Raw genomic sequence first — 56,280 nt, 5'->3', positions numbered from 1 at the left:
ATCGTGGTGGTCATCCCTCCCCCGATGCCGACGACGAGGACCAGGACGGCGCCGGCGGAGGCCCCGGAGGAGATCCCGAGGAGGAAGGGGTCGGCGAGCCGGTTGCGCACGAGGGCCTGGAGGACGGCGCCGACGACGGCGAGCCCGGCGCCGACGACGATGCCGAGCAGGACCCGGGGCAGGCGCACGTCGAGGACGATCGTCCGGGACGGCGAGGGGCCCGCCCGCCCGGTGAGGGCGTCGAGCACCTGGCCGGGCGGGACGCGGACGGAGCCGAGGGCGAGCGCGGCGAGGCAGGCGGCGGCGAGGGCGAGGACGAGGCCGGTGACGACGAGGGCGTACCGGGCGGGGCGCGCGGGGGCCAGGGTCCCGCCCGTGAGGGCGGCGGTGGTCATCGGCCGGCCGGGTGGAGCTGGGCGGCGAGCTTGTCGACGGCGGCGGGGACGCGGACGCCGAGGACGGTGTCGGAGAGCGGGAGGACGGCGAAGCGGCGGTTCTTGACCGCGGGGACGTCCTTGAGGGCGGGGTCGTCGAGGAGCCGCTGCTTCTTCTGGGCGACGGTGGTGGTGCCGTAGTCGTAGATGACGATCACGTCGGGGCGGCGGTCGAGGACCTGTTCCCAGGTGGCGTCGCCGAAGGTCTTGTCGAGGTCGGCGAAGACGTTGCGGCCGCCGGCGCGGCGGATGAGTTCGTTGCCGATGCCCTTGCCGCCGGCGGTGAAGGCGGTCTTGTCGCCGCTGTCGTAGACGAAGACGGAGACCGGGCTGACGCCCTTGAGGCGCTTCTCGGTGGCGGCGACGGTGGTCCTCGCGCCGCGGATCCAGGTCTCGGCGCGGTCGGGGACGCCGAAGGTGCGGCCGGTCTCGCGGACTTCGCGGTAGAGGTCGTCGAGGGAGGTCGAACCGGAGGGGCAGTACTCGGTGTTGAGGCGGGTGGCGATGCCGGAGCGCTTCAGGTCGTCCCGGCCGCGGCCGGCCTTGGCGTCGAAGGCGGAGGAGTAACCGCCGTACACGAAGTCGGGGTTCGCGGCGAGGAGGGCCTCCTTGGAGGGGTACTCCTTCGCGAGGACGGGGACGCCGTCGTACGCCTTCTTGAAGGCGGGGAGGACCGCGTCGTCGAGGTAGGCGGTGCCGACGAGCGACTTCTCCAGGCCGAGGGCGAGCATGACCTCGGTGACGTGCTGGTTCATGGTGACGGCGCGCCGCGGCGGGGCCTGGTAGGTGGTCGTCACGCCGCAGTTGGTGACGGTGTACGGGAATCCCGGCGCGGGCTTCGCCTCGGGGGCCGGTTCGGCGGGGGCCGCGCAGCCGGCGAGCAGGGTGACGAGGGCGGCGGGCAGCAGGGCGCGGCGGAGCCGGGTCATGGCGGATTGCCTCCTCCGGGGATTTCCACGTCCCCGATCGGCGGTGAGAGGCGGCAGGTCAGTTCCTGGCTTCCGCCTCCACGGGGAGGCGGTCACAGTGGCGGGACCGTGCCGGATTCGCACCGGCTTCCTGGGTCCTGCCGCCCGTTGGTCCCGGCCAGTGTCTCACTCGGGCCAGGACGACGACTCGCGGATGGTGGTCCCGAAGCCCCGGGGACGAAGCCGGGCACTTCGGGGTGACGCCCTCCGCCCGTCCGGCGCGGTTCCGCACGACGGCGGCGGACGCGTCCTACTCGTAGGACTCCACGACCTTGACCTCCTCCTCCGTCACCACGCCCTCGACGATCGAGAAGGAGCGGAACTGGAAGGGGCCGGCGCCGTCCGTGTCGGCGGTGGAGACCAGGACGTAGTGGGCCTGGGGCTCGTTCGCGTACGAGATGTCGGTGCGGGAGGGGTAGGCCTCGGTCGCGGTGTGGGAGTGGTAGACGATGACGGGCTCCTCGTCCCGGTCGTCCATGTCGCGGTAGAGCTTGAGCAGGTCCGCGGAGTCGAACTCGTAGAACGTGGGCGAGCGGGCGGCGTTCAGCATCGGGATGAACCGCTCGGGGCGGCCGCTGCCGACCGGGCCCGCGACCACGCCGCAGGCCTCGTCGGGGTGGTCCGCTCGGGAGTGGTCCACGATCTGGTCGTACAGGGCCCGGGTGATGGTCAGCATGCCGACAGGATAAGCAGACGGGCCGTCTCGTACCGAGGTTTGGTACGAGACGGCCCGAATGGTGAGACCTAGCAGGTCAGGAGCGCTTGGCGAAGGCCGCGCCCTCGGGGTTGCGGGCCTTGAGGACCAGGTACGAGACGGCCAGGATCAGGCCCCACACCGGCGCGCCGTACAGCGCGACCCGGTTGTCCTTGTCCATGCCCATGGTCACGACGACCATGCCGATGAAGGCGAGCGAGAAGATGCTGAACCAGATGCCGCCCGGCGCCTTGAACGAGGACTGGGGCAGCTCGCCGCGGTCGGCCTTGAGGCGGTAGCGGATCTGGCAGATCAGGATGACGATCCAGGCCCACATGCCGGAGATGGTGGCGAAGGAGACGACGTAGTTGAACGCCTCGCCGGGCCACTGGTAGTTGATCCAGACGCCGACCATCATCAGCGCGGCCGAGACGGTGGTGCCGACCAGCGGGGTGCCGGACCGGGTCAGCTTCGTGAAGACCTTCGGGCCCTGGCCGTTGAGCGCGAGGTCGCGCAGCATGCGGCCGGTGGAGTACATGCCCGAGTTGCAGGAGGACAGGGCCGCCGTCAGGACGACGAAGTTGACGATCGCGGCGCCGACGCTGAGGCCCATCTTCTCGAAGGCCGCGACGAACGGCGAGACGCCCGGCTTGAACTCGGTCCAGGGGACGACCGACAGGATCATGATCAGCGCGCCGACGTAGAAGACGGCGATGCGCCACGGCACGGTGTTGATCGCCTTCGGCAGGACCGTCTTCGGGTCCTTCGACTCGCCCGCGGTGACGCCGACGAGCTCGACGGCGAGGAAGGCGAACATGACCATCTGGAGGGTCATCAGGGTGGAGAAGATGCCGTCCTTGCCGGCGAAGAAGCCGCCGTGGTCCCACAGGTGGGTGACGGAGGCGGTGTCGCCGGCGTCGGAGAAGCCGAGGGTGAGGATGCCGGCGCAGATCAGGATCATGCCGATGATCGCGGTGACCTTGACCATGGAGAACCAGAACTCCAGCTCACCGAAGAGCTTCACGGAGATCAGGTTGGCGCCGTAGAGGATCACGGTGAAGACGAGGGCGGACAACCACTGCGGGATGTCCCACCAGTACGTCATGTAGGTCGCCGCGGCGGTGACCTCGGTGATGCCGGTGACGACCCAGAAGAGCCAGTACGTCCAGCCGGTCACGAAGCCCGCGAACGGTCCGATGAACTCACGGGCGTACTCCGAGAAGGAGCCCGACACCGGGCGGTACATGAGGAGCTCGCCGAGCGCCCGCATGATGAAGAAGATGACGAGGCCCGCGAGGGCGTACGCCAGGATCAGACTGGGTCCCGCGATGGAGATGCCCTTGCCCGCGCCGAGGAAGAGCCCGGTGCCGATGGCACCGCCGATCGCGATCATCTGGATCTGCCGGGCGCCGAGTGCCCGGTGGTAACCCTCGCCCGAGGCGGAGTCCGCGGCCTCATTGCCGTCGTGCTGCTTGTCGACCTGCACTGAGGTCATGGTGGTGCGCCTTTCTCCATGCTGATCCGCGCGACTGCGAGTGCGTCTGCTGCGGATCAGATCCTGATCCCCCCGGATGTGGATGGAGTGCTACCGGCGGTCAGCCGGCCCAAGCGCCCTCGGGAACAGGGGTGGCGTGCCCGAGTGGTCGTGAAGATTTATCACGGCTTGACGGGTGATCGAGGGGGTTGGATGTGGCGCGCACCACAAAAAAATACGGACAAAGGGCACGCAAGATGGCCAGGCGGACGCTCTGATAACGCATTCGTTATCCGGATTTGAGCGTCCGCTGAGCGAACGGCGTGCGAACGGGTCAGGCCATCAGGGTCGCGACGAGCGATTCCTGGAGCGCGCCCAGCCAGAGGTACGCCATCACCATCGGCTTGCGCGGGTCGGAGTCCGGCAGCCGGTACAGCCGCTCGCTCTCCTCGTCGTCCGTGACCTCCAGGCGGGTCCCGATCGTCAGACGGAGGTCGTTGAGCGCGCCGAGCCAGGACCGGGACTCGTCCGGGGTGAGCTTGAGGACGGCTCCGCCCTCCCCGGCCGCCTCGGCGGAGAGGGAGTCCAGGGCGCGCACGACCGCGAGGGCGTCCTCGCGCTTGCGGGCCCGCAGGTCGTTCTCGGTGTAGCGGCGGAAGTCGGACGCGGCCGCCCGCAGCTCCTCGCTGTCGTCCCCGTACGCGTCGGGGAACAGGCGCTTCAGGGCGGGGTCGGACGGCGGCTCGCTGGGCCCCTCGGCGAAGAGCGCGGCCAGCGGGTCGGCGTCCGCGTCGGGCTCGTCGCCCGGGCCGATCAGCTCCATGAGCTGCACGGCGAGGGAGCGGAGGATGGAGATCTCGACGTCGTCGAGCGCGACGGCCGCGCCGCCGCCGGGGAGCGGCTCGAAGTGCCCGGCCATCAGAAGCGGTCCTGGGAGAGGGTCGCCCACAGGCCGTAGCCGTGCATCGCCTGCACGTCCCGTTCCATCTCCTCGCGGGTGCCGCTGGAGACCACCGCGCGGCCCTTGTTGTGCACGTCGAGCATCAGCTTGTGCGCCTTGTCCTTGGAGTATCCGAAGTACGACTGGAAGACGTACTCGACATAGCTCATCAGGTTGACCGGATCGTTGTGCACGAGGGTCACCCAGGGCACGTCGGGTTCGACGACCGCGGAGACCTCCTCGGCCGATTCCGTACGTTCGATCTCAATAGGCGCGACGCTCACTCACACCATGTTGTCACCCCTGGGGGCCGGTCGCGCAAACGGGGCACGTGCGGGGACCCGCTATTCGGCCGCACACCCCCGACCCGCCGTTCCGGACCCCCTATTCGTCAATCTGACGATTTCTGCGCTAGCATCGCTGACATGAACGCTGCGGACCTTGGGCTGCCGGTGGACGTGCCGTCGACCGCGCTCTTCACCGATCAGTACGAGCTGACCATGCTCCAGGCGGCCCTGCGGGCCGGCACCGCCGAGAGGCGCTCGGTCTTCGAGGTCTTCACCCGGCGGCTGCCCGAGGGGCGCCGCTACGGCGTCCTCGCGGGCGTCGGCCGGGTCCTGGACGCCGTCGAGAACTTCCGGTTCGACCCCGCCGTCCTGGGCTTCCTGCGGGAACGGGCCATCGTCGACGAGCCCACCCTGGAGTGGCTCGCCCGCTACCGCTTCTCCGGCGACATCTGGGGCTACCCCGAGGGCGAGGTGTACTTCCCCGGCTCCCCCGTGCTGCGCGTCGAGGGCTCCTTCGCCGAGTGCGTGCTCCTGGAGACCGTGATCCTCTCGATCCTCAACCACGACTCGGCCATCGCCGCCGCCGCCTCCCGCATGTCGGCCGCGGCCGGCGGACGGCGCCTCATCGAGATGGGCGCCCGGCGCACCCACGAGCTCGCGGCCGTCGCCGCCTCCCGCGCCGCGTACGTCGGCGGCTTCGACTCCACCTCGGACCTCGCGGCGGGCTTCCGCTACGGCATCCCGACCGTCGGCACCTCCGCCCACGCCTTCACCCTGCTCCACGACAGCGAGCGGGACGCCTTCCGGGCCCAGGTGGAGTCCCTCGGGCGCGGCACGACCCTGCTGGTCGACACGTACGACGTGGCCGAGGCCGTCCGGACCGCCGTCGAGGTCGCCGGACCCGAGCTGGGGGCCGTACGGATCGACTCGGGCGACCTGCTGCTCGTCGCGCACCGGGTGCGGGCGCAGCTCGACGAGCTGGGCGCCCGGGACACCAGGATCGTCGTCACCTCGGACCTCGACGAGTACGCCATCGCCTCGCTCGCCGCGGCCCCGGTCGACGCGTACGGGGTGGGCACGCAGCTGGTCACCGGCAGCGGCCACCCGACCTGCTCCATGGTCTACAAGCTGGTCGCCCGGGCCGCCTCGGCCGATCCGAAGGCGCCCCTGGTGCCGGTGGCCAAGAAGTCGGTGGGCGGCAAGGCCTCCGTCGGCGGGCGCAAGTGGGCGGCCCGGCGGCCCGACGCGGCCGGGGTCGCCGAGGCGGAGGTCCTGGGCACCGGCCCGGTCCCGCCGGAGCTCGCCGAGCACCAGCTGCTCGTGGAGCTGGTCAAGAGCGGCGACGTGGTGGCCCGCGAGCCGCTGGAGGCCGCCAGGGCGCGGCACATCGCGGCCCGCTCGGGGCTGCCGATGTCGGCGATCCAGCTGTCGCGGGGCGAGCCGGTCCTGCCGACCGAGTACGTGTAGGAGTCCTCGGGGACGCCCCCTCCCGAACGGAGGGGGAAGTCTCTAGGCTCGAACATCTCCCTTCCGACGCGCTAAGGACACCCGCCATGCACCGCGCATTGATCGTTGTGGACGTTCAGAACGACTTCTGCGAGGGCGGCAGCCTCGCGGTGACCGGGGGCGCGGACGTCGCCGCCGCGATCACCGACCTGGTCGGCCAGACGGCGGGCACCTCCTACCGGCACGTCGTCGCCACCCGCGACCACCACGTCGACCCGGGCGGGCACTTCGCCCCGGCGGGCGAGCAGCCGGACTACGTGTCCTCCTGGCCGGTGCACTGCGTGGCCGGCACGGAGGGCGTCGGCTTCCACCCGAACTTCGCGCCCGCCGTCGCCAGCGGGGCGATCGACGCCGTCTTCGACAAGGGCGCGTACTCCGCGGCGTACAGCGGCTTCGAGGGCTTCGACGAGAACGGGCGGACGCTCGCGGACTGGCTGCGCGCGCGGGACGTCACCGAGGTCGACGTGGTCGGCATCGCGACCGACCACTGCGTCCGGGCCACGGCCCTGGACGCGGCCCGGGAGGGCTTCGTGACCCAGGTCCTGCTCGACCTGACGGCCGGCGTGGCCGAGGAGACCACGGACCGGGCCCTGGAGGAGCTCCGCACGGCGGGCGTGCGGCTCACGGGCAAGCCGGTCGTGGCCTGAGGTCCTCCCAGGGGCCCCTGAGGTCCTCCTAGGCGGCCGGCTCCTTCGGGAGGGACCTCACGGGGTGCCAGAGCTCCTGGGCGGCGCCCGGGGTGGATCTCCACAGCAGGCCGTCCGGGTGGTGCAGCACGGCGGTGACCTCGTCGGGGGTGGGCGGCTCGCTGTTGCCCCGGAGGTAGACCGCGCGCAGCCCCAGGTTCCGCAGCCGGGTCAGGGCGCGGGCACGGTTGGCGGCGTGGACCAGGAACCGGACGGTGGCGCCGTCGCCGGCCGGGCTGGGCAGCCCTATCGCGACGACGACACTGCCGCCCGGCAGCTTGCAGAACCCTCCGTTGGGCATGCGGAACCACTCCCCCGTGGATCAGATGTCAATAAGACTTGCGTCAGACGCACCTAAACACGATCGGCCGCCGCCCGCTAGAGGGCGACGGCCGATCATGGTCTGACCTGCGGTTCTATGAATTACTTGGTCGAGGGACCGACCTGAACCGTGATCGTCTGGCCATCCTTCGGCTCCTTGACGACCTGGATCTTGGTGTTGGTGTCAGTTACCTGGACACCGGCGCGCGGGTTCTCGGCGAACCAGTAGACGCCCTTGCGGTCGTCGAAGGTCGGGTTGCCGGCCTGCGACGGGACCCACGTGGCGACGTCCTTGTTGTGCAGCTGGAAGCCGTCCGTGCGGGCGATCGTGAACGGCGAGTCGTACGCCTGGACACGGTTGCGCATGAGCTCGCCGTTGCCCCACTTCAGCGGGCTCGGGTGCGAGTCGATCGGGAGGACCAGACCGGCGCCCGGGTGCTGGGAGGTGTTGTTGTCCTTCTGGGACAGGTCCCACTTCCAGATGAGCAGACCGTTCTGGTACGCGTAGTGCTCGACCCAGCCGGCCTTGTCACCCGTGAAACCGAAGTTGTACGGGCCGGTCTTGAGGGTCGCGTCGTACGAGACGTACTGGCGGTTCTCCGCGATGTAGTACTGCTCGTACTCCTTCGTGAAGCCCTTGCCGACACGCGAGAAGCCCTTGGCGACCCAGCCGTTGTCACCGTTCTCGGCGTTGTCCGAGAAGACGGGGGCACCGTCGGCCTTGAGGGTGATGGCGTCGGCCGTGAAGCCCTTGCCGCCCGCGCCGCCGTCCGTCTGGTAGCGGAAGCGGAGGTCGAACTTCTTGCCCGCGTACGCGTTGAGGTCGTAGACGAGCTTCTTGTGGGCGCCGGAGACGTCGGTCAGCGCCGGAGCGCCGGAGGCGTCCTTCGGGATCGGCACGCCGTCGGCGGTGCCGTTCACGGCCGTCCAGTTGGCGCCGCCGTCCGTCGACACCTCGGTGTAGAGGTAGTCGTAGTCCAGCTCGATGTCGTACCAGCCCTGGAGCTCCAGGGAGGCGGACGTCTTGCCCGTGAGGTCGACGGAGCGGGTCAGGGTGTTCTTGAGGTCGTCACCCATGTTGCTCCACCACTGCGACGCACCCTCGGCGGGGGCGACGATGTCCGTGGTGACCTGCTTCTTCGGCAGCTCGACGACGAGCGCCTGCGGGTTCTTGGTGTTGTACTCCGAGACGCCCAGCTTGTGGGTGGTCTTGGTGCCGCGCTGCCAGTCGTTGACCTTGGCGTAGTTCAGCCAGCCGAGCTGGAGCTTGTCCCAGGCGCTCATGTCGCCGGGCAGGTCGCCGATGGCGTCCTTGCCCTGGCCCAGCCAGGAGCCGGAGGACATGAGGGTCCAGAACCCGGTGGAGTTCTCGCCGCCCGCGGTGTCGTAGTGGTCCGGCAGACCGAGGTCGTGGCCGTACTCGTGGGCGAAGACGCCGAGGCCGCCGTTCTCCGGCTGCATCGTGTAGTCGCCGACCCAGATGCCGGTGTTGCCGATCGGGGTGCCGCCGGCCTTGTTGTTCGACGGGCCGGTCTTGCCCGCGTCGGTGCCGTAGGCGTACCAGCGGTGGGCCCACAGGGCGTTCTTGCCCTCGGCGCCGCCGCCGGCCGACTCGTCCTCGCCCGCGTGCACGAGCTGGAAGTGGTCGATGTAGCCGTCGGGCTCGTTGAAGTTGCCGTCGCCGTCGAAGTCGTACCGGTCCCACTGGTCGTACGTGGCCAGCTGGGCCTTGATCTGGGCGTCGGTCTGGCCCTTGGCCTTCTGGTCGGCGACCCAGGCGTTGAGGCCGTCGCGGACGGTGTCCCAGACGTTGGCGCAGTTGGTCTGGCCGCAGTAGTTCGAGCCGTAACGGGCCTCGTTGTACGGGACCTTGACCCAGTCGGAGACCGTGCCGTCGACCGAGTAGCGACCGGACGAGGTCCGCTCGTAGTAGGTCTTCAGGGACTGCTTCGGCTGCCCCTTCTTGTCCTTGCCGGTACCGAAGTACAGGTCCTGGAAGTGCTGCTGGTTGTAGTCCGCCTGCCAGGCCGTGGAGTTGTCGTTCTTCCGGTCGGGCTGGGCGATGCGGTTGTGCAGCGGGCCGGGCGTGCCGCCGTACTTCGGCTTCAGGTCCGGCGTGTCGTCGTCCTTGCGGTCGACCAGGGTGGTGTTGTCCACCTGGTCGCCGAACTCGACGAGGATGGTGAAGATCTTGTCGGTCTTCTCGCGGCCGAGCTCGACGTACTTCTTGGCGCCGAGCTTGACGACCTGCGAGCCGCCCCGGTTCTCGAGCTTCGCGTCACCGTTCATGACCCGCTCCAGGGCAGCCTTGCGCTGCTGCTCCTGCTGGTCGCTGAAGGGACCTTCGAGGTCGTGGTCGACCGTCGTCTTGTCGACGGTCTGCATGCCTGCCGGCACGCCGGGACCCTTGTCATCGGCCCAGGCGGTGGTGAACGTCGAAGCGGTGGCGGCGGTGGCCGCGAGCGCCACGACGACTGCGGACGCTATGGCCCGTCGTCTGTTGGTCACTTGAAGTTGTCCTCCCCGGCGCCCACGCCCTCGGACCGAAGGTGGGGTGTCCGTCCGGCGGGGTCGCGCGTCACAAGTGACGACATTCGACCGGAGTGCAACCAGAAAAGACAGATCTTGACTTGCACGGGTCAACTGCACTATGCAGGACCAGGTTTCCGATAATCGAACGCTTCGCGGGCGCACCGTGAAGGAAGCTTGACGATTTCGTGACCCCGTGCGCCCCCCGTGCACCGGCGGCGTGGGTGAGGTCACGCTTACCTGTCACACCGCCCGGGCATCCACCGTCGTAGAGTCGAGGAAGTCTCGAGGGGTGGTACCCGTCATGCAGCGTCCGAACGCCGCACAGCTCACCTACGGTTCGGCCACCGTCGTCCTCGCGACCGTCGCCCTGCTGTTGCTCTCCGGTACGACGACGACCCTGGGCATCGCGGTGATCTGTGCCGCCGGCCTGCTGCTCGGCACCCTGGTGGCCGTGACGATGCCGGGGCGCGAGCGGCCCGTCAATACCCCGGTGGACGAAGCGATCCGGGTGCCGGCCGAGCGCGTGGGCGCGGGGGCCGATACCCGGATCGGTTCGTGATGCTTCGTCCGTATCGCCGGATCGTGCCGGACCTCCGCTACTGAGGGACGCTCACCACCACGGTCTTGGCCGCCTTGTCGTGGAGGCCCTGCTTGTAGGGCTTGTCGACCACGATCAGGATGAGGATGAGCAGCGGCCACAGGCAGGCGCAGCAGATCAGCGCCGGCAGCCAGAGCACGACGGCGCGCAGCAGCGACTGGCTCATCGGGGGCGTCGACCCGTCGTTGAGCATCGCGACCCGCAGCTTCATCAGCTTCTTGCCGATGGTCCGGCCGTTCTTCGCCGTCAGCACGGTGTCATAGGCGACGTACGCGACGATCGTGATGAGCTGGAAGACCAGCTGGCTGCCGCCGTTGAGGCTGTTGACCGTGTCCCCGAAGTCGTTGCCGTCCTCGGTCGCCCGCCGGTAGATGTCGAACGGGATGCCGATGATCGCGAGCGGCACCGCGACGATCACCCAGTCGATGAGCCGCGCGAGGACCCGGCGCCCGGTGTCCGCGAGCGGCGGCATGCCGGAGAGCGGATCGTTCCCGCCGTAACCGCCGCCGTAGCCGCCGCCGTACGGGGGTGGGGGCGGGGGCACGTTGTCGTACGGGTTCCCCGGCGGGGGTCCGCCAGGGGGCGGTGAGCCGTACGGGCCGCCGGGCGGGGGTCCGCCGGGAGGCGGGGAGCCGTACGGGCCGCCTGGCGGGGGGCCGCCGGGGGGCGGGCCTCCCGGGGGCGGGCCTCCCGGGGGCGGGCCGCCGGGCGGGGGCTGTCCTCCCGGCGGCGGCTGTCCTTCCGGCGGCGGCTCCGGGGGCCTCTTGCTGAACGGGTCGTCGTCGGGCGGCTGGCCGGGCGGCGGCTGGTCGGTGCTCATGGGGGCAGTGCATCCCGGGCCGGACCGCCCCGCAAGGAATCACCGCCCGTTCGGGGGACGCGGCGCCCCCGGACGGTCCGTCAGCGCGCCACGAACGTACCCGCCGCCTTGTCGTGCCAGCACTGCCGCCACGGACGGTCGAACAGGCACCACAGGACGTTGAGGACTCCGATCGCCAGGAGCCCGAGGACGCTGTAGACGAACCAGCGGCGCAGCGCCTTCCCGAACGTCGGCGGCTGGTGCCCCTCGATGTCCCGCACCTCCAGCCCGCACAGCTTCTTGCCCAGCGTGCGCCCCCACTTGGCGGTGGGCAGCGCCTCGTACAGGACGCCGATGACGAACAGCGAGGCGAGCGCGATGCCGAACTGGACGGAGGTCGTGCCGTCGAGCAGCCAGACCTGGACGGTGGTCCCGGACTGCCGGGCCGCCTCGATCTTCTCCTCGATGTGGTCGACGGCCGCGGTCACGAAGGGCAGGGCCGCCGCGCCGGCCAGTGCGCCCAGGACGACGCTGTCGATCAGCCGGGCCACCAGGCGCCGGCCGAGACCGGCGGGGCGCGCGGAGGCCTGCGCGCGGGCCGCCTGCTGGAAGACGTCCTCGACGGGCGGCTTCCACGGGACGACGGGAGGCTGCTGCTCCTGGGGCCGGGGCTGCGGCTGCTGGGCCCACGAGGGGGTGGACGGCGCCGACGGTACGGGGGCGGGGGCCGGAGTCTGGACCGGGGCGGGGGCCGGTGCCGGGGCGGCCGCGGCGGGGGCGGGTCGGGGCTGCGGCTGGGGCTCCGGCTGCGGCTGGGGTTCCGGGGAGGGCGTCGGGATCGGGGTGACGGGCATGCCGCCGAGGCGGGCCGCTCCCCCGGGCATCCGCGGGTCGGCGACGGGCGCCGGGGCGGCGGCCGCCCGCGCCTCCTCCGGCTCGCTCGCGCCGGCGACCGGCCACTCGGCCGGGGTGCGCGGATCGGCCGCACGGGGCGCGCCCCAGGAGACCTTCTGATCGCGTTCGCCGCCGAACCCCGTCTGGCGGGCGGAGTCCGCCTGCCAGGCCGACGCGGGCTCCGGCGCGAGCGGCTCCTCCTCGTCGAAGAAGACGGGCCCGGTCTCCTCCACGGCGGGTACGGGGGCGGGGGCCTGCGCCTGCGCGGGCACGTGCGCGGGCGTGTCGGCGTGCGCCGGGGCCGTGATCGGGGCGGCCACCGCCTGGTGGGCAGGGGCCGCGGGATGGGCGGGCGCCGCCGACTGACCGGGCTGAGCGGGCCGGCCGGGTGCCGGCTCGACGGGCTGAACGGACCGGGCGGGCTGCACGGACGGGGCCGACTGCACGGGCCGCGTCGGGTCCAGCGGGTGCGTCGGTTCCAGCGGGTGCGTCGGGCCCACCGGATGCGCGGGCTCTTCCACCCATGCGGGTGCCGCCATCGGGGCCGGGGCCGGGCTGGAGGCCAGGAGCGGGCCCGCGGGGATCGCCCCCGCGGGCGGGTGGGGCGGAGCCTCGCCGTCCGCGGGGGCGGGCCGGCTCGTGCCGGGCACCCACGCGCCCCCGTTCCAGTACCGGATGTATCCGGGAATGGACGGGTCCGGGTAGTACCCCGCCTGCGGTACCTCTCCGCCGCCTCCAGGAGGAGTAGCCACTGCCCCGACTCCGTTCAGTCACAACGCCTTTGATCCGCACGGCCGCTCGCCGGGCGTGCCGCGCCCAAGGAGGACAGTAACGAAGAACGTCCCCGAGGGGAGAAGGAGCCCGCGAGAAAGGCCGCCTTCGGGGGGACGCGTACCGGAATCCATCACTCCCGGTGATGTTCGGGCCGATACATCCCGCGCGGAAGGCGCTCCCGGAGACCTCCCCGGAAACTTCCCGAAAAAAACTTCCCGAACCCGCGTAATGAACCGCGTCCACCCCGCTCTCTCCGGATGAAGGCCCACCCGGGGCCCGTCCGCGAGAAGGAGCAGGACATGCAGAACACCGACAACACCACCGTCGAGCGCGAGCTGGAACTGAAGCTGGTGCTCTCCCCCGAGCGTTCCGTCCCCGTCCCCGCCCGGCTCGCCTACCGGACCGACGACCCGTACGCCGTCCACATCACCTTCCACGTCGGCACCGACCACCCGGTCCACTGGACCTTCGCGCGCGAACTGCTCGTCGAGGGCGTCTTCCGGGCCTGCGGGCACGGGGACGTGCGCATCTGGCCGACGAAGGTCGAGGGCCGCAGCGTCGTCCTGATGGCGCTCTCCTCGCCCGACGGCGACGCGCTGCTCGAAGCCCCCTCCGCGCAGGTGTCCGCCTGGCTGGAGCGGACCCTGCGCGCGGTGCCGCCGGGCACCGAGTCGGAGCGGCTCGGCATCGACGACGGGCTCGCGGAGATCCTGGCGACCACCGTGGTCGCCGACGAGCTGTGGCTGCGCGACCCGTGGCCGTCGGACGAGTCCCAGGACGGCGACCTGTGACCCGGCGCCCCCGGACGGGACGTCAGAAGAGCTTTCCGGGGTTCAGCAGCCCCAGCGGGTCGAAGGCGGCCTTGATCCCGCGCTGGACCTCCAGACCGACCGGCCCCAGCTCCCGTGCCAGCCACTCCTTCTTGAGGACGCCCACGCCGTGCTCGCCGGTGATCGTGCCGCCGAGGGCGAGCCCGAGCGCCATGATCTCGTCGAAGGACTCGCGCGCCCGCCGCGACTCGTCCTCGTCGGTGTGGTCGAAGCAGACGACGGGATGGGTGTTGCCGTCCCCCGCGTGCGCGCAGATGCCGATGGTCAGGTGGTACTTCTCCGCGATCGCCGCCGTGCCGTCGAGCATCTCGGCGAGCCGCGTCCGCGGCACGCACACGTCGTCGATCATCGTCGCGGACTTGATCGTCTCCAGGGCGGTGAGGGAGAGCCGGCGGGCCTGGAGGAGCAGTTCGGACTCGGCGACGTCCGCGGCCGGGACGACCTCGGTGGCACCCGCCGCCGCGCACAGCTCCCCGACGGCGGCCAGGTCGGCGGCCGGGTCCGGGGTGTCGAAGGCACACAGGAGCAGCGCCTCGGTGGTGTCCGGCAGCCCCATGTGCGCCAGCTTGTTGACCGCCTGGACGGTGGTGCGGTCCATCAGCTCCAGCAGCGAAGGGGTGTGGCCGCGCTCCATGATCGTGCAGACGGCCTCGCAGGCGGCGGCAGCGGAGGGGAACTCGGCGACCAGCGCGAGCTGCGCCGGCGGCTGCGGCTTGAGCGCGAGGACGGCTCCGACGACGATGCCGAGGCTGCCCTCGGAGCCGACGAAGAGCCGGGTCAGGTCGTATCCGGCGACGCCCTTCGCCGTGCGCCGGCCGGTGCGGAGGAGACGCCCGTCGGCGAGGACGACGTCCAGACCGAGCACGTACTCGGCGGTGACCCCGTACTTGACGCAGCACAGGCCGCCGGACGCGGTGCCGATGTTCCCGCCGATGGTGCAGGTCTCCCAGCTGGAGGGGTCCGGCGGGTAGTACAGGCCGTGTTCGGCGACGGCGCGGGACAGCACGGCGTTGACGACGCCCGGTTCGACGACGGCGATCCGGTCGACGGGGTTGATCTCCAGGATGCGGTCCATCTTCACGAGGGAGAGCACGACACAGCCGTCGGAGGCGTTGGCGCCGCCCGACAGGCCCGTGCGGGCACCCTGCGGGACCACGGGGACGCGGAGCTCGGTCGCGGTGCGCATGACGTGCCGGACCTGGTCGACCGTGCGCGGGAGCACGACGGCCGCGGGGGCTCCGGCCGCGCAGAAGCTCGCCATGTCGCGCGCGTAGGAGGCGGTCACGTCGGGGTCGGTGAGGACCGCGTCGGCGGGGAGTCCGGCGCGCAGCCGCGCCGTGAGGTCGTCCTTCTGAAGATCGTCCATGCGTCCAGCGTGGCACCCGCCGCCATCGGTGTGAACCCGCCGGAGCGGGCGCTTCGTGTGCTCTTCGTACAGCCGGGGGCGGGCGCACAGTGAGCGCCATGAAGACCGAGAACGTGTCGAGGACCGTCCTGGCGGCCGGGGTGGGCGCGGTGCTCGCGGCGACGGCCCTGCTGTACGCGCCGGAGTTCCTGGGCCAGGGCCCGCCGGCCCCGCCCGGCCCCGCGGAACGGGCGGTGATCGCGGCCCACGCGGGCGCGCAGGCCTCGCTCCCGGACCTGGCCGCGCTGATCGCCGACCGGGAGACGTGGCTGCGGGCCCATCCGGACGACGAGGCGTCCTGGGCGGAGCTGGGCGCGGCGTACACGGAGCGGGGCGGCCGGCTCGGAGACGTACGGGACTATCCGCGGGCCGAGCGGGCGCTGCGCCGCTCGCTCGCCGAACGGCCCGCCGCGCGCGGGAACCCGGAGGCGGAGCTGGGGCTCGGGGCGCTCGCGGCGGCGCGGGGCGACTGGAGGACGGCCAAGGAGTGGGGCGAGCGGGTGCGGAAGGCCGATCCGCGCCGGTGGACGGTGTACCCGGTGCTGATCGACGCGTACGACGGCCTCGGGGAGTACGCCTCGGCGCGCAAGGCGATGGAGAACCTGGAGAAGCTCCACGCGGGCGCGGTGGTACGGGGCAGGGCCGCGCAGAGCTATCGCGACCGGGGCTGGCGTGAGGACGCCGACGCGGCGGCCCTCGACGCGCTCGCGCTCGCCGGGACGGACCCGGAGAAGACGGCGGCCCTCACCCGCCTCGGCGACCTGGCCTGGGAGCGGGGCGAGCCGGAGGAGGCGCTCGGGCAGTACGGGGCGGCGCTGCGGCTCGTACCGGACCACGGGCCCGCGCTGGCGGGCCGGGCGCGGTCCCTCGCGGCCCTCGGCCGCTCGGAGGAGGCGGTGCGCGGCTGGCGGACGGCCCTCGCCCGGCTGCCGCTGCCGGAGTACCTCCTGGAGGCGGGCGAGCTGTACGAGTCGCTGGGCCTCGACGGGGACGCGCGGGCGCTGTACGAGCGGCTGCGGACGGGCTCGTGGACGGGCGCGGAGGTGCCGCTGGCGCTCCTGGACGCGGACCACGGCGACCCGGCGGCCGCGGCGGCCCGGATGCGCGCGGAATGGGCGCGGGGGCACCGGTCGGTGCGGGCGGCGGACGCCCTCGGGTGGGCGCTGCACCGCTCGGGGGCGTCGAAGGAGGCGCTGGGGTACGCGCGACGGGCCACGGAGGAGGGGGTGCGGAGCGCGCTGTTCACGTACCACCGGGGCGAGATCGAACGGGCCCTGGACCAGTCGGCCCCGGCCCGGCGGCACCTGGCGGAGGCGCTGCGGATCAACCCGGTGTTCTCCCCCGTCCACGCCCGGAAGGCGGAGGAGTCGCTGGCGGCGCTGGGCGACCTCCCGGACGAACTCCCGGCGGAGCTGCGTCAGGAGCCGGAACGGGCGCCGGGCGGGCGCCCGGCGCCCACCCCGACGCGAGCCTGACCCCCGTACGGGCTCGCGCCCGGGGGGGCGATGGGCGGTGCGCACTGCCGTGCGGGCGATCGTCCCCCCGGACTTCGTCGGGGGGGCGATCGCCCGCACCGGGAGCGGCTACAGGTTGCCGCGCTTCTCCTGCTCGCGCTCGATCGCCTCGAACAGCGCCTTGAAGTTGCCCTTGCCGAAGCCCATCGAGCCGTGGCGCTCGATCATCTCGAAGAAGACGGTCGGACGGTCCTGGACCGGCTTCGTGAAGATCTGCAGCAGGTAGCCGTCCTCGTCGCGGTCGACGAGGATCTTCAGCTCGCGCAGGGTCTCGACGGGCACGCGGGTCTCGCCGGCCCACTCGCCGAGGGTGTCGTAGTACGAGTCGGGGGTGTCGAGGAAGGAGACGCCCGCGGCGCGCATCGCGCGGACCGTGGCGACGATGTCGTTGGTGGCGAGGGCGATGTGCTGGACGCCGGCGCCGCCGTAGAACTCCAGGTACTCGTCGATCTGCGACTTCTTCTTCGCGATCGCCGGCTCGTTGATCGGGAACTTCACCTTGAGGGTGCCGTCCGCGACGACCTTCGACATGAGCGCCGAGTACTCGGTCGCGATGTCGTCGCCCACGAACTCCTTCATGTTCGTGAAGCCCATGACCTTGTTGTAGAAGCCGACCCAGTCGTTCATCTTGCCGAGCTCGACGTTGCCGACGCAGTGGTCGATGGCCTGGAAGGTGCGCTTGGCCGGCGGCTCGACGATCGGGTTCGCGGGGACGAAGCCCGGCAGGTACGGGCCGTCGTAGCCGGAGCGCTCGACGAGGGTGTGGCGGGTCTTGCCGTACGTGGCGATGGCGGCGAGGACGACGGTGCCGTGCTCGTCCTTGAGCTCGTACGGCTCGGTGATGCCGGTGGCGCCGTGCTCGACGGCGTAGGCGTACGCGGCGCGCGCGTCCGGCACCTCGATCGCCAGGTCGACGACGCCGTCGCCGTGCTCGGCGACGTGCTCGGCGAGGAAGCGGCCCCAGTCGGTCGTGGCCTTGATGACGGAGGTGAACACGAAACGGGCCGCGCCGTTGGTGAGGACGTAACTGGCGGTCTCGCGGCTGCCGTTCTCCGGTCCGGAGTAGGCGACCAGCTTCATGCCGAAGGCCGTGGAGTAGTAGTGCGCGGCCTGCTTGGCGTTGCCGACGGCGAAGACGACCGCGTCCATTCCCTTCACGGGGAAGGGATCGGCCTGCCGCGCGGTGGAGGGGGTGTGATCGATGGTCTCAGTCATGGCAGCAATGTCCCGCCGTTCGGCAAGGTGCGCAAGAGTTCGCTGATCTACTGGTCAAGCTGTACAGCGACGGGCGAGTATGGCCGTGCGACTTGTACATCCTGACCATGGGGAGGCCTCTGTGGCGATCGATCATTTGGACGGCCGGCTGATCGCGCTGCTCGCGCGTGAGCCGCGCATCGGGGTCCTGGAGGCCTCGCGGCGCCTGGGGGTGGCCCGCGGCACGGTGCAGGCGCGGCTCGACCGGCTCCAGGCGAGCGGGGTGATCCGGGGGTTCGGCCCGCAGGTGGACCCGGCGGCGCTCGGCTATCCGGTGACGGCCTTCGCGACCCTGGAGATCAAGCAGGGGCAGGGCGCGGACGTGCGGGGCCACCTGGCGACGGTGCCGGAGGTCCTGGAGCTGCACACGACGACGGGCCACGGCGACATGCTCTGCCGGCTCGTGGCCCGCTCGAACGCGGACCTCCAGCGGGTGATCGACAAGGTGGTGGCCTTCGAGGGGATCGTGCGGGCGTCCACGGCGATCGTGATGGAGAACCCGGTGCCGCTGCGGATCATTCCGCTGGTGGAGCAGGCCGCCCAGGAGTAGCCGGGACGCGGCCGAGGGAGCAAAGAGGTCTCTGCAAAGAAGTAGTTGCAAAGAAACCCTTGCAACTACTTCTTTGCAACTCTAGGCTGAGGCCATGCCCGAGCCTGAAGACCCGTCACAGCGACCCGAGGACACCTCGCCGCAGCCCGGCGAGCCCCTGAGCCGCGCGCTCGACCCGCGCTCGCTCCGCGCGATCGCCCACCCCCTGCGCATCCAGCTGCTGCGCACCCTGCGGCGCCACGGCCCCGCCACCGCCTCCCAACTGGCCGAGCGGCTCGGCGAGTCCAGCGGCGCCACCAGCTACCACCTGCGCCAGCTGGCCGCCCACAACTTCATCGTGGACGACCCGACCCGCGGCAAGGGCCGGGAGCGCTGGTGGAAGGCGGTCCACCGGGGGACGGTCTTCGACGAGACGCTCCACAAGAACCCCGACCCCGAGGTCCAGGGCGCCCTCGACGTGGTCATGCACGAGATCGCGACCATCCACACCCAGGAGCTGTCGACCTGGGTCGCCACCCGCCACACCTGGGACGAGGCCTGGTACGGCGCCTCGGACTTCAGCGACTTCCGGCTGAACCTCCCGCCCGAGCGGCTGCGCGAGCTGAACCAGAAGATCCACGCCCTCATCGACGAGTACAGCGAGACCTCCGACCCCGACGCGCCGGGCGCCGCCCGCGTACGGATGCACCTGCACGCGTTCCCGCAGCACGACGACTGACGGAAGGACCCGCACCATGCATGCCGACATCCACCTCCAGCTGCACGCCCTGACCTCCGACGAGCTCCGGCGCGAGGCCGGCGCCGCCCGGCCGCGGCCGGGCGCCCGCGTCCCCGCCCTCCGCGCCCGCATGGGCTGGAAGCTCGTCGAAGTGGGCCTGCGCATGGCCACCCCCGCCCACGGCCCGGCCCCCCTGGCCGCATGACCGTGCCGGGGGGACACGAAAAGAGGACGACGCGCCGGGACCGCCTCCCCCTGGGGACCGTCCTGACCGCCAACGCCGTATCCGTCACCGGCAATTCGCTCACGCTCATCGGCGTCCCGTGGTTCGCTCTGGACACCACGGGAAGCCCCGGCAAGGCCGGACTCGTCGCCTTCTGCGCGGCCGTCCCCGTCGTCCTCGCCGCGATCGCCGGCGGCCCCGTCATCGACCGCCTCGGGCGCCGGCGGGTCAGCATCGCCTCCGACCTGGTCTGCGGCCTCGCGCTCGCCGCGATCCCGCTCCTGCACCAGACGGGCGCCCTGCGGTTCTGGATGCTGTGCGCGCTGATGGCCGTCACCGGCCTGTTCCACGCGCCCGGCGAGATGGCCCGCCACGTCCTCGTCCCCGATCTGGCCGGACGCGCAGGGACCTCGCTCACCCGGGCCGCCAGCCTGTACGACGCGGTGGCGCGCGGGGCCCGGATGACGGGCGCCGCGATCGCCGGACTGCTCGTCGCGTTCATGGGCCCCGGCACCGTCCTGTACCTCGACGCGGCCACGTTCGCCGTCTCCGCGCTGCTCGTCACGGCGGGACTGCGCGGGGTGCCGTCGGCGGAGCCGCAGCGCGACGGACCCCGCCTCTCCCCCGCCCGCTACCGCGCCGACCTGCGCGAGGGGTACGCCTTCCTGTTCCGCGCCCGGCTGCTGCTCGCCATCACCGTCATGGTGATGGTGACCAACGGCCTGAACCAGAGCTGGAGCGCGGTCCTGCTCCCGGTCCACGCCAAGGAGGACCTCGGCGGCCCCGCCGCCCAGGGCCTGCTCGTCTCGGTGTTCGCCGGCTGCGCCCTCGCCGGCGCCCTGCTCTACGGAGCGGTCGGCGAACGCTTCCCGCGCCGGGCCGTGTTCACGGTGGGCTTCCTGCTCTGCGGCGCCCCGCCGTACGCCGTCGCCGCGCTCACCCACACCACCGCGCCCCTGCTCGTGACGATGGTCGCGGCGGGCTTCGGCGTCGGGGTGCTCAACCCGATCCTGACCACCGTCATCTACGAGCAGGTGCCCGACGCGCTCCGCAGCCGGGTCGCGGGCGCGAGCACGGCCGGGGTCCTGCTCACCACCCCGCTGGGCGGCCTCGCGGCCGGGTTCCTGGTCGAGCGGATCGGACTGACGGCGACGCTGCTCGGGATCGGCGCGGCCTACTTCCTCGCGACCCTGTCGCCGATGGTCTTCCCGGCCTGGCGCGGCATGGACAGGCCGCCGGCCGCGCCCGCCGCCGAAGGGGTCAGCAGGACGGAACCTTCGACTCCTGCCCCTGCTCCAGGGCCCGCAGGGACGCCACCGCGTCGCTGAGCGCGGTCACGGGGACCAGCCGCAGCCCCTTCGGCTGCTCGGCCAGGGCGTCCGAGCACTCGTTCTTCGGTACGAGGAAGACGGTGGCCCCGTCCCGGGCGGCGGCCTGCGTCTTCAGCGACACCCCGCCGACCGCGCCGACGGTGCCGTCGGGCTCGATCGTGCCCGTGCCGGCGACGGTCCGGCCGCCGGTGAGGTCGCCGCCGTCCCCGTCGCCGTCGAGCTTGTCCACGATGCCGAGGGAGAAGAGCAGCCCGGCGCTGGGCCCCCCGACGTCGGCGAGGTGCAGGTCCACCTTCACCTTCTCCGGGTCCTTCTTCAGATACCCGAGCGCGGCGAGGGTGGCCGCGTCCTGCGACTCCTTCATCTGCCCGAGGTTCCGCTTCTCGATCTCGGCGTCGGACTTCCCCGAGGGGTAGACGGAGTCGTGCGGCAGGACGGCCCGGTCGGTGCGGAACCAGGCGTCGACCACGTCCCCGAGATCCACGTCCGTGGACGGCCCGGTCGCCAGGATCGTCGTCATCCGCAGCTCGCCCTTGGTGGGCCGGACGGGCGCGCCGGTGATCGTGATGACCTCCTGCCCCTTGTCCTCGCCGAGCACGTCGGCGGTCGTGCCGGGCTGCGCGATCGCGTAGGGCAGCGGTGCGAGCCCGACGACGGCGAAGAGCGCGGCGACCGGGAGCGCGCAGAGCGCGAGGGCGCGGGGACGGGAGAGGCTGGAGAACACGCACCCAGGCTACTGGGACGCGCGCCGGTCCCGGGTCCCGGTGCGCAGGTGACGGCCGAAGAAGGACCGCACCCCGTGCCGTACGACCGCCACCGCGGCCGCCGTGTCCCCGGCCCCGACCAGCGCGTCCCTGGCCCCGTCGGTGACGAGCCCGGCGGCCTGGAGCTGCGGGACGAGGAAGGCGTAGTCGCTGAAGATCCAGTGATCGGCACCGGACAGCAGGACCCGGGGCGCACGGAGCCCCGCCCAGGACCTCTCGATCCGGGCTGCCTCGTCGAAGCCGTCGGTACGGAACAGGAGCAGCGGCCGGCCGAGGCCCGCCACGAGCTCCGGATCCAGGTCGAGGAAGCCCTCCAGGTCGACGCCGGCGGCGATCCGGTCGTCGGAGGCCAGCGCGTGGACGGCGGCGGTGCCGCCCGCCGAGTGCCCGTACACGCCGATCCGGCCGAGGTCCATGACGGAAGCGAGGGGCAGGTCGCCGAGCCGGTCGAGGACGAAGCGGAGATCCGCGACCCGGGTGTCGACCATGGTGCGGAAGGTCGCCGGGTCCGGCGGCCCGATGAGGACGGTCTGGCGCAGCCCGCCGGGCAGCTCGACCTGGCTGGCGTCGCCGGGGTGGTCGACCAGGACCACGACCCGGCCGTGGCTCGCGAGGTCCTCGGCGAGAGTCGTGCCCAGGGTGCGGGAGTCGCCCCCGCCCGGCGTGTACAGGAGCACCGGGCGGCGGCCGGGCAGCGGGGGCGCGGCCACGTGCCCGTGCGTGAGGACCGCGCCCCAGTCGACGCCGGCGGCGGGCAGGCCCTGGTGCATCCAGGGCGCCAGCTCGGCGAAGAGCCCGGCCTCGGCGGGCGTCAGCTGCGGGGAGCGGGGGAAGCCCCGGACGGTACGGGCCGGGTACAGGACGCTGATCATCACCTCCCGCGGGCCCGGCACCCAGGGGTCGACGCGGGAGTGGTCCGTCAGGGCGAAGGTGCGGAGGCCGACGGGGTGGGGGCCGGTGGGCGCGGGCAGCCGGAGCGCGGGCGGCCCCTGCGCGGCCCGGGCGGCGGCCGAGCCGGACAGGACGGCGCTCGCTCCGAGGAGGGCGCCCTTGACGACGGTACGGCGGCCGGGTGCGGGAACTGGTGTCATGCACGGCATCCTTGGGCGAGGCGGGGCGGAGCGCGAAGGTTCAGGCCCTGCCCGAAAGGCTGGCGTTTCGGAGGGGGACCGAGTGCTGCGCATCCACTTCACGGCGGACGACTTCACCCGCGTGCGGTTCGCTCCCCGGCCGTCGCCCGTGCCCGAACTGCACGCGGCCCTCGCGATGCTGGGCGCCCCGCACGAGGAACTGCTCTTCGGACGCTGGCGGGGCAGGCTGCTCCGCACCCTGCCGGGGGCGGCCGGGGCGCTCGCGGACCTGGCGCCGGGCGGAGTCGCCCCGTACTTCCTCGACGTCCTCGGCGAGACCCGCGAGGAGGGCCTCGCGCTGATCCGGTCGGCCCCGCCCGCGTTCGTACGGTCCGAGCTGGAGCGGGTGTACGCGGGGCGGGGCACCGCGCCGGGGTGGCTCCAGGGCCTGCACGGCGGGGACCGGGAGGCGTGGCGGGTGGTGGAACGGGCGCAGCGGGCCGCGTACGAGACGGTCCTCGCGCCGGTCTGGCCGCTGCTCCAGGACCTGCACCGCGAGGAGTTCGCCCGGTACGCGCTGACGGTCGCCGAGCGGGGGCTCGCGGCGGCCCTCACCGACCTGGCGCCGGAGCTCCGCGACGGGGTCTGGGCCTGGCCGGGCGCGGCCCCGCGCGAGGTGCTCCTGGGCGGCCGGGGCCTGGTCCTCCTCCCGACCTTCCACTGGCGGGGCGGCCCGCTCCTCCAGGACCTGCCGGACCGGCCCGTGGTCCTGGCCTACCCCGCGGGCGGAGGCCTGCCGCCCGCACCGCCGGGCCCCTCCGGCGAGGACGCCCTGGCGGGCGTCCTGGGCCGGACCCGCGCGGAACTCCTCCGGTCCCTGACGGAACCCCGCACGACGACGGAACTGGCGCGGCGGCTCGGCGTCAGCAACGCGACGGCGTCGGCCCACACGAAGGCCCTGCGGGCGGCGGGCCTCCTGACGACGACCCGCACGGGCAGATCGGTCCACCACGCGACGACGCCCCTGACGAGGCTGCTGCCTCCGGCGCCGTAGCGGTTGCCCCGCACGGACCCGGGGCAACCGCGCGCACCGGGTGCGGTCTCGCCCCGGTTCCGCCGCGCGCTCTAGCGCAGCGCGTCCGCGACCTCCCGCGCCGCGTCCACCACCCGCGGCCCCACCCGTTCCGGTACCGCGTCCGCGAGCATGACGACGCCGACGCTGCCCTCGACGCCGGTGACGCCGATCAGCGGGGCCGCCGCGCCGCTCGCGCCGGCCTCCAGTTCGCCGTGCGTGAGGGTGTAGCCGGGTTCGGTCAGTCCGCCCTGGCGGGCGGCGAGGATCGCGCGTCCGGCGGCGCCCCGGTCGAGCGGGTGCCGGAAGCCGGCCCGGTAGGCGACGTGGTAGTCGGTCCAGGTCGGTTCGACCACGGCGACGGCGAGGGCCTCCGCCCCGTCGACGAGGGTCAGGTGGGCGGTCGCCCCGATGTCCTCGGCGAGCGAGCGCAGCGCGGGCAGCGCGGCCTCCCGCACCAGCGGGTGGACCTGCCGGCCCAGCCGGAGCACGCCGAGGCCGACGCGGGCGCGCCCGCCGAGGTCGCGGCGGACGAGGGCGTGCTGCTCGAGTGTGGCCAGGAGCCGGTAGACCACGGTCCGGTTGACACCGAGTTTGTTGGACAACTCGGTGACCGTCAGGCCGTGGTCGGTGTCGGCGAGCAGTTTGAGGACTCTGAGTCCCCGGTCGAGCGTCTGGGAGGTCTCCGCGGTCACGACGCCCTCTCCTTCGGAGTGTGTGGCGGCGGCTCTCACGGAGTTGCGGCGCCGGTCCCGCGGCGACGCACGTCAGAGGCCGCCGGCAGGAAGGGGTACACCGGCTGCGCTCCGCGGCGGCGCTGCCACGGGGCGATTGCTTGTGAGCCGGGACAGTAGCGTCGCGCTCCGCTCAGCGGAAGACCTCGTCCAGAATCCGGGCGCCGCCGACCCTATCGAGCCGGTTCGGGACTTTCGTCGGTCGGACGAGGGACTTTGGCGGACAAGATCGGCTATGTCGTGCCCGTAGCGTGGAGTCGGCCGGTGGCCGACCGTGGGGGCCGGTCCCCGTGCCCGTTCCCGCTTCCCCGCGGGACGCCCGAGGCCCGTACGCACGCCGGCGTACGGGCCTCGTTCCTGGCTCCGGAGGGCTCAGCGCATGCGCGTGGCCCACTCCTGGACCTTCTTGATCCGCTCGCGGATCTGGCCCGCGGTCGCCTCGGCGCTCGGGGGGCCGCCGCAGACCCGCCGCAGCTCGGTGTGGATGACGCCGTGCGGCTTGCCGCTCTGGTGAACGTACGCACCGACCATCGTGTTGAGCTGTTTCCTCAGCTCAAGGAGTTCCTTGTGGGATACGACGGGACGGCGCTCCGCGGGCAGCTCCAGGAGGTCGGCCTCGGTGTCGGGCTTCTTGCGGCTGTGCGCGATCTGCCGGGCCTGGCGCTTCTGGAGGAGCAGCTGGACCTGGTCGGGTTCGAGGAGGCCGGGGATGCCGAGGTAGTCCTGCTCCTCGGCGCTGCCGGGGTGCGCCTGCATGCCGAACTCGGCGCTGTTGTACAGCACGCGGTCGAAGACGGCGTCGGACTCCAGCGCCTCGAAGGGCAGCATGTCCTGCTCGCCGGTGTCCTCGTCCTGCTGGCGCTCGGCCTCGGCCATCTCCTTCTCGGACTCGGCGTACGGGTCCTCGTCCTCGCCCGCCTTCTTGGGCCGGTCGAGGACGTGGTCGCGCTCGACCTCCATCTCGTTGGCGAAACCGAGGAGGCTGGGGATGGTGGGAAGGAACACGGACGCGGTCTCGCCGCGCCTGCGTGATCGCACGAAGCGGCCGACGGCCTGCGCGAAGAACAGCGGGGTGGAGATGGTGGTGGCGTACACGCCGACGGAGAGGCGGGGGACGTCGACGCCCTCGGACACCATGCGGACGGCGACCATCCAGCGGTCGGTGTTCTCGCTGAACTCGTCGATGCGGTTCGAGGCGCCGGTGTCGTCGGAGAGGACGACGGTGGCCTTGGTGCCGGTGATCTCGCGGATCAGCTTGGCGTAGGAGCGGGCCGAGTCCTGGTCGGAGGCGATGACGAGGCCGCCGGCGTCCGGGATGGACTTCCGGACCTCGGTGAGGCGCTGGTCGGCGGCGCGCAGGACGTTCGGCATCCAGTCGCCCTTGGCGTCCAGCGCGGTGCGCCAGGCCTGCGAGATCGCGTCCTTGGTCATCGGTTCGCCGAGGCGGGCGGCGATCTCGTCGCCGGCCTTGGTGCGCCAGCGCATGTTGCCGCTGTAGGAGAGGAAGATGACCGGCCGGACGACGCCGTCGCCGAGGGCGTTGCCGTAGCCGTAGGTGTAGTCGGCCGAGGACCGCCGGATGCCGTCGTTCCCCTCCTCGTACGTGACGAAGGGGATGGGGTTGGTGTCGGAGCGGAAGGGGGTGCCGGTGAGGGCGAGGCGGCGGGTGGCCGGCTCGAAGGCCTCCAGGCAGGCCTCGCCCCAGGACTTGGAGTCTCCGGCGTGGTGGATCTCGTCGAGGATGACGAGGGTCTTGCGCTGTTCGGATCGGTTGCGGTGGAGCATGGGCCGTACGCCGACGCCGGCGTACGTGATCGCGATCCCGTCGTACTCCTTGCTCAGCGGCCCGGCGCTGTAGTCCGGGTCCAGCTTGATCCCTATCCGCGCCGCCGCGGCCGCCCACTGCTTCTTGAGGTGCTCGGTGGGGGCGACCACGGTGATCTGCTGCACGACGTGGTGGTGCAGCAGCCATGAGGCGAGGGTCAGGGCGAAGGTGGTCTTGCCGGCGCCGGGCGTGGCGACCGCGAGGAAGTCACGGGGCTGCTCCTGGATGTACTTCTCCATCGCCCCCTGCTGCCAGGCGCGCAGCTTGTTGGCGGTACCCCACGGGGCCCGTCCGGGGAAGGCGGGAGAAAGGTGATGGGAGGAGGTGGTGGTGGTAGTCACGATCTCCGGGTTCGACGCTCGTCACGGAAGGACAGTCCAGATATGACAACCGGGCCACCTTACCGGTGCGTGCGTCGCGACCCGCCCCGCGCGCAGGCGTGGCGGGTGCGCTTGAGACGGTCCTCACAGCTCCCGGAGCCGGGCCGCGATGCCCGGAATGTCCCCCAGTTCTCCGCTCGCCACGTCGATGACCAGGTCGTATGCCCGGTCGAGGTCGGCGTCGGCGAGATCGACTCCGTTGAGGGCGAGGAAGACGGCGGCGGAGAGCCAGGCGGCGCACTTGTTCCCGTCGACGAAGGGGTGGTTCGTCGCGACGGCGTGCAGCAGCGCGGCGCCCTGCTCGTACACGTCGTCGTACGCGCTCTCCCCGAACATCCGGGCCCGGGGCCGGTGCACCGCGGACGCCAGGAGCCCGGCCGCCCGCAGCTCGGGCACGCCCTCGCCGGTGAAGGCGATCCGGGCGACCTCGGCGGCCTCGTCGACGGTGAGGAAGCGGGTGGCGCGGTTCATTCGCCGAGCCTCCTCAGGAGGGAGTCGTGGCGCAGGGCGAGACGATGGGCCTCGCCCCGTACGCGTTCGGCCTCGGCGGCCACGAACGCCTGACAGGCCTCGGCGGCGAGCTCCTCGGGGGTGAGGCCCCGGGCATCGGCGAGGTCGGCGAACCCGTCGCCGACCGGAACAGTCGTCTCACGCATGCACGGAGGGTAGGGGGGCGGCCACACCGGCGGCGACGGGTTTACGCCGCCCCGGCCCGTGCCGCGTGCAGCCGCGTCGCCACCCAGCCCCCCACCGCCGCCACGCCCGCCATCGGCAGGAAGACGGCCGCGAAGGCGCCGGGGTGGGAGCCGGTGGCGGCGCCCGCGTCCATCGCGTGGCCGACCGCGCCGCCGCCGAGCGCCGCGAAGGCCGCGCCGCCGGCCGCGAGGAGCAGGACGTTGGAGAGGCCGTCGGAGATCTGGAGGGCGGCCGAGTTGGCGCCGACCTCCTCGGGTGCGGAGAGCTTCATGAGGAGGACGCTCGTCGAGGAGATCACGGCGCCCATGCCGAGGCAGCCGAAGGCCCAGGCGACCGCGACGACCCACACGGGCACCGAGGCGATCAGCACGCTGGGCGCCGCGGCGATGGCGAGGGCCACGAGGAGCATGCCGAGGACGACGAGCCGTTCCCGGTACGGCTCCGTCCACGGCCGGGCCTGGATCCAGGAGCCGAGCGCCCAGGTGAGGCCGCCGACGGCGAGGGAGAGACCGGCCAGGGTGGGGCTGAGGCCGCGCTGGGAGACCAGCATCAGGGGGACGAAGGACTCGGCGGCGATGAACGACCCGGCGGCGATGCCGCGGAGCAGGATGACGGACGGCAGGCCGCGGGCGGCCCGGTAGGTGCCGCGCGGCAGCAGGCCGCGGACGGCGGGCACGAGGAGGGCGAGACCGGCGGCGGCGGGCAGGAGGGAGAGCCAGCGCAGTTCCTGCCCGGCGTACTGGAGGAGCGCGGCGCCGGCGGATATGCCGAGGGCGAGCAGGATCCTGCGCCGGTCCCAGGGCGCGAGGGGCGCGGCCGGGTCGGCGGGTCCGGAGGCGGTGCGGCGGATCGCGGGGAGGGCGAGGGCCAGCGGGAAGACGACGAGGGCGGGGATGCCGACGAAGACCCAGCGCCAGCCGAGGTGCTCGGTGACCGTTCCGGCGGCGAGGGGGCCGACGACGGAGGGGACGACCCAGGCGGCGGCGAAGGCGGCCATGATCGCGGGTCTGAGGTGCTCGGAGTAGGCGCGGCTGACGATCACGTACAGGGCGACGATGACGAGGCCGCCGCCGAGGCCCTGCACGGCGCGGCCGAGGATGAACTGCCACATGGCGCCGGCGGTCCCGGAGAGCAGCAGTCCGGCGGCGAAGGCGCTGATGCCGGCGGTGAGGGGGGCGAGCGGGCCGCTCCGGTCGGACCACTGTCCGGCGAGGACCATGCCGAAGAGGCTGGTGGTGAAGTACGCGGAGAAGGCGAAGGCGTAGAGGGGGATGCCGTCCAGTTCGCGGGCGGCGACGGGCATGGCGGTGCCGACGGCGGTCGCCTCGAAGGCGATGAGGAGGACGACGGAGACGATGCCGATGCTGAGCGCCCGGTGGTCGGGGTCGAGCACGGACCCCTGGGTGTCGCCGGCTGCGGCAGGCGGTCCGGGGAGGGGGGCGACGTCGGCGTCGCGGGGTTCGAGGGCGCTCATCCCCCCAGAGTAAGAGGTGATCCCCGGGTTGGCTCCTGTCAGGAGGTGGGGGCCTTCTCGGACTTTCGGCGTACGACCGCGAGCGGAATGTTGCGGCGGTGTGGCAGTCGTATGGCACGCCCCCGGACGCCCTTGAACGCCTCCCGGCACCCGCCCTACGGTCGTACTCGTGCACAACACGACCGTGTGCCCGAGTGGTTGAGGGGCTCGCCTGCAAAGCGAGTTACGTGGGTTCAATTCCCGCCACGGTCTCCAAGCGATCTCCCTTACGGAACCTTCACATCCGCCCCGGGGCTGTGCGACAGTCCGCGCATGAACGAGCAAGGCAGACGCAGACTGGGCGTCCTCATCGGCGTGGGCCTGGCCTGCGGCCTGCTGCCCGGCATCACCCTCGGCGGGACGGAGACGGCCGACATCGTCTTCTCCGTCCTGATGGCGGCCGTCGTCATGACGGTCCTCACCCAGGTGATCTTCATCGGCCCGTCGGGCCGCGTCCCGGTCTCCGCCCTCCTGGTCTTCGGCCTCGTGGGCTTCGTCCAGGACGCCCTGATCTGGTGGCTGCTCTCCTGGCTCGGCCCGAAGATCGCCCCCCTGCACGTCGACGGCCTCCTGACGATCCTCCTCGCGGCCCTGATCACCCGAGCGACCCTGCTGCTCCTGTCCCAGCTGGGCCCGGCAGCCGAGATGGCCGAGGACTGACGGGCCGCGCCCTCCCGCCCCGAGCCCCGTCGGGCGGTCCGGACCTCCCGGTGCCGCGCGGCCCCGCTCCACCTCCGCGGCTCGGCCGGCGGCGCCGGCTCCACGGCGATGCCCGCGACGACGGCGCCGAGCGAGCCATCGGCCGAGCTCCCGGCCCGTGCCCTCCGGCCCGGGAGCGGCCCCCGGCCCCCGCCTCGATAGGCTCTCCCGGCGCACCGTCGCCACGGGGGTGCGGAACGACGGGGGGACGCACACGTGGAGCAGTCGCGCACGCGGGAGGAATCCGCGCGCCGGATCGGCCCGTACCGCCTGATCACCCGCCTCGATCCGCCGACGGCGACCGTCCCCTGCCGCCGCTTCGTCGCCCGTACCCGGGACGGCGAGCGCACGGTCCTCCTCAGCGCCCCGCTGCCCGGCACGGACCCGGCCCGCTTCGCGGCGGAGGCCGACGCGGCCCGCCGCCTCCTCGGCCCGTGGATCGCCCCGGTGACCGACCTGGCCGCCCCGGGCGAACCCCCCTGGTACGCCGGCCCGTACGTCCCCGCCCTCCCCCTCCCCGTCGCCCTCGCCGTGCACGGCGGGCCGCTGCCCGAGACGACCGTCCGGGCCGTGGGCGCCGCCCTCGCCGAGGCGCTCGCCGCCGCGCACGCGCAGGGCCTCACGCACGCCGGGGTGTCCCCTGCGGCCGTCCTGCTCACCGCCGACGGCCCCCGGCTGAGCTGCTTCGGCGCCGTACGGGCGGCCGCCGCCGACGGCGAGCCGCGCACCGGCCTGCCGGGCCTCGAACCGGGCACGCTCGCCCCCGAGCAGGCGGCCGGCGGCCACCCCCGCCCGCCCGGCGACGTGTTCGCGCTCGGCGCGGTCCTCGCGTACGCCGCGACCGGCCACACCGTGCCCGAACGTGACGAACTCCCGCCCGCGCTGCGGCCGGTGGTCGCCCCGTGCCTGGCCCGGGACCCGGCGGAGCGCCCGTCCGCCGGCGAGCTGATGACGGCCCTGGCTCCGCCGACCCCGCACCGGACGGTCCTGAACTCGGCCGGTTCCCTGCTCACGCCCGGCTGGCTGCCGGGCCGGGTGGTGGCCGCGCTGGCCCGCCAGTCCTCCGAACTCCTCGCGGCACGAACGCCCGCCGACACCGCTTCCTCTCCCAGGACCTGACCTCATGCTGTCGCCCCTGACCCACGACGACCCGGCCGCCGTCGCCACGTACCGCCTCCTCGCCCGCCTCGGTTCCGGCGGCATGGGCACGGTGTACCTGGCGCGCACGCCCGGCGGCCGAACCGTCGCCCTGAAGACCGTGCACGCGCGGCTCGCGACCGACCCCGCGTTCCGTTCCCGCTTCCGCCTGGAGACGGACGCGGCGCGGATCATCGGCGCGCGGCACGGCGCGGCCGTGGTGGACGCCGACCCGCTGGCCGAAACCCCGTGGCTGGCCACGGAGTACGTGCTCGGCCCGCCGCTCGACGACGCCGTCGCGCTCGGCGGCCCGCTGCCGGAGCCGACCGTCCGCGCCCTGGGCGCCGCGCTCGCGGGGGCCCTCGCCCAGCTGCACTCATCGGACGTGGTGCACCGCGACCTGAAGCCGTCGAACGTCCTGGTCACCGCGTACGGCCCGAAGATCATCGACTTCGGCATCGCCCGCGCGGCCGGCGACGACCACCTGACCCGCACGGGCGCGGCGGCCGGCACGCCCGCGTTCATGTCGCCGGAGCAGGCCAGCGGCGAGGAACACACGCCGGCGGGCGACGTGTTCGCCCTGGCCGGAGTCCTGGTCTTCGCGGCGACCGGCCACGGCCCCTTCGGCACGGGCGCCCCCGCCGACCTCCTGTACCGGGTGCGGTACGCGGAGCCCGACCTCACGGGCGTACCGGAGGCGCTGCTGCCGCTCCTGACGGCCTGCCTCGCGAAGGACCCGGCGACCCGGCCCACGACGCACGCCCTCGGGGAGCACCTCCACGACGGCCATGGCGAGTTCGCGGACCACCTGCCGCCGCTGCTGCTCGCCGACATCGCCCGCCGGGCGACCGACGTCTGGCTCCACACCCCGCACCGCCTCCCGGCCCCGCCGGAATCGGCGACGGCGGCGACGACCCCGGACACCCCGCTGTCCCGCCGCCGCCTCCTCTCGGTGGGCGGCGGCGCCCTCCTCGGCACGGCGGCGACCGGCGGCGGCCTCTGGGCGTGGCTGGCCTCCCGGGACACCACGGCCCCACCCGGCACCCCGACCGCGACGGGCCCCACGGCGATCCCGGCGACGACGGCATCGGACGGCGCGCCGACGGCGCTGTGGCGGGGGGAGTCGCTGGACCCCGAGCAGAGGACCACTCAGCTGCTCTCCGGCGATGCGGTCGGCTTCGCCGAGAAGGTGTCCTTCCGGGTCCTCGACCTGAAGGACGGCACCGAACTCTGGTCGGATTCGGCGGTCATGGAGCCCCAGCAGGTCACCACCGACGGCGCGTTCTACTACCTGTCCGACGGACCCTACGAAGGGCCGGGCGCCCTGAGGATCCGCACGCTCGCGGCGCGGACCGGCAAGGAGGCGGCCAAGACGATCGAACTGAAGGGCCTGGACGGGACGGGCACCGAGCTCCTCACGGCTGCCGGCGGGATCCTCTTCACCGCCTCGCGCGTGGGGAAGCGGGAGGACGCCCCGGACGCGGACGAGGTCGGCTGGCAGCTGCTCGCCGTCGATCTGCGCACCGGCAGGGAGGCGTGGCGGCAACCGTACGAGTGGGACGGAGTGCGCCCCTGGCTCTCCCAGGTCGTCGGCGAACGACTGGTCCTCGGGAAGAACAGCGGTGATCTCGATTCCTTCCTGGTCCAGGCGAGGGACGTGCGCACGGGCCGGCAGCTGTGGAGGCGACGGCTCCCGCTGACGAAGTCCTCCCTGTTCATCCCCGGCCAGCTCGCCACCGACGAGCGGCACGTCTACACGGGTGGCGACCGTCTCCGGGCCGTGCGTCTCACGGACGGGGGGATCGCCTGGGAGTACGGCAGCGGAACCACGCCGGACACCTACGGGGTACCAGCCGTCTCGGACGGCCTCGTCTACACCAACGTGAGCGGCCAAGGGCTCGTGGCCGTCAGCGCCGCCCAGGGCACCGAGGTCTGGGCGGAGAAGGTCGGCGACCGCCCTCTGGCCCCGCTCGCCTACACCACACCGGTGATCGGGAAGAAGTACGTGTACGCGCCGGTACGGGGCGGTCTGAGCGCGGTCGACCTCTCGACACGCGTCTCCGCCTGGGTGTTCCCGACCGACGCCTCGCGGTACGTCGTCGACAGGAACCGGACTCGCATCATCGGAGCCGGAAAGTCGTCCGTCGTCGCCATCCCCTACGCCTGAGCCGGCGGCCTCCCCTTCCCGCCCCTCCCCGTCCACCTCCGCCGACCGGAAAGCAGCTTTTCGTGACCACGCAGCCCCTCGCCACCGGCGACCCGCTCCGGCTCGGCCCGTACCGGCTCCTCGGCGTCCTCGGCGAGGGCGGCATGGGCAAGGTGTACGTGGGCCGGGACGGCGCCGGCACCACCGCCGCCGTCAAGGTCCTGCGCCCCGAACTCGCCCACGACCGGCACCTCGCGCAGCGGTTCGTCCGCGAGGCCGACATGGCGCGGGCGGTCACCGGCAAGGGCGTGGCGAGGGTCCTCTGCGCGCAGACCGAGGGCGGGCGGCCGTGGATCGCCGCCGAGTTCCTCGCCGGACCGACGCTCGACGAGGCCGTCCGCGCGTACGGCCCGATGGACGTGCCGACGGTCCGCGCGCTGGCCGCCCGGCTCGCGCACACGCTGCACGACATCCACGCCGCCGGCCTGGTCCACCGTGACCTCAAGCCCGCGAACATCGTGCTCACCTCGACCGGCCCCCGGATCATCGACTTCGGCATCGCGCGCCCCGAGCACGGTCTGACCCTCACCACCACGGGCCAGATCCCGGTCACCCCGGGCTACGGCGCCCCCGAGCAGGTCCTCGGGCAGCGCGTCGGCCCGGCCTCGGACGTGTTCTCGCTGGGCGCGGTCCTCGTGTACGCGGCGAGCGGCCGGCGCGCCTTCGACGGGGCGCACGTGGCGGCCGTGCAGTACGAGGTCGTGCACGGAACCCCGGACCTCGCCCTCGTACCGCCGGAGCTCCGGACGCTGATCGGCCCGTGCCTGTCGAAGGACCCGGTACACCGCCCCGCTCCGCCGCAGGTCGCCGAGGCCTTCGCACCGCCGAAGGGCGCGGACCACGCGTGGCGCAGGGGGCCGCTGGCGGAGGACATCAAGCGGCGGGAGTCGGCCACGAAGCGCCTGACGGCCCCCGAGGACACCGTCGTCGGCTCCTCCGAGCCGTCCCGGCGCCGCTTCCTCACCCGCGCCGCCATGGGCGTGGCCGTCCTGGGCGCGGGGGGCGGGGCGGGCGCCTGGTGGCTGAACCGCGGTGAGGCGAAGTCGCCGACCGCCGATGTCCCGCCCGCAGTCCCGGCTCCCGACGCGGCCTTCGTCTCGATCATCGACACCGCGTACGGCGAGGTCCCCAAGCCCCTCTGGGGTCCCCTCGACGTGGCGGCGGCCGAGGGTGAGCTCCCGCTTCCCGTGCGGGACGTAGTGATCGTGCAGGCGAAGACGGGAGGTCTGCTCGCCCTCTCCGTGACGAACGGCAAGGAACGCTGGCGGGCCGGGGACATCGACGCGGACGCCGGTTTCGTCTCCGTCGCCGACCGCATGGTCGTCGGTGTCGACGAGAAGGGCGTCCTGAACGCGTTCGTCGCCTCCACCGGCGCCCGCGTCTGGCAGAGCCAGTCCGACGTCGACGACGTCCTCGCCGCCGACGACACCCACGTCTACCTGGTGACGCGGGACGACGAACTGCGCGCCGTCGACGCCTGGACCCTCTCCACGACGTGGACGCGTCCCATGCCCTCCCCCCGATCCCAGAACGGCGCGGCGAAGGCCGCCGTGGGCAGGAAGCGGCTCGTGATCCACGGCAGGGACGGCCATGTCGCCGCGCTCCACACGGAGACGGGGAAGACGGACTGGGAGATCAAGAACCAGGGCACGGACGGCCAGGCCCCCGCGCTCGGCGACAACATCGCCTATCTCGGCGGTGCCAAGCTCAGCGCCCGCCGCCTCGACCGCGGCGACTTCCTGTGGGAGGAGGAGGCCCGCAGCGGCGACACCGGTCCTGGCTGGGGCACACCGGCCGTCGACGGCGACCATGTCGTCGCCGTCGACAGCTACAACGCCTACCGCTACAGCACCATGGTGGACGTCCGCTTCCCGGTCTCGAGCGGCTGGTACGAAGTCCTGGACGGAACGGGCCCCGGCACCGTCAATCCCCCTGCCGTGGCGGGCTCGACGATCTGGGTCCAGGCCCCCGACAACAGTCACGTCCAGGTCGTTCACCGGACGACGCACGAACGCCTCTTCCAGGCGAAGATGAAGCGCGAGGGCTCATACCAGCTGGCGAGTGCGGGCAATCGCGTCTTCATCGTCCGCGGCGGCCGGATCGCGGCCATGCCGGTGTACGGGGCGTGAGCCGGGGCCCGGTCAGGTCACGACCGGCCCTTCGCCGGCACTCCGGTCGCCAGCCCGTCACCCTCGCACCCCAACTCTGCGGCGACGTGCCGGGCCGCCGCGTTCGCCAGGGTGATCTGCTCGTCCCTGATGCCAGGCCCGTCGGCCTCGTTCTCGTCCGCCCGCTCCAGCTCCGCGGCGACCACGATCTCGTGCGCCGGAGCCGCGAGACGGCACGTGAAGTAGATCGAGGCGAAGAGGTCCGCCGAGGTCGCCCGCCGACCGGTGGAGTAGACCGTCGTGAGCTCCTTGACCGCTTCGTTCCCCGGGATGGCCAGAGCCTCCCGGAAGGTGATGCTCAAGACGTTCTTCTCGTCCCCGGCCGTCTCCAGCGTGCAGAACGGAACGCCCTTCATCCGCTGCTTGCCGCTCTGCGGTGTCCGAGCCGCCTTCTTCAGCTCGTCGACGACCCTGCCGGGCTCGGACTGGTCACTCGTCAGCCGGGCGTCCTCGCCGGCGATGGCCCGGAGGGCCGAGGCGGCGTCCGGCTCCTCGGCGAAGCCGCCGCAGACCTCCGCGGCGGCCTGCCCGGCGGCGGCATCGTCCGTTCCCGTGGCGCAGCCGGTCGCCGCCATCGCGAGGACGGCGACCGGGATCAGGATCCTGCGGGCGGTGAAGGGGGAGGCTCTCACGGTGCGGAGGTGGGGTTCGGGACGGAGGCGGGAACCCCGGCGGCCAGGCCGTCGCCCTGACAGCCCAGCTCTCCGGAGACCTTCCGGGCCATCGTGTTGGCCAGCGTGATGAGTCGAGTGCGCTGCTCCAGGTCCGTCTCCGGGACGCCCGCGGGACCGCGCACCTTCATCTCGACCACGATGTCGTGGGCCGGCGCCTCCAAGCCACAGGCGAAGTAGAGAAAACCGAGCCCCGACGAGGAGAAGGCCTGCAGTCCTGAGGCGTAGGAGGTGACCACCTTCGCGTGGTCCGGACGCAGTCCTGGAGCCTTCCGGGCAGGAGTGAGCTCGATCATCAGGTCCTTCTGCTCGTCCCCTTCGGCCGGCCGGAGCCAGCAGGAGCGGACCGACTCCGGCCGGTAGCCGGCAGCCCACTGCTCACGGGAAGCCTTCCGCAGACCGTCGACGGCCTCCTTCGGCTCGGCGGAGCCCTCGTCGAAGCGGTCACCGCCCATGACGGCCTTCAAGGCGGCCACGGCTGCCGGGTCCTTGCCGAAGCCTCCCCCGCATACCTCCGACGCCGACGAGCCGGTGGGTTCGTCGGTACCGGACCCCCCGTCGCCGCCTGAGCAGCTCGTGAGGAGGGCGGCCACGGCGAGGGCCGCGGCCGTTCGTGCCGGCGCAGAGCGCATGTGCGTCACTTCTTCTCGTACGGGTCGGGAAGCGAGTTGTCACGGGCGTGCAGGCGCGCGTCCCTGACGTAGTCGACCAGGGTCTCGTCGAGGTAGTTCCGGTCCTTCTCGCTCCAGCCGGGGGCGTTGGCGTAGGCGATGCCGGGACGGAGCGAGTTCTCCTTGCCCATGGCGAGCGCCTCGTCCGACAGGTCGTCCGACTTCTTCTTCAGCAGGTCGTCCTTCTCGTACTTCTCGGCCATGTCGTCGGCCTCCATGCCGATGACCGTCGTCACCGCGCCGCCCACCGTCTCGGCGGCCAGCGGTACCAGTACGCCACCGGCGCCGCCGGTCAGGACCGCGATGCCGCCCGCCGCCGCGGCGCCGACGCCGAACTTGACCCATTCGGTCGTCCTGCCGACGGCCTTCTTGTGCTCCTCGGAGTCCTTCTCGTAGTCCTTGTCGATCTGCGCCATGCGGGACTCGTCCATGATGCCCTGCGCCTCCGAGCCGATGCGCAGCGTCGTCCGCGCGTCGGTGAGGTCCCGCTCGTCGAAGGTGGAGCCGGGCTTGGGGCCGACCTGGTCGAGGACGCTCGTCGTGTACAGCGACTCGGCCGCCGACAGGGTGGAGTGACCGGTCTCGCTCTGCGACACGATGCCCATGAAGTTGACGGCGTCGCCCCGGTTCCAGAGCAGCCCGGTGTCGAACTCGGAGCCGAACCGGGACTTGCCGTCGGCGCCGTTGAAGCCGAACGGCGAGTTCTTCTTCTCCTCCATCGTGGTGTCGCTGTCCGTCTCCAGGGAGCGGTTCAGCTCGTCGATGTAGGCGGCGCCCATCTTGCCGAGGCTGTCGTCGATGCCCGGCTGCTTGTGCATGTACTTCGGGTCGTCGCCGTACCGCTCGACGACCTTCTGCATGACCTCGGCGTTCTCCTTGGTCCGTACGTCCTTGAGGCCCTCGGGGTCGGCGTCGTACGGGTGGCCGGTGGTCGCGGACTCCAGGGCGTGACCGAGCGCGTTGTAGCCGGGCTCCTTGGTGCGGTCACCCTTGTCGTTGAGCTCCTCGGGCCACTCGCGGTCCTTGGTGAAGTAGTCGAACGGGTCGAGCTTCTTGTCGTCCTTGGTGTTCTCGGGCGTGAGGTCGATGCTGCTGTTGAAGAAGTCCGTCGACGCCTTCGGGTTGTGCCCGAGCCCCTCCATGAAGCCGACCATCGGGTCGCTGCCCAGGTCGCCGCCCATCCAGTTCAGGTGGCTCGGCCCGCCGGTCAGCTGGCGCCAGGCCCGGTCGGCGGGCAGCGCCCCGTCGTGGGTCATCTTCCGCTCGGTGACGACGAGCCCGTTGCCGTAGTCCTTGAGGAACTTGTCGTCGTAGTCGCCGACCCGCATCAGGTTGCTCATGACCTGGAAGCCGTACGGGCTGGTGCCGCGCGTCTGGATCGGCTCGCTGCCGGCCTTGATGACGTCGGCCTTCCACTGCTCCATCTCGGGGCTCGTGGAATGGGTCGCGGTGGCGAGCGTCAGACTCCAGTTCGTCTGGAGTTCCTTGAGCTTGTCGCGGTGGTCGACGCCGAGCCGCGAGCCGTCGCTCGGGTCGCCCATGTCGGCCCAGTACTCCATGCTGCCCTTCGGCCCGACCTCCAGGGCGAACTTCTCGGCGAAGTACGGGTCCTTCTGGTTCGCCTTGAACAGGGCGTTGAGCTTGTCGATCTCCTCCGGGGTGGCGTCGTCGCCCTTCTTGTACAGCTCGTAGGCGGCGTGCGCGTCCTCGGCGTCCTGCGCCTTCGACGCGGCCTTGAGGGAGTCGTAGTTCGTGCCGGAGAAGTTCAGCTTGTCGTTGCCGACGAGGCCGCGCAGGGCGCGGGAGGCCACGTCGTCGGCGTTGTTCGCCTTGTCGATCGCGGCCTTGATCGCCGAGCGCATCGCCTCGAAGTCGGCCTGCTCGGGCTTGGGCCCGTCGTAGTTCTTGGCGCGGCGGTCGGGGTGGATCAGATAGCTGACGACACCGTCCGGGTCGATCCGGATGCCCTTGCCCGGGGCCTCCGCGACGAGCTTCTCCAGCTCGGTCTTGGCGGCGGTGAACTCGCCCTCCGCGTCCCGGAGGATGTTGCGGATGCTGCTCGCCTCGGTGAGGGCGTCGCCGAACTCCTTGGCCGTCTTCCGGACGAACGCCTGCGTCACGCCGGCGTTCTCGCCCTTCCAGTCGGCCTTGTCGGCCTTGCCCTGGAGGCCGGTCTCCGCCTTCTCCTTGGTCTTCTCCAGCTTCGTCACCGTCTCCGACCAGACGGTGACGGCCTCCTTGAGGCCGCTCAGGTTCGCATGGAGGACCTGGTCGAACTTCAGCATCTTTTTCCCTCGTCAGCCGTGCGCGATCTTCGTGGCCGTCAACGGCTCAGGTCTACGTGAAGTGCTTGTCGAGATCGGACATGGAGAAGTTAGAGATCAGCGTCTCCTCGTGGTTCACGTGGCTGACGACGGTGTCCTCAAGGTGGTTGTGGATGTGGGCGCAGGCACTGAGGAGCGCCTCGGCCTGGCCGCGCCAGGTGTCCCACATCGTCCACATCGCGGAGCCGGTCAGGAACCCGTCGCCGTCCAGGGCCTTGGCCGCCGTGTCGGTCTGGGCGCCCGCGTGGAACGCGTCGCGCTCGAACCAGTGGAAGAGCTCCTGGGCCTCGTTGCCGATGGCCTTGAGGTCGGCGGAGGTGACCTTGTAGTCGCTGGCGCCGCCACCGCCACCGGGGTCCGTGGGCACGCTGTTGAGCCTCATCGCCGCGGTCTCGCTGCGGACCTGGCTCCACTCCTCGTCGAACGACATCTATTTCCCCATGAGTGAGTTACGGACGGCGGGCGCGGCGGAGGGCTCGGGCTCAGCTCCGCCGGGAACGGAGTACGGGTACGGCGACGGCGGCCCCGACGAGCACGACGGCCGCGATCCCGAGCCCGATCCAGAGACCGGTGTTGCCGCCGTCGTCGGCGGAGGCGGTGGCCTGCGGGGCGGGAGCGGGGGTGGCCGGGGCGGGATCCGCCGAGCCGGACACCGAGGCGGAGGCGGAGGCGGACGGGCTCGTGGTCTCCGCGAGGTCGTCGATGGGACGGACGTCGGCGGGACCGGGGTCACCGGGCGTCTTGAGCGTACGAAGGGGACGGATGGCACCGAAGCCGATGTAGTCGCTGCGCTTCTCGCCCCCCTTGGGCTTCGCGGCCGTGTCGAGCATGACCTTCAGGACCTGGTTGTTGGTCCAGTCGGGGTGGGCGGCCCAGAGGAGCGCGGCGGCGGCCGAGGCGAGGGCGGTGGCGTCACTGGTACCGGTGGACTTGCACATGCCCGTGCCACCGCCGCAGGCGTGCACCATGTCCTTGCCGGGGGCCACCATGTCGACCTGGGGGCCGTACTGGGCCGACGGGACGTGCGTCGCCTTGTCGTCGACGGCGCCGACACCGACGACGCCCGGAGTCGCTCCCGGGTACTCCGTCATGTTGCCCTTGTCACCGCTGTTCCCGACGGACGCGAAGACGAGCGCACCCTTGCCCAAGGCGTACTTCACCGCGTCGGTGAGCGCCTGCGACCCGGCTGCGGCTCCCAGGGAGACGTTGATGACCTTGGCGCCCGAGTCGGCCGCGTAGGTGATCGCGGGCGGCACGACGCGGTTGAACTCCTCGTCGCTGTCCGCCATGCTCCCGTCCCCGGCGTCGAGACCGGAGACACGCACCGGAAGGATCTTGGCGCCCGGCGCCAGGCCGAAGGCTCCGTTCCCTCCGTCCCGGTCTCCGCTGCCCGCGATCAGACCGGCCATGCCGGTGCCGTGCCCGGTGTAGTCGGTGAACTGATCGCCGGACTCGTCGGTCGCGAAGTCCTTGCCTTCCAGCACCTGACCGCGGAGGTCGGGATTGGCCTTGTCCACACCTGAGTCGATCACCGCGACGGTGACGCCCTTGCCCGTGCTGAGCTGCCAGATCTCCTCCGCACCCATGGCGTCCAAGTGCCACTGCCGGGCCCGGAAGTTCTCCGCGTGGGCGGGCACGGAAGCGATGCCCACCAGCAGCATCCCCAAGGCGGCCGAGGCGGTGACCCGGGCACGGCTCCGACGAATACTGCTGGTACGCATCTGCTTCCTCGCGCTGATCAGTCGATGACGGGGGGCGCCACGCGGCGACCCTGCTGCCAGGTCTCCTCGTCCTCGACCAGGTAGTCGGGACGCTCTCCGTTCTGCTCCTCGCGCTCACCGGGCTTCGCGGCGTTTCCGCGCACGAGGCCGGAGCCGCCGGCCGTGAAGGGCTTCCCGCCACCCGTGCCCGCGGCGCGCTGCGCCTTGCCGCCGACGACGCCGCCGGACTCGCCGGCGAGGCGCCGCCCGCCGGTGATGCCGCCCTGGCCGGACGCGCCGCCCATGGGGCCGCCCATGCCGTGCGCGCCGCCCATGCCGCGGCCCATGCCCGTCCGGTTCTGCCCGGCGGTGGGCTCGTTGCCGATGACGGTGCTGCGCGGGATGCCGGTCTGCGGTCGGCCCAGGGTGTTGGGGACCTGGCGACCGCCGCTGATGCCCTCGCGGGGCATGCCGGGACCGTTGCGGAGACCGCCCGTCAGCGGGCCGCGGGGGTTGCCGGTGCCGCCGGTGACGGGCGAGGTGGGCCCGAGGGGACCCGGGCCGCCCTTCACGGTCACCGGAGGCATGCCGGGGGTCACGAGGGGAGGCAGTCCGCCGTCGGGCTTGGTGACCGGCGGCGGGCCGCCCGGGAGCTGCGTCGTCGGCACCGTGATGTCCGGCTTCGGCGGGGTCTTCACGCTGTCGATGCCCAGGTCCGCGGGGACGTCGGGCCGGACCTCCGGCTTGACGACGTGCGTCGGCCCGGTCGGGTCGCCCTTGGGCGGGACCGAGGGCGTGTCGGGAGTGGCCGGGGGGCCGGGCGGCGGGGTGTGCGTGGTGCGCGTCCCCGTGCTCGTGTCCGTACCCGTGCCGGTGGAGCGGTTCCCCGACTCCTGCGTGGAGCCGATGTAGGAACTGCTGTCCCGGGTGTCGGGCGCCTCCGGCACGAACGCCCCCGGCGGCGGCGGGAACGTGGGCGGCACCTCGTTCTTCATGCGGAGGCTGGACCACTGGTAGGCGGAGGAGAGGCGGTACATCTCGTCCGCCGCCGCCTGCCGGTTCTCCTCCTGCTTGGCCTTGATCGCCGCGGCGTCGTCGCTGGTCGCCATCTGCGACCGCGCGTTGCGGGCGATGGTCTGCGCGTCCGGGTCGTTGTGGTACTTCATCGCCGCGTCCAGGTTCGCCTTCGCGGACGCCTGGGAGGTGTACCGGGGCATGGCGCTCTGGGCCGAGGCGATGGCGGTCGAGTTGTCCTCCATGCAGACCGCGCCGTGCTCGGCGTAGTCCGAGAGGCTCGTCGTCGAGTTGGCCACGTTGGTGGCCCACTCGACGAAGGCCTTCTCGGCCTCGCCCTCCCAGTCCATGTTCCTCATGCTGGCGCGCAAGTCACCGGCGATCGTGGCCATCTGCTGCGAGACGCTCTTCAGTCGCCGCGCCGCGTCGCCCACGTAGTAGCTGCTCGCCTCGTCCAGCCACGCCAGCATCTGCTCGTGACCCATGCCGGCGAAGTTGGTTCCGCCGCCACCGCCGCCCTCTGCAGGCCTCATCCCTCGCCTCTTCCCCGTGTCCCCGAAATTCCGTCCGCGCCCGGCTACTTGAAGGAGCCGTCGCCCTCGGCGGTGTCGTTGCCGCCGGCGCCCGATTCCTTGTCCGCCTTCGTCTTGGCGTCGTAGGTGCGCTGGTGGATCTGGATCATCTTGCGCTTGACGTCGTCGTCCATCTGCTCCATGCCGTCCTTGGAGGCGACGACCGCGATCCCGAGGCCTTCGAGGCAGTCCTTGAGCAGCCCGGACAGCTCCACCAGACTGTGCAGGGTCTCGTTGTACGCCGAGTAGGCGCCCTGGGCCTCGGACCAGGCCGCCCCGCCCCCGCCGAACTGGGTTCGGGTGACCGGGTCGGCCTTCAGCTTGCCCGCGCTCGCACCGGAGCCGTCGAGCTCCTCGATGAGGGCGTCGACACCCTGCTTGAACTTCTGCATGGAGTCGGCGCTGTACTTGACGGCCTGCGTCCGCATCCCGGACGACATCCCATCCATTTCCGCTCGCATGCCGCGCTCCTCCCCCGTGAACCACCATGCCGTGTACGGCACAAGTCTAGAAGTTCACTGTAGTCAGGAACGACGACAGTCCGCACCTCCCAGTTGCACAAGCAACGGACATCACATGGTTACGAATTGGGCACGGCGACGGCCGCCTGGGGGCGGATCGGGAGGCGGTTGACCGGGCGGCCCGTCGCGGCGCGTACCGCTGAGGCCACTGCGGCGGGGGAGGTGACGACCGGGATCGCGCTCGCCGCCTTCGCGCCGAAGGGGGCCACCACATCGCGTTCCTCGACGAGTTTCACGATGCGAATGTCCGGGGCATCCAGGGATGTCGGGAGTGCGTAGCCCGTGAAGTCCGGGTGCCGGACCAGACCGCGGGCCGTGCGGAGGTTCTCCGTGAGCGCCGCGCCCACGCCCTGCGTGACGCCCGCCTCGATGCGCGCGGTGAGCTGGGCGGGGTTCAGGACCCGGCCCACGTCCTGCGCGACGGCCATCTCCACCACGCGTACGGCGCCGAGTTCGATGTCCACGTCCACCACGGCGCGGATCGCGCAGAAGGCGAGGCCCACGAAGGCGTCGCCCTGGCCCGACTCGTCCAGCGGCTCGGTCGGGTGCGGGCGGCACTGGGCGGTCGCCCAGAGTTCCTTGCCGTCCATCGCCTCCGTGACCGTCGTCGACAGGACGCCGTCGTACGAGGTGATCTTGCCGTCCGTGATCTGGAGCAGCTCGGTCGACATGCCGAACTTGTGGGCCAGCGGCTGGAGCAGTTGCGTGCGGACCATCTTCGCCGCCCGTTCGACCGCCCCGCCCGACACCCACGTGTGGCGGCCGTGCGCGGCCGGCCCGGCCGGCGGCTGGTCGGTGTCGACCGGGGCCACGTGGACCTCGTCGATGCCCAGCGTCTCCTGGACGATCTGCCGGGCGAGGGTCGAGAAGCCCGAACCGGTGTCCACCGCCGAGCAGATGACCGTGGCCACTCCGTCCATCACCCGCACCGTGGCCGTCGAGACCTCGTCGGCTCCCTCGGCGCCCAGCATGTGCACCATGCCGAGCGCGTAGCCGACGCCCCGCCGCACCGCGCCGGGCTCGCCCGCGCCCTCGGGGCCGCCGGGCAGCAGCCAGTCGCCCTCCGGGGTGTCCTTGGGAAGCGGGGGCAGCGGGAAGTCGCGTACGGCCGCCAGGAGTTCCGCCACCGGGGCCGGGCACGTCACCGTCTGTCCCGTGGGCAGGATGTCGCCCGTCGCCATGACGTTCCGCATGCGCAGTTCGGCCGGGTCCACGCCCAGCTTCGCCGCCAGCTTGTCCATCTGGGCCTCGTACGCCGCGCACACCTGCATCGCGCCCTCGCCCCGCACATGGCCGGAGGGGGGGTTGTTGGTGCGGACCGCCCAGCCTTCGACGAAGGCGTGCGGGACGACGTACGGGCCGCACGCGAAGGCGACGGCCGCCGCGAGCGACTCGCTCGACGAGTCGGCGTACGCGCCCGCGTCCAGCAGGATCTGCGCCTCCACCTTCACCAGGCGCCCCTCCGCGTCCGCGTGGTGGCGGTAGCGCAGCAGGGTGGGGTGGCGGTGGGCGTGGCCGAGGAACGACTCCTCGCGCGTGGCGGTGAGTTTGACCGGGCAGCCGGTGCGCAGCGCCAGCAGGCCCAGCGGGATCTGGAAACCGGGGTCCTCGCGGTCGCCGGTGGCGCCCGGGACGCCGGTCACGACCAGCTTGACCTGCCCGGGCGGCAGCCCGAAGCAGGCGGCGGCCAGGTCGCGGTCGGTGTGCGGGTCGGTGGACGCCGTGTAGATCTCCACCCCGCCGTCGGGCCGCGGTACGGCGAGCCCGGCCTCGGCGCCGATCGGCGCCGGGTCCTGGCGCCCGATGCGGTACAGCCCCTCGACGACGACCTCGCCCGTCGCCTCGGGGTCCCCGAAGCGCAGCGGGATGTGCCGGATGAGGTTCCCGTCGGGGTGCAGCGCGTCCGCCTCGAACGCCTTCTCCGGGTCGGTGACGGGTTCGAGGACCTCGTACTCGACGGCGATCGCCGCGGCGGCGAGGCGCGCCGTGTCCGGGTGGTCGGCGGCGACGGCCGCGAGGGCCTCGCCGTGGTGCCGGACCAGGTCGGAGGCGAACACGGGCCGGTCGGCGACCCGGCGCCCGTAGGTGGCCGCGCCCGGCACGTCGGCGGCCGTCACCACGGCCCGTACGCCCGGCATCGCGGCCGCCGCCGTGGTGTCGACGGACACGATCCGGGCGTGCGGGTGCGGCGAGCGCAGGATCGCGGCCCAGAGCAGCCCCTCGGCCCACAGGTCGGAGGCGTACGGGAACGTGCCCTCGGTCTTCGCCCGCGCCTCGGCCTGCGGGAGCGAGGTGCCGAGGCCGTGGGCCGCCGGCTCCTGGCCGAGGCCCCCGGGGGTGTCGAGAGCCGTGGGAGCGGCGGTGGTCGCGTCGCTGCTCACGCCATGCCTCCGTCGTGCGGGTGGGGGATCTGGTGCGGGACTCGGGCCTCGTCGGCCGTCTCGGGCCCGGCGGCGGCCGCGGCGGCCTCGCGCTCGGCGACGACGTCCCGGACGGCGTCGAGCACACCGCGGTAGCCGGAGCAGCGGCAGAGGTTGCCGGCGAGGGCCTGGCGGGTCTCCAGCTCCGTGGGGGCGTGGTTGCCCTCCAGGAGGTCGTGCACGGTCATGCACATTCCGGGGATGCAGAAGCCGCACTGGACGGTGCCGCACCGGGCCATCGCCCGCTGCACGTCCGAGGGCTCGCCGTCGGTCGCGAGGCCCTCGACGGTCCGCACCTCGCTCCCGGCGGCGGTCGCCGCGGGCACCAGGCAGGAGGCCACGAGCCGGCCGTCGACCTGGACGTTGCACGCGCCGCACTCGCCCTGCGAGCAGCCGTCCTTGGCGCCCGCGAGGCCGAGGCGTTCGCGCAGCACGTAGAGCAGCGACTCGCCGATCCAGGAACCGGTGACGGGGCGGTCGGTCCCGTTGACCCGCAGGGTGTACGAGGTGTGCGGGTGCTCGTCGCTGTCCGTGGAGGCGTCGAGGGGCAGGGTGGCGGGCTCTTCCGGAGCCGGGACCTCGGAAGGAGCCGGAGCCAGGGCTTCGGAAGGGGCCGGGGCTCCGGAAGGGATCGGGTCCGTGTCCGGGGCCTCGGCGGAGGGCGTCACGGCCTCCGGTGCGGCCTCGGGGGCCGTCTCCGTCGCGGCCTCCTGTACGGCTTCCTCCGCGGCCTCCTGGACGGCCTCCGGCGTCTGCTCCGGTGCCTCCTCCGCCGCCGGCTGCTCCTGGAGCGTCCACGGCGCGGCCGCGCCCCCCGGCAGCGTCGCCGGCGCCTGGGCGTACGGGGCGGGCGCCGTCGGCTCCTCCGGCTCCGCCGGGATCTGCCACTGGCCGGTGGCCGCCGGGTCCGCGGCGCCCGTCACGGCCTCCTCGAAGCGCCACTCGGCCGTGGCGTGCGGGTCCTGCTCGACCAGGTGCTCCACGTACGCCGGCGGGTGGAACTGCTCCCCGCCCGTGAACGCGTCGCCCTCGAAGTACTGCGGTGTCTGCTGCGCCTCCGTCGGGACGTGCACCGACCAGGTGCCCGTCGCCGCCGGGTCCGTCGCCGGGGCCGGGGCGAGCGGCTGGAGCGGGGTGATCATCGGCGGGACGTAGCCGTGGCCCGGGGCCTCCAGGGGGACGCCGTCCAGCATGAAGTCGGGCGGCAGCTGGACGAAGGCGGTGGCGTCGCCGTCGTACCCCTCGCTCTGCGGGATCGGCTCCCAGCCGCCCGTCTGACCCGTGCGCTCGTCGCTCATGCCAGTGCCCTCCCCAGTGCCCGTCGGGCGAGTGCGGCGACGGTGCGCCGCAGGTGCAGTACGGCCGGGGGCAGCTGTTCGTCGCCCGGCGGGTCTGGGATGCAGGCGGCGGCGACGTACTCGCCGAAGGCCGCGAGCGCCTCGGGGGCGAGCCCCCGGTCGTTGTCCCAGTCGATCAGCGAGGCGATCCAGCGCTCGGCCTCCAGGGGGCGCAGCGGCATGGGCGCGACGGCGCCGACAGCGCAGCGCACGCCGCGCCGGGCCGGGTCGAGGACGACGGCGACGGAGGCGGTGGCGCGGGCGGGGCCGGTGCGGCCGGTGGCCTTGACGAAGACCTGGGGGGCGTGGAGCAGCGGGACGCGGACGAAGCCGACGAGTTCTCCGGGGGCGAGCAGGTCGCGGCCCGCGAGGAGGTGGGAGACGGGGATCTCGCGGCTGCCGAGCGGGCCGAGGACGACGAGGTCGGCCTCCAGGGCGGCGAGGACGGGCAGCGAGTCGCCGGTGGGCGCCGCGGTGACGATGTTGCCGCCGAGGGTGCCCGCGTTGCGGATCTGGGGCGGCCCGGCCGCGCGGGAGGCGGCGGCGAGGGCCGGGATGAGGGCGGCGAAGTCGGGGCGGCCCATCCGTGCGTGGGTGAGGCCGGCGCCGAGCAGGGCGTGGCCGTCCTGGTACTGCCAGCCGCGGATCTCGTTGATGCGGCTCAGGCCGACGAGTCCGGCGGGGCGGAGCTGGCCCTTGTTGACGGCGGCCATGAGGTCGGTGCCGCCGGCGACGGGCACGGCGGCCGGCATGGCCGTGAGCGCCGCCACGGCCTCGTCGAGCGAGGCGGGCAGCGTCACGGACTGCGCCGTCTGTGGTGCGTGCGTGGTCAACCCGCTGCCCCTTCCCGGTGTCCCGGTGGTCCCCGACTGTGCCCGGCCGTCGCGCCTGCGAGCGGCGGTACGACGCGCCTGCGTGTGGGCGTACCGTACGTGCTCACAGGCCGGACGTGGCAACTCTGGCACATCTTCCGAGGAGTCCGGCGCGAGGGTCCGCGAAGGACTGTTCCGTCCGGGACGCCCCGGGTGGGACGGTAACTTCCGTTTCGCCGCTCTTGGGTGAGCGGGTGGCGAGCGGCTGACGTCGTGTCCCTCACACGGGCGGGGGCGTGCCCTCCCGGGGCCTGCCGACGACCCCCGGGCGCCGCTGCCAGGGGTGGGGTCCGGTGGGCGGGCGGTAGTCGACGCCGAGTGCGTCGAGGCGCCGGTAGTGGGTGCTCATGCGCCGCTCGAGACCGGCGAGGTCGCGCGCCTCCGGCGCGGGGAGCGCGGACCAGGCGACCTCGGCGAAGGCGGCGAGGCGGGGGAAGACCTGGTAGTCGACGCGGGCCCGGTTCTCCATGACCTCGGTCCAGACGTTGGCCTGCGTTCCCAGGATGTGGGCGGCGGCCTCCGGGGCGAGTCCCGGCGGGACGGGTTCGAAGCGGTAGACGTCCTCCAGGGTGCGGACGTATCCGATGGGCATCGGCTCGTCGTCGCCGGGTGCCTGACGGTGGTCCAGGTAGACGTGCTGTTCGGGGCACATGACGACGTCGTGGCCGGCCTCGGCGGCGGCGATCCCGCCCGCGTAGCCCCGCCAGGACGACACGGCCGCCCCTTCGGCGAGGCCGCCCTCCAGGATCTCGTCCCAGCCGATGAGGCGGCGTCCGCGGGCGGCGAGCCAGCGGTCGAAGTGGCGGATGAACCAGGACTGGAGTCCTTCCTCGTCGCCCACCCCGAGCTCCGCGATGCGGGCCTGGGCGGTCGGGGAGGCCTTCCACTGGTCCTTGGGGCACTCGTCGCCGCCGACGTGGACGAAGGGGGACGGGAAGAGGTCGAGGACCTCCTCGAAGACGCCCTCGTAGAAGCGGAGGACGGCCTCGGTGGGGGCGAGGACGTTGGGGTTGACGCCCCAGGTGTCCCAGACGGTGAGGGCGGTGGTGTCGACGACGTCGGTGTTGCCGAGTTCGGGGTGGGCGGCGATGGCGGCCTGCGCGTGGCCGGGGAGGTCGATCTCGGGGACGACGGTGATGTGCCGCTCGGCGGCGTGGGCGACGATCTCGCGGATGTCGTCCTGGGTGTAGAAGCCGCCGTGCGGGGTGTCGTTCCAGAGCGGCGAGTCCCGGTGGCCCCATTTGGTGCGGCTCCGCCAGGCGCCGATCTCGGTGAGCTTCGGGTGGCGTTCGATCCTGATGCGCCAGCCCTGGTCGTCGGTGAGGTGGAGGTGGAGGACGTTGAGCTTGTGGGCGGCGAGCAGGTCGAGGTACCGCAGGACGTCGTCCTTGGGCATGAAGTGCCGGGAGACGTCGAGCAGGAGGCCGCGCCAGCCGAAGCGGGGCCGATCCTCGACGGTGACGAGCGGGAGGTCCCAGCCCCCGTCCGTCACGGGCGCCTTGCGGTACGCCTCCGGGCCGAGGAGCTGACGGAGGGTCTGGGCGCCCCAGAACACCCCGGCGGGCCCGCCGCCCTCGATGACGGCGGCCGTGTCCGCGGCCTCGGTGGAGAGGCGGTAGCCCTCGGGGCCGTACTCCCGCTCCCTCTCCTCGCTGATCCTCAGCCGGATCGCGTACGGCCCGGCGCCGTCGGCGAAGGACAGCCCGGTGGCGGCGCCCAGGGCGGACCTCAGCCAGCGGGCGGTGGATTCGGTGCCCGGGCCCGCGTCGAGCGTGGTGCGCTCGTCGAGCGTGACGTGCCCGGGGGCGCTCCCCCGGCGTCCGACCGACAGCGGCGCCGGGATCAGGTCCATGGAGTGGGTCATCGCGTCAGTCCTTCACCGCTCCGCCGAGTCCGGAGACCAGGCGGCGCTGTACGAGTACGAAGAAGACGAGCACCGGGATCGTCATCACGGTCGACCCGGCCATGATTCCTCCCCAGTCGTTCTCGTCGGGTTTGAAGAAGACGAGCAGGGCCATGGGGAGGGTCGACTGCGAGGTGTCGCTGATGAGGAAGGACTTCGCGAAGAGGAAGTCGTTCCAGGTCGAGATGAACGAGAAGACGCTCGTCGCGACGAGGCCGGGGAGCACCAGCGGGAAGAGGATCTGCCACAGGAAACGGGTGCGGCTCGCGCCGTCGATCTGGGCCTGTTCCTCCAGCGCCTCGGGGACGGCCTTCACGAAGCCGCGCAGCATCCAGATCGCGAAGGGCAGCGAGAAGGCGATGTGCGGCAGGATCAGCGAGCCGAGGGTGTTGAGCTGGCCGAGGTCCCGCATGAGGAAGAACAGCGGGATGGTCAGTGCCTCGACCGGCACCATCTGGGCGATGAGGAACATGACGAGCAGCGTCGTCCGGAACCGGAAGCGGAACCGGGTGACGGCCGTCGCCGCGAGGAAGGCGATGAGGGCCGAGGCGAGGACCACGGTGCCCGCGACGATCAGCGAGTTGACGAAGTAGCGGCCGAAGTCCTGCTGTTCGAAGACGCGCCGGAAGGAGTCGAGGGACGGGGACAGCGTCCAGGGCCGGGGGTGGCTGGACTGGATCTCGCCGGCGGGTTTGAGGGCCGAGAGGACCATCCAGTACAGCGGGAAGGCGACGGCGGCGGCGACGAGCAGGGTGACGGCCTCGGCGGCGAGGCGCCCGGGACGCCGTATCCGCATCCGTATCCGTGCGGAGGTCACAGTTCTTCTCCCTGGCGTCGCAGGAGGCGCAGGTAGACGAGCGTCACGGCCAGCAGGATCAGCAGCATGACGACGCCGATCGCCGAGCCCAGGCTGTACTGGGAGGAGGCGAAGGCCTTCTGGTAGGCGTACACGTTGAGGACGAGGTTCTGGCCGGCGATGCCGCCGCCGTTCGTCATCACGTAGATCTGGGTGAAGAGCTTGAAGTCCCAGATGATCGACTGGATCGTGACGACGACCAGGATCGGCCGGAGCACGGGGGCCGTGACCGAGCGCCAGATCCGCCACTGCGAGGCGCCGTCGAGGGCGGCGGCCTCCAGGACCTCGGCCGGGATGGCCCTGATGCCGGCGTAGACCGTCACCATCACGAACGGGAACGAGCACCAGACCACTTCGAGCAGGACGAGGGCGAAGGCGCTGTACCGCCCGTACGTCCAGGAGAGGTCGCCGAGTCCGAGCAGCCGGTTGACGGGGCCGAAGTCGGGGTCGAAGAGGAAGACCCAGACGGTGGAGCCGGTGACGGCGGGGGTCGCCCAGGCGCCGAGTGCGGCCAGCATCAGGACGAGCCGGGGCAGGGCACGCACGCGCGTGAGGAGCACCGCGAGGGAGCAGCCGACGGCGAGGGTGGAGACGACGCAGGCGGCGGCGAAGACGACGGTGGCGAGGAGGACCTGGCGGAACTGGGGGTCGGCGAAGAGGGCGGTGTAGTTGGCGAAGCCCTGGAAGGAGGTCGGTTCGCCGCCGCTGACCTGGGCCTGGGTGTATTCCAGGAAGGAGATCAGGCCGAGCTGGTAGACGGGGTAGACGAGGAGGCCGCCGAGGACGGCGAGGGCGGGCAGCAGATAGAGCCAGGGGGTCCAGGCGCTGGTGCGCCGGGGGGTGCGGGGGGCCGTCTTCACCGGCTCGGTGGGGCGGGTGAGCTGGGTCGTGGTCATGCGGCTCAGCCCGCGGCCGCGAACGCCGCGTCCATCTTCTCGGCGGCGTCGCCGGAGGCCGTGGCGACGTCCTTGCGGCCGCTGACGACCTCCTGGAACATCGTGGGCAGCACGAGGGAGGCGTCGATCTGGCCCCAGCCGGGGGACGCGGGGACGAACCTGGTGCCGGCGCCGAGGGTGTCGATGAAGGGCTTCACGAAGGGCTGGCGCCGGGCGGCGGCGGTGCGGACGTCGGTGTACGTGGGCAGGAAGCCCATCGCGTCGAACAGCTTGCCCTGGGTGTCCTTGCCGGTGAGGGACTTGAGGAGGTCGACGGCGAGGGTGCGGTGGGTGGTGCTCCTCAGGACGCCGATGTTGTTGCCGCCGGCGAAGGCGGGGGCGATGGAGCCGGGGGTGGTGCCGGGCAGCGGGACGACGGCGTACTTGCCCTTCACGGTGCCGGCCTCGACGGCGGCGTGGCTGAAGTCGCCGCCGATGGCCATGGCGGCCTTGCCGGAGGCGAAGGCGGTGACGGTGGCGTTGCCGCCCATCTGGGCGCACTTGGCGGCCGGGCAGTTGTCGTCGCCGAAGAGCGAGGTGTACGTGCTGATGCCCTTGCGGGCGGCCTCGCTGTCGACGGCGGCCCGGTAGGCGGTGCCGTTCGCGGTGGCGAGTTCGCCGCCGGCGGCCCAGACGAAGGGCAGGGCGCCGTAGGTGTAGGCGCCGCCGACGGCGATGCCGTACAGCTCGGGCTTCGCCTTGCGGATCTTCTTGGCCGTGGAGACGAGTTCCGCCTGGCTCTTGGGGGCGGCGAGGCCGAGTTCCGCGAAGACGTCGGTGCGGTAGTAGAGCGCGCGGACGCCGACGAAGAGCGGGGCGCCGTAGACCTTGCCGGCGACGGTGACGGACTGCCTGGCGGTGGGGTCGGTGTCCTTGGCCTCGTCCCAGGCGGCGAACTCGGCGCTGATGTCGGCGAGTCCGCCGTCCTTGACGTATCCGGCGGTGTCGGTGTTGCCGTACTCGATGAGGTCGGGCGCGGACTTCGGGTCGTTGAAGGCGGCCTTGACGCGCTGGGCGCGGGTCTCGACGGGGATGTACTCGACCTCGACCTTCGTGCCCGTGTGACGCTTCTCGAAGGCGGCGACGGCCTGGTCGACGACCTGTGCCTTGGGCTTGTTGCTGACCTCCTGGAAGAGCCAGACGCGCAGGGTTCCGCTCGTGTCGTCGGCCGTGGCGGTGCCGCCGGACGTCTGGGGCGCGCAGGCGGTGGCGGCGAGGCCGGCCATCAGGAGCGCGGCGGGAAGCTTCAGGGCGGACTTCATGGCGGATCCCCTCCGAATGCGTGCGTTGCAAGATGTGCAATGAGCGTTTCGCACTGCACAACACGCGTGAGGTTAGGCGCGTGCCCGGCGGGCCGACAAGAGGTCTCGACCACCTCAACCACTCCGTGACCGGCGAAAGCAGCCCGTGCAACGCGCGCGGAGGTCCCGGAGACGCGAAACGGCCCCCGTCACGCGTACCGGAGTACGCGTGACGGGGGCCGTCGAAGGGCCTGCCCCGACGTCGGGGCGGCACGACGCCTACTTGTCCTTGCCGCCCTTGTCCTTGTCGCCGCCGGCGCCCATGGAGTCGTAGATCTCCTTGCACATCGGACAGACCGGGTACTTCTTGGGGTCGCGCCCCGGTACCCAGACCTTTCCGCACAGCGCCACGACGGGCGTGCCGTCGAGGGCGCTCGCCATGATCTTGTCCTTCTGGACGTAATGGGCGTAGCGCTCGTGGTCGCCGTCACCGTGGGACACCTGCGGCGTCGGCTCGACGAGGGTTCCCGTACCTGCCCCGCGCTCGGGCTCGAGAGTGCTCATAACCGCCAAGGGTACCCACGCGCGCGCGGGAACCGGAGCGTCGAGGGGGGCGGTCACGGCGTGTGCTGGGCGACGGGGGCGGTCGGAGCGCTGCGCCGCCAGCGGGCGGGGATGCGGCGGACCAGGAAGCGGTTGGCGGGCTCTTCGACGAACCGGTAGAGCGCCCAGGACATCACCAGGATGACGAGCCCCATGCCGAGCATGGCGAAGAGCGCCGAGTCCTTGTCCGCGATCCGTCCCCACTCGTAGGTGGCGAAGCGGCTCACGGAGTGGTGCAGCAGGTAGAAGCTGTACGACCACACGCCGAGCAGGATGAGCGGCTTCTTGTTGAGGACGCCGCGGTGGCCGGCGAGCTCCCGCTGCACGAACGCGATGATGATCAGCGCGGCGATCACGGCGAGCGTGGGGCGGAGCGTGTACTCCAGCTGTGCGTCCCAGCGGTCCGACACGCGGGCCTGCAGCTGGAAGTAGCCGAAGACGTAGACGGCCAGCAGCGCCAGCGGCACGATCGGGCGCAGCGGGATGCGCAGGCCGCGGCGGATCAGCAGGGCGACCGTCATGCCGAGCAGGAACTGCGGCAGGTAGACGGTGGGGTGGCGCATGACCCAGCGGGCCGACTCGCCGGAGAGGTTGTGGAAGGCCCACCAGTTGACCGCCCACATGCCGACGAGGCCGACGACGGTCAGGCCGACGAGGAGCGGGGTGCGCATCCGGACGACGAACCGGGCGAGCAGCGGGAACAGGGCGTAGAAGAGGATCTCGACGCTGAGGGTCCAGGTCACCGGGTTGCCGGGGAGCGTCGGGGTGGCCTCGGGGAGCCAGTTCTGCACGAGGAAGAGCGAGGCGATGAACGACTTCCACTCCACCGCCTCGTGGGCCCGGTGGTAGAAGACGTAGAAGGCGAGCACGGCGGCGACCAGGGTCGCCGGCCAGATGCGCGCCACCCGGCGTATGTAGAACGCGACCGGGTGCTCGTACGGCTTGTAGACCCAGGTCAGCAGGAAGCCCGAGAGGACGAAGAAGAAGGTGACCCCGTGGGCGCCCATCTCCGAGTAGGGGAAGATCGACGGTGCGCGCCCGTAGCCCGTCTTGCCGCCCACTCCGGTGAAGTGATGGGCGAACACGGCGAAGGCGGCGAAGAACCTCAGGCTCGTCAGCGAGTCGAGACGAGTGGGCAGCACGGATCCGACCTGCTCGGCGGGCACCCGCGTCGAGACACGGCCGCTCCGGGCAGCGGTTATGACAGGCACGTGGTCATCTCTTGATCGTCTGGGCGCGTCTGTGCGCACTATGGGCTCGGGGAAGTCGGATCATCGTACGCATCGCGTCTCTCTTCGGACAGACGCGCGTCACCGAAAGCCCGTATCGCACACGCGGACGACCGCTGGACCGGTCCATGTCCGGGCCCCATGGCCCGAATTGATGGAGTGTCGTCAGTTAAGAGTGGGGTCGTCCGGATATGTCGCAATCATGGCGAGTTCTCCGCGCTGCCGTCGCAGCACCTGCCGCCAGAGCGCCTCGGGGCGCGGCGAGGAGACGTCCCCGGGCTCCGACTCGACCACGTACCAGGCCCCGTCGCCCAGCTCGGCCTCCAGCTGGCCGGGACCCCAGCCCGCGTACCCCGCGAAGATCCGCAGCGAGCCGAGCGCGGGTCCGAGCAGCTCGGGCGGGGTCTCCAGGTCGACCAGGCCGATCGCGCCGTACACCCGCCGCCAGCCGAGCGGGCCCTCGTCGCCGGGGATGACGGCGACGCCGAGTGCCGCGTCGAGCGAGACGGGGCCGCCCTGGAAGACGACGCCGGGTTCACCCGCGAGGGACGCCCAGGGGGCGAGGATGTCGCCCACGGTCACCGGCGTGGGCCGGTTGAGGACGACGCCGAGCGAACCCTCGTCGTCGTGATCGAGCAGCAGGACGACCGCGCGGTCGAAATTCGGGTCCGCCAGCGCGGGGGTGGCCACGAGCAGCCGTCCTGTGAGCGAGGACACCTCGGTCATGCGACACATGATCCCGCATCTTCGCCGTTCGCGTGGGTTGTCGGACGGGATGCGGGGAAGCCGGGGACCAGCGCAGTTCAGGAGGGACGCGGCCACGACGCCGGGCCGTCCCGCGAGGACAAGCGGACGGTGACGCTCCGCAAGATCACGGGAACAGAGGGTGTTGTGCCGAATTCATTACATCTGACAGGCCCCCCGAGGCACCCGATCGGGGTCTCATGGCCCCTTACCCTTTTCTCTGGCCACCCGTCGGACCCCACTTTCGGAACGCGAGATTCATGACCGGCACTGACGATGTCCTGCTTGTCCACGGCGGCACCCCGCTGGAGGGCGAGATCCGCGTCCGCGGCGCGAAGAACCTCGTGCCCAAGGCGATGGTCGCCGCCCTGCTCGGCAGCGGCCCCAGCCGTCTGCGCAACGTGCCCGACATCCGTGACGTCCGCGTGGTCCGCGGACTGCTCCAGCTGCACGGAGTGACGGTCCGCCCGGGCGAGGAGCCCGGCGAGCTCGTCCTCGACCCGACGCACGTCGAGTCCGCCAACGTGGCTGACATCGATGCCCACGCCGGTTCGTCGCGCATCCCGATCCTCTTCTGCGGCCCGCTCCTGCACCGCCTCGGCCACGCCTTCATCCCGGGCCTCGGCGGCTGCGACATCGGCGGCCGGCCCATCGACTTCCACTTCGACGTGCTGCGCCAGTTCGGCGCGACCATCGAGAAGCGGGCGGACGGGCAGTACCTGGAGGCCCCGCAGCGCCTTCGCGGTTGCAAGATCCGCCTCCCGTACCCCTCGGTCGGCTCGACCGAGCAGGTGCTGCTCACCGCCGTCCTCGCCGAGGGCGTCACCGAGCTGTCGAACGCGGCCGTGGAGCCCGAGATCGAGGACCTGATCTGCGTCCTGCAGAAGATGGGCGCGATCATCTCGATCAACACCGACCGGACCATCACCATCACCGGTGTCGACAAGCTCGACGGCTACACCCACCGGGCGCTCCCGGACCGCCTGGAGGCGGCCTCCTGGGCGTCGGCGGCGCTGGCCACCGAGGGCAACATCTACGTGCGCGGCGCCCAGCAGCGCTCGATGATGACCTTCCTCAACACGTACCGGAAGGTCGGCGGCGCCTTCGAGATCGACGACGAGGGCATCCGCTTCTGGCACCCGGGCGGCTCGCTCAACGCGATCGCCCTGGAGACGGACGTGCACCCCGGCTTCCAGACCGACTGGCAGCAGCCGCTGGTCGTGGCCCTGACGCAGGCCTCCGGTCTCTCCATCGTCCACGAGACGGTGTACGAGTCGCGGCTCGGCTTCACCTCCGCGCTCAACCAGATGGGTGCGCACATCCAGCTGTACCGCGAGTGCCTGGGCGGCTCCGACTGCCGCTTCGGCCAGCGGAACTTCCTGCACTCCGCGGTCGTGTCGGGACCGACGAAGCTCCAGGGCGCCGACCTGGTCATCCCCGACCTGCGCGGCGGCTTCTCGTACCTGATCGCCGCGCTCGCGGCCCAGGGCACGAGCCGGGTCCACGGCATCGACCTGATCAACCGCGGCTACGAGAACTTCATGGAGAAGCTCGTCGAGCTCGGCGCGAAGGTCGAGCTCCCGGGCAGCGCGCTGGTCTAGGCGAGCCGTGGGGGGGGCCGGCGGGGCCCCCCCCGCCCCCGCCGGCGGGCGCCGGCTGAGCGGGCGCCCC

The 56,280-nt window shown here is 72.3% G+C and carries 51 protein-coding genes, 1 tRNA gene and 1 riboswitch (1 of these 53 only partly in view); of the genes, 16 read left to right on the top strand and 36 right to left on the bottom strand.

Annotated elements, in window-relative coordinates; all coding sequences use genetic code 11:
• The 6 genes from ABTY59_RS04235 to clpS form a co-directional block, all read right to left on the bottom strand.
• On the bottom strand, positions 1-395 hold the start of the coding sequence (locus tag ABTY59_RS04235) for a FecCD family ABC transporter permease (protein WP_352017363.1). Its footprint begins 661 nt before the window's first position; only the first 395 of its 1,056 coding nucleotides appear in the window; the start codon lies at positions 393-395; its stop codon lies beyond the left edge, outside the window.
• Positions 392-1,363 (bottom strand): ABC transporter substrate-binding protein, encoded by a 972-nt coding sequence (locus tag ABTY59_RS04230; protein ID WP_352017362.1) that lies wholly within the window; start codon positions 1,361-1,363, stop codon positions 392-394. The genes ABTY59_RS04235 and ABTY59_RS04230 overlap by 4 nt, the downstream gene beginning before the upstream one ends.
• Positions 1,364-1,402: 39 nt before the next feature.
• A riboswitch (cobalamin riboswitch) is annotated at positions 1,403-1,519 on the bottom strand.
• Between the two features lie 133 nt (positions 1,520-1,652).
• Positions 1,653-2,078, bottom strand: coding sequence for a M67 family metallopeptidase (locus ABTY59_RS04225; RefSeq protein WP_352017361.1), 426 nt, complete (start codon positions 2,076-2,078; stop codon positions 1,653-1,655).
• Positions 2,079-2,154: 76 nt separating this feature from the next.
• Entirely contained in the window at positions 2,155-3,591 is a 1,437-nt protein-coding gene (locus ABTY59_RS04220) for an amino acid permease (protein ID WP_352017360.1), read from the bottom strand.
• 313 nt (positions 3,592-3,904) lie between these two features.
• Positions 3,905-4,489: a DUF2017 domain-containing protein gene (locus ABTY59_RS04215; protein WP_352017359.1), complete on the bottom strand. Its 585-nt coding sequence runs from the start codon at positions 4,487-4,489 to the stop codon at positions 3,905-3,907.
• Positions 4,489-4,794, bottom strand: coding sequence for an ATP-dependent Clp protease adapter ClpS (gene clpS, locus ABTY59_RS04210; protein WP_041129438.1), 306 nt, complete (start codon positions 4,792-4,794; stop codon positions 4,489-4,491). The genes ABTY59_RS04215 and clpS overlap by 1 nt, the downstream gene beginning before the upstream one ends.
• A gap of 141 nt (positions 4,795-4,935) precedes the next feature.
• Here clpS and ABTY59_RS04205 point away from each other — a divergent pair, with 141 nt between their 5' ends.
• Complete coding sequence (locus tag ABTY59_RS04205; protein ID WP_352017358.1) at positions 4,936-6,264, top strand: nicotinate phosphoribosyltransferase; 1,329 nt, start codon at positions 4,936-4,938, stop codon at positions 6,262-6,264.
• A gap of 86 nt (positions 6,265-6,350) precedes the next feature.
• Positions 6,351-6,950 (top strand): nicotinamidase, encoded by a 600-nt coding sequence (locus ABTY59_RS04200; RefSeq protein WP_352017357.1) that lies wholly within the window; start codon positions 6,351-6,353, stop codon positions 6,948-6,950.
• A gap of 28 nt (positions 6,951-6,978) precedes the next feature.
• Here ABTY59_RS04200 and ABTY59_RS04195 read toward each other — a convergent pair whose 3' ends face one another.
• Both ABTY59_RS04195 and ABTY59_RS04190 read right to left on the bottom strand, forming a co-directional pair.
• Positions 6,979-7,290, bottom strand: coding sequence for a hypothetical protein (locus ABTY59_RS04195; protein ID WP_352017356.1), 312 nt, complete (start codon positions 7,288-7,290; stop codon positions 6,979-6,981).
• 122 nt (positions 7,291-7,412) lie between these two features.
• A complete protein-coding gene (locus tag ABTY59_RS04190; RefSeq protein ID WP_352017355.1) occupies positions 7,413-9,818 on the bottom strand; it encodes an immune inhibitor A domain-containing protein in 2,406 nt (801 codons plus the stop codon).
• 325 nt (positions 9,819-10,143) lie between these two features.
• On the opposite strand from ABTY59_RS04190, the gene ABTY59_RS04185 reads away from it, so the two are divergent.
• Positions 10,144-10,401 (top strand): hypothetical protein, encoded by a 258-nt coding sequence (locus ABTY59_RS04185; RefSeq protein WP_352017354.1) that lies wholly within the window; start codon positions 10,144-10,146, stop codon positions 10,399-10,401.
• Between the two features lie 37 nt (positions 10,402-10,438).
• Here ABTY59_RS04185 and ABTY59_RS04180 read toward each other — a convergent pair whose 3' ends face one another.
• Both ABTY59_RS04180 and ABTY59_RS04175 read right to left on the bottom strand, forming a co-directional pair.
• Positions 10,439-11,260 (bottom strand): RDD family protein, encoded by an 822-nt coding sequence (locus tag ABTY59_RS04180; RefSeq protein WP_352017353.1) that lies wholly within the window; start codon positions 11,258-11,260, stop codon positions 10,439-10,441.
• 80 nt (positions 11,261-11,340) lie between these two features.
• A complete protein-coding gene (locus ABTY59_RS04175) occupies positions 11,341-12,885 on the bottom strand; it encodes an RDD family protein (RefSeq protein WP_352017352.1) in 1,545 nt (514 codons plus the stop codon).
• 321 nt (positions 12,886-13,206) lie between these two features.
• On the opposite strand from ABTY59_RS04175, the gene ABTY59_RS04170 reads away from it, so the two are divergent.
• Entirely contained in the window at positions 13,207-13,698 is a 492-nt protein-coding gene (locus tag ABTY59_RS04170; RefSeq protein WP_352017351.1) for an SsgA family sporulation/cell division regulator, read from the top strand.
• A gap of 22 nt (positions 13,699-13,720) precedes the next feature.
• On the opposite strand, the gene ABTY59_RS04165 is transcribed toward ABTY59_RS04170, so the two are convergent.
• Positions 13,721-15,103 (bottom strand): FAD-binding oxidoreductase, encoded by a 1,383-nt coding sequence (locus ABTY59_RS04165; RefSeq protein ID WP_352017350.1) that lies wholly within the window; start codon positions 15,101-15,103, stop codon positions 13,721-13,723.
• 98 nt (positions 15,104-15,201) lie between these two features.
• Between ABTY59_RS04165 and ABTY59_RS04160 the strand changes: the two genes are divergently transcribed.
• Entirely contained in the window at positions 15,202-16,617 is a 1,416-nt protein-coding gene (locus ABTY59_RS04160) for a tetratricopeptide repeat protein (protein WP_352017349.1), read from the top strand.
• Between the two features lie 108 nt (positions 16,618-16,725).
• Here the strand turns inward: ABTY59_RS04160 and hppD are convergent, their stop codons facing one another.
• Entirely contained in the window at positions 16,726-17,871 is a 1,146-nt protein-coding gene (gene hppD / locus ABTY59_RS04155; RefSeq protein ID WP_352017348.1) for a 4-hydroxyphenylpyruvate dioxygenase, read from the bottom strand.
• 121 nt (positions 17,872-17,992) lie between these two features.
• Between hppD and ABTY59_RS04150 the strand changes: the two genes are divergently transcribed.
• The 4 genes from ABTY59_RS04150 (at position 17,993) to ABTY59_RS04135 (ending at position 20,729) form a co-directional block, all read left to right on the top strand.
• Positions 17,993-18,460, top strand: a complete 468-nt coding sequence (locus ABTY59_RS04150) for an Lrp/AsnC family transcriptional regulator (protein ID WP_123452764.1) — start codon at positions 17,993-17,995, stop codon at positions 18,458-18,460.
• A gap of 94 nt (positions 18,461-18,554) precedes the next feature.
• Positions 18,555-19,178, top strand: coding sequence for an ArsR/SmtB family transcription factor (locus ABTY59_RS04145; RefSeq protein ID WP_352017347.1), 624 nt, complete (start codon positions 18,555-18,557; stop codon positions 19,176-19,178).
• Positions 19,179-19,194: 16 nt separating this feature from the next.
• Entirely contained in the window at positions 19,195-19,383 is a 189-nt protein-coding gene (locus ABTY59_RS04140; protein ID WP_352017346.1) for a hypothetical protein, read from the top strand.
• Positions 19,380-20,729, top strand: a complete 1,350-nt coding sequence (locus ABTY59_RS04135; RefSeq protein ID WP_352017345.1) for an MFS transporter — start codon at positions 19,380-19,382, stop codon at positions 20,727-20,729. The genes ABTY59_RS04140 and ABTY59_RS04135 overlap by 4 nt, the downstream gene beginning before the upstream one ends.
• Here the strand turns inward: ABTY59_RS04135 and ABTY59_RS04130 are convergent.
• Together ABTY59_RS04130 and ABTY59_RS04125 are read right to left on the bottom strand one after the other, a co-directional pair.
• Positions 20,662-21,456, bottom strand: a complete 795-nt coding sequence (locus tag ABTY59_RS04130; protein WP_352017344.1) for a S16 family serine protease — start codon at positions 21,454-21,456, stop codon at positions 20,662-20,664. The genes ABTY59_RS04135 and ABTY59_RS04130 overlap by 68 nt on opposite strands.
• Before the next feature lie 9 nt (positions 21,457-21,465).
• Positions 21,466-22,587: an alpha/beta hydrolase family protein gene (locus tag ABTY59_RS04125; protein WP_352017343.1), complete on the bottom strand. Its 1,122-nt coding sequence runs from the start codon at positions 22,585-22,587 to the stop codon at positions 21,466-21,468.
• Between the two features lie 82 nt (positions 22,588-22,669).
• Here ABTY59_RS04125 and ABTY59_RS04120 point away from each other — a divergent pair, with 82 nt between their 5' ends.
• Positions 22,670-23,620, top strand: a complete 951-nt coding sequence (locus tag ABTY59_RS04120) for an ArsR/SmtB family transcription factor (RefSeq protein WP_352017342.1) — start codon at positions 22,670-22,672, stop codon at positions 23,618-23,620.
• A 71-nt stretch (positions 23,621-23,691) separates the two neighbouring features.
• Here ABTY59_RS04120 and ABTY59_RS04115 read toward each other — a convergent pair whose 3' ends face one another.
• From ABTY59_RS04115 to ABTY59_RS04095, 5 genes are all read right to left on the bottom strand, one after another.
• Positions 23,692-24,333, bottom strand: a complete 642-nt coding sequence (locus tag ABTY59_RS04115) for an IclR family transcriptional regulator (RefSeq protein ID WP_352017341.1) — start codon at positions 24,331-24,333, stop codon at positions 23,692-23,694.
• 411 nt (positions 24,334-24,744) lie between these two features.
• Positions 24,745-26,538, bottom strand: coding sequence for a DEAD/DEAH box helicase (locus ABTY59_RS04110; protein WP_403533993.1), 1,794 nt, complete (start codon positions 26,536-26,538; stop codon positions 24,745-24,747).
• A 123-nt stretch (positions 26,539-26,661) separates the two neighbouring features.
• Entirely contained in the window at positions 26,662-27,048 is a 387-nt protein-coding gene (locus ABTY59_RS04105) for a type II toxin-antitoxin system death-on-curing family toxin (RefSeq protein ID WP_352017340.1), read from the bottom strand.
• Positions 27,045-27,233, bottom strand: coding sequence for a hypothetical protein (locus ABTY59_RS04100; protein WP_352017339.1), 189 nt, complete (start codon positions 27,231-27,233; stop codon positions 27,045-27,047). Before ABTY59_RS04100 ends, ABTY59_RS04105 begins: the two co-directional genes overlap by 4 nt.
• A gap of 41 nt (positions 27,234-27,274) precedes the next feature.
• Positions 27,275-28,747, bottom strand: coding sequence for an MFS transporter (locus tag ABTY59_RS04095; protein WP_352017338.1), 1,473 nt, complete (start codon positions 28,745-28,747; stop codon positions 27,275-27,277).
• A 180-nt stretch (positions 28,748-28,927) separates the two neighbouring features.
• Here ABTY59_RS04095 and ABTY59_RS04090 point away from each other — a divergent pair.
• The 5 genes from ABTY59_RS04090 (at position 28,928) to ABTY59_RS04070 (ending at position 34,957) form a co-directional block, all read left to right on the top strand.
• Positions 28,928-29,002, top strand: a tRNA-Cys gene (locus ABTY59_RS04090).
• A 57-nt stretch (positions 29,003-29,059) separates the two neighbouring features.
• Positions 29,060-29,446, top strand: a complete 387-nt coding sequence (locus ABTY59_RS04085) for a hypothetical protein (RefSeq protein WP_352017337.1) — start codon at positions 29,060-29,062, stop codon at positions 29,444-29,446.
• A gap of 255 nt (positions 29,447-29,701) precedes the next feature.
• Positions 29,702-30,604 (top strand): protein kinase family protein, encoded by a 903-nt coding sequence (locus ABTY59_RS04080; RefSeq protein ID WP_352017336.1) that lies wholly within the window; start codon positions 29,702-29,704, stop codon positions 30,602-30,604.
• A 4-nt stretch (positions 30,605-30,608) separates the two neighbouring features.
• On the top strand, positions 30,609-32,789 hold the full coding sequence (locus ABTY59_RS04075; protein ID WP_352017335.1) for a serine/threonine-protein kinase: 2,181 nt from the start codon (positions 30,609-30,611) through the stop codon (positions 32,787-32,789).
• A 62-nt stretch (positions 32,790-32,851) separates the two neighbouring features.
• Positions 32,852-34,957: a protein kinase domain-containing protein gene (locus ABTY59_RS04070; RefSeq protein WP_352017334.1), complete on the top strand. Its 2,106-nt coding sequence runs from the start codon at positions 32,852-32,854 to the stop codon at positions 34,955-34,957.
• A gap of 17 nt (positions 34,958-34,974) precedes the next feature.
• Here the strand turns inward: ABTY59_RS04070 and ABTY59_RS04065 are convergent, their stop codons facing one another.
• The 17 genes from ABTY59_RS04065 to ABTY59_RS03985 form a co-directional block, all read right to left on the bottom strand.
• Positions 34,975-35,628 carry a hypothetical protein gene (locus ABTY59_RS04065; protein WP_352017333.1) on the bottom strand — a complete coding sequence of 218 codons (654 nt, stop codon included), beginning with the start codon at positions 35,626-35,628 and terminating at the stop codon, positions 34,975-34,977.
• Positions 35,625-36,143 (bottom strand): hypothetical protein, encoded by a 519-nt coding sequence (locus ABTY59_RS04060; protein WP_352017332.1) that lies wholly within the window; start codon positions 36,141-36,143, stop codon positions 35,625-35,627. Before ABTY59_RS04060 ends, ABTY59_RS04065 begins: the two co-directional genes overlap by 4 nt.
• A 161-nt stretch (positions 36,144-36,304) precedes the next feature.
• Positions 36,305-38,623 carry a DUF6571 family protein gene (locus tag ABTY59_RS04055; protein WP_352017331.1) on the bottom strand — a complete coding sequence of 773 codons (2,319 nt, stop codon included), beginning with the start codon at positions 38,621-38,623 and terminating at the stop codon, positions 36,305-36,307.
• A 52-nt stretch (positions 38,624-38,675) separates the two neighbouring features.
• Entirely contained in the window at positions 38,676-39,092 is a 417-nt protein-coding gene (locus ABTY59_RS04050; protein ID WP_352017330.1) for a hypothetical protein, read from the bottom strand.
• A 52-nt stretch (positions 39,093-39,144) separates the two neighbouring features.
• Positions 39,145-40,383: a type VII secretion-associated serine protease mycosin gene (gene mycP / locus ABTY59_RS04045; RefSeq protein ID WP_352017329.1), complete on the bottom strand. Its 1,239-nt coding sequence runs from the start codon at positions 40,381-40,383 to the stop codon at positions 39,145-39,147.
• Positions 40,384-40,400: 17 nt separating this feature from the next.
• Positions 40,401-41,909: a WXG100 family type VII secretion target gene (locus ABTY59_RS04040; protein WP_352017328.1), complete on the bottom strand. Its 1,509-nt coding sequence runs from the start codon at positions 41,907-41,909 to the stop codon at positions 40,401-40,403.
• Between the two features lie 44 nt (positions 41,910-41,953).
• The gene (locus ABTY59_RS04035) at positions 41,954-42,409 is read right to left on the bottom strand and encodes a DUF2563 family protein (protein ID WP_352017327.1); all 456 of its coding nucleotides are present in this window, start codon (positions 42,407-42,409) and stop codon (positions 41,954-41,956) included.
• 119 nt (positions 42,410-42,528) lie between these two features.
• Positions 42,529-44,850, bottom strand: a complete 2,322-nt coding sequence (locus ABTY59_RS04030) for a xanthine dehydrogenase family protein molybdopterin-binding subunit (protein WP_352017326.1) — start codon at positions 44,848-44,850, stop codon at positions 42,529-42,531.
• Positions 44,847-46,187 carry a (2Fe-2S)-binding protein gene (locus ABTY59_RS04025; RefSeq protein ID WP_352017325.1) on the bottom strand — a complete coding sequence of 447 codons (1,341 nt, stop codon included), beginning with the start codon at positions 46,185-46,187 and terminating at the stop codon, positions 44,847-44,849. The genes ABTY59_RS04030 and ABTY59_RS04025 overlap by 4 nt, the downstream gene beginning before the upstream one ends.
• On the bottom strand, positions 46,184-47,059 hold the full coding sequence (locus ABTY59_RS04020; protein WP_352017324.1) for an FAD binding domain-containing protein: 876 nt from the start codon (positions 47,057-47,059) through the stop codon (positions 46,184-46,186). Before ABTY59_RS04020 ends, ABTY59_RS04025 begins: the two co-directional genes overlap by 4 nt.
• Before the next feature lie 259 nt (positions 47,060-47,318).
• On the bottom strand, positions 47,319-48,962 hold the full coding sequence (locus ABTY59_RS04015) for a beta-N-acetylhexosaminidase (RefSeq protein WP_352017323.1): 1,644 nt from the start codon (positions 48,960-48,962) through the stop codon (positions 47,319-47,321).
• A gap of 4 nt (positions 48,963-48,966) precedes the next feature.
• Entirely contained in the window at positions 48,967-49,797 is an 831-nt protein-coding gene (locus tag ABTY59_RS04010; RefSeq protein WP_352017910.1) for a carbohydrate ABC transporter permease, read from the bottom strand.
• A gap of 17 nt (positions 49,798-49,814) precedes the next feature.
• Complete coding sequence (locus tag ABTY59_RS04005) at positions 49,815-50,753, bottom strand: carbohydrate ABC transporter permease (protein WP_352017322.1); 939 nt, start codon at positions 50,751-50,753, stop codon at positions 49,815-49,817.
• A gap of 5 nt (positions 50,754-50,758) precedes the next feature.
• The gene (locus tag ABTY59_RS04000; RefSeq protein WP_352017321.1) at positions 50,759-52,054 is read right to left on the bottom strand and encodes an extracellular solute-binding protein; all 1,296 of its coding nucleotides are present in this window, start codon (positions 52,052-52,054) and stop codon (positions 50,759-50,761) included.
• Positions 52,055-52,312: 258 nt separating this feature from the next.
• On the bottom strand, positions 52,313-52,597 hold the full coding sequence (locus tag ABTY59_RS03995) for a DUF3039 domain-containing protein (protein ID WP_056558193.1): 285 nt from the start codon (positions 52,595-52,597) through the stop codon (positions 52,313-52,315).
• A gap of 53 nt (positions 52,598-52,650) precedes the next feature.
• Complete coding sequence (locus ABTY59_RS03990; protein WP_352017320.1) at positions 52,651-53,778, bottom strand: acyltransferase family protein; 1,128 nt, start codon at positions 53,776-53,778, stop codon at positions 52,651-52,653.
• A 252-nt stretch (positions 53,779-54,030) separates the two neighbouring features.
• Positions 54,031-54,591, bottom strand: a complete 561-nt coding sequence (locus ABTY59_RS03985; protein ID WP_352017319.1) for a YqgE/AlgH family protein — start codon at positions 54,589-54,591, stop codon at positions 54,031-54,033.
• Between the two features lie 278 nt (positions 54,592-54,869).
• Between ABTY59_RS03985 and murA the strand changes: the two genes are divergently transcribed.
• On the top strand, positions 54,870-56,210 hold the full coding sequence (gene murA, locus ABTY59_RS03980; protein WP_329851127.1) for a UDP-N-acetylglucosamine 1-carboxyvinyltransferase: 1,341 nt from the start codon (positions 54,870-54,872) through the stop codon (positions 56,208-56,210).
• The last annotated feature ends 70 nt before the right edge of the window (positions 56,211-56,280 follow it).

Source organism: Streptomyces sp. NPDC096079 (assembly GCF_040303145.1).
GTDB lineage: Bacteria > Actinomycetota > Actinomycetes > Streptomycetales > Streptomycetaceae > Streptomyces.
This window is presented reverse-complemented; position numbering and strand designations above follow the sequence as displayed.

Excerpts from the sequence above, each read along its gene's own strand:
- ABTY59_RS04230 (WP_352017362.1), bottom strand. The coding sequence starts at position 1,363 with ATGACCCGGCTCCGCCGCGCCCTGCTGCCCGCCGCCCTCGTCACCCTG.
- ABTY59_RS04225 (WP_352017361.1), bottom strand. The coding sequence starts at position 2,078 with ATGCTGACCATCACCCGGGCCCTGTACGACCAGATCGTGGACCACTCC.
- ABTY59_RS04220 (WP_352017360.1), bottom strand. The coding sequence starts at position 3,591 with ATGACCTCAGTGCAGGTCGACAAGCAGCACGACGGCAATGAGGCCGCG.
- ABTY59_RS04215 (WP_352017359.1), bottom strand. The coding sequence starts at position 4,489 with ATGGCCGGGCACTTCGAGCCGCTCCCCGGCGGCGGCGCGGCCGTCGCG.
- ABTY59_RS04205 (WP_352017358.1), top strand. The coding sequence starts at position 4,936 with ATGAACGCTGCGGACCTTGGGCTGCCGGTGGACGTGCCGTCGACCGCG.
- ABTY59_RS04200 (WP_352017357.1), top strand. The coding sequence starts at position 6,351 with ATGCACCGCGCATTGATCGTTGTGGACGTTCAGAACGACTTCTGCGAG.
- ABTY59_RS04195 (WP_352017356.1), bottom strand. The coding sequence starts at position 7,290 with ATGCCCAACGGAGGGTTCTGCAAGCTGCCGGGCGGCAGTGTCGTCGTC.
- ABTY59_RS04185 (WP_352017354.1), top strand. The coding sequence starts at position 10,144 with ATGCAGCGTCCGAACGCCGCACAGCTCACCTACGGTTCGGCCACCGTC.
- ABTY59_RS04180 (WP_352017353.1), bottom strand. The coding sequence starts at position 11,260 with ATGAGCACCGACCAGCCGCCGCCCGGCCAGCCGCCCGACGACGACCCG.
- ABTY59_RS04170 (WP_352017351.1), top strand. The coding sequence starts at position 13,207 with ATGCAGAACACCGACAACACCACCGTCGAGCGCGAGCTGGAACTGAAG.
- ABTY59_RS04165 (WP_352017350.1), bottom strand. The coding sequence starts at position 15,103 with ATGGACGATCTTCAGAAGGACGACCTCACGGCGCGGCTGCGCGCCGGA.
- ABTY59_RS04160 (WP_352017349.1), top strand. The coding sequence starts at position 15,202 with ATGAAGACCGAGAACGTGTCGAGGACCGTCCTGGCGGCCGGGGTGGGC.
- hppD (WP_352017348.1), bottom strand. The coding sequence starts at position 17,871 with ATGACTGAGACCATCGATCACACCCCCTCCACCGCGCGGCAGGCCGAT.
- ABTY59_RS04145 (WP_352017347.1), top strand. The coding sequence starts at position 18,555 with ATGCCCGAGCCTGAAGACCCGTCACAGCGACCCGAGGACACCTCGCCG.
- ABTY59_RS04140 (WP_352017346.1), top strand. The coding sequence starts at position 19,195 with ATGCATGCCGACATCCACCTCCAGCTGCACGCCCTGACCTCCGACGAG.
- ABTY59_RS04135 (WP_352017345.1), top strand. The coding sequence starts at position 19,380 with ATGACCGTGCCGGGGGGACACGAAAAGAGGACGACGCGCCGGGACCGC.
- ABTY59_RS04125 (WP_352017343.1), bottom strand. The coding sequence starts at position 22,587 with ATGACACCAGTTCCCGCACCCGGCCGCCGTACCGTCGTCAAGGGCGCC.
- ABTY59_RS04105 (WP_352017340.1), bottom strand. The coding sequence starts at position 27,048 with ATGAACCGCGCCACCCGCTTCCTCACCGTCGACGAGGCCGCCGAGGTC.
- ABTY59_RS04100 (WP_352017339.1), bottom strand. The coding sequence starts at position 27,233 with ATGCGTGAGACGACTGTTCCGGTCGGCGACGGGTTCGCCGACCTCGCC.
- ABTY59_RS04095 (WP_352017338.1), bottom strand. The coding sequence starts at position 28,747 with ATGAGCGCCCTCGAACCCCGCGACGCCGACGTCGCCCCCCTCCCCGGA.
- ABTY59_RS04085 (WP_352017337.1), top strand. The coding sequence starts at position 29,060 with ATGAACGAGCAAGGCAGACGCAGACTGGGCGTCCTCATCGGCGTGGGC.
- ABTY59_RS04075 (WP_352017335.1), top strand. The coding sequence starts at position 30,609 with ATGCTGTCGCCCCTGACCCACGACGACCCGGCCGCCGTCGCCACGTAC.
- ABTY59_RS04055 (WP_352017331.1), bottom strand. The coding sequence starts at position 38,623 with ATGCTGAAGTTCGACCAGGTCCTCCATGCGAACCTGAGCGGCCTCAAG.
- ABTY59_RS04050 (WP_352017330.1), bottom strand. The coding sequence starts at position 39,092 with ATGTCGTTCGACGAGGAGTGGAGCCAGGTCCGCAGCGAGACCGCGGCG.
- mycP (WP_352017329.1), bottom strand. The coding sequence starts at position 40,383 with ATGCGTACCAGCAGTATTCGTCGGAGCCGTGCCCGGGTCACCGCCTCG.
- ABTY59_RS04040 (WP_352017328.1), bottom strand. The coding sequence starts at position 41,909 with ATGAGGCCTGCAGAGGGCGGCGGTGGCGGCGGAACCAACTTCGCCGGC.
- ABTY59_RS04035 (WP_352017327.1), bottom strand. The coding sequence starts at position 42,409 with ATGCGAGCGGAAATGGATGGGATGTCGTCCGGGATGCGGACGCAGGCC.
- ABTY59_RS04025 (WP_352017325.1), bottom strand. The coding sequence starts at position 46,187 with ATGAGCGACGAGCGCACGGGTCAGACGGGCGGCTGGGAGCCGATCCCG.
- ABTY59_RS04015 (WP_352017323.1), bottom strand. The coding sequence starts at position 48,962 with ATGACCCACTCCATGGACCTGATCCCGGCGCCGCTGTCGGTCGGACGC.
- ABTY59_RS04010 (WP_352017910.1), bottom strand. The coding sequence starts at position 49,797 with ATGCGGATACGGCGTCCCGGGCGCCTCGCCGCCGAGGCCGTCACCCTG.
- ABTY59_RS04005 (WP_352017322.1), bottom strand. The coding sequence starts at position 50,753 with ATGACCACGACCCAGCTCACCCGCCCCACCGAGCCGGTGAAGACGGCC.
- ABTY59_RS04000 (WP_352017321.1), bottom strand. The coding sequence starts at position 52,054 with ATGAAGTCCGCCCTGAAGCTTCCCGCCGCGCTCCTGATGGCCGGCCTC.
- ABTY59_RS03995 (WP_056558193.1), bottom strand. The coding sequence starts at position 52,597 with ATGAGCACTCTCGAGCCCGAGCGCGGGGCAGGTACGGGAACCCTCGTC.
- ABTY59_RS03985 (WP_352017319.1), bottom strand. The coding sequence starts at position 54,591 with ATGACCGAGGTGTCCTCGCTCACAGGACGGCTGCTCGTGGCCACCCCC.
- murA (WP_329851127.1), top strand. The coding sequence starts at position 54,870 with ATGACCGGCACTGACGATGTCCTGCTTGTCCACGGCGGCACCCCGCTG.